Source organism: Kosakonia sp. SMBL-WEM22 (assembly GCF_014490785.1).
Classification (GTDB): Bacteria; Pseudomonadota; Gammaproteobacteria; order Enterobacterales; family Enterobacteriaceae; genus Kosakonia.
In genome coordinates this window covers 4992319-5037617 of record NZ_CP051488.1, presented here as the reverse complement: position 1 = coordinate 5037617, position 45299 = coordinate 4992319, and the positions used below count along the sequence as shown (strand labels likewise).

At 54.7% G+C, this 45299-nt stretch carries 42 protein-coding genes (1 of these 42 running past the window's edge); 17 read left to right on the top strand and 25 right to left on the bottom strand.

Annotation, left to right across the window (positions count from 1 at the left end; genetic code table 11):
- Positions 1-603 precede the first annotated feature (603 nt).
- The 6 genes from rpmH (at position 604) to HF650_RS24255 (ending at position 5497) form a co-directional block, all read left to right on the top strand.
- Entirely contained in the window at positions 604-744 is a 141-nt protein-coding gene (gene rpmH, locus HF650_RS24280; protein ID WP_000831330.1) for a 50S ribosomal protein L34, read from the top strand.
- A 17-nt stretch (positions 745-761) separates the two neighbouring features.
- On the top strand, positions 762-1121 hold the full coding sequence (rnpA, locus tag HF650_RS24275; protein ID WP_076769290.1) for a ribonuclease P protein component: 360 nt from the start codon (positions 762-764) through the stop codon (positions 1119-1121).
- A complete protein-coding gene (gene yidD / locus HF650_RS24270) occupies positions 1085-1342 on the top strand; it encodes a membrane protein insertion efficiency factor YidD (RefSeq protein WP_076769289.1) in 258 nt (85 codons plus the stop codon). The genes rnpA and yidD overlap by 37 nt, the downstream gene beginning before the upstream one ends.
- A gap of 2 nt (positions 1343-1344) precedes the next feature.
- Entirely contained in the window at positions 1345-2991 is a 1647-nt protein-coding gene (gene yidC, locus HF650_RS24265) for a membrane protein insertase YidC (protein WP_187800677.1), read from the top strand.
- A 193-nt stretch (positions 2992-3184) separates the two neighbouring features.
- On the top strand, positions 3185-4549 hold the full coding sequence (gene mnmE / locus HF650_RS24260) for a tRNA uridine-5-carboxymethylaminomethyl(34) synthesis GTPase MnmE (RefSeq protein ID WP_187800676.1): 1365 nt from the start codon (positions 3185-3187) through the stop codon (positions 4547-4549).
- Between the two features lie 210 nt (positions 4550-4759).
- Positions 4760-5497: a hypothetical protein gene (locus tag HF650_RS24255; protein ID WP_187800675.1), complete on the top strand. Its 738-nt coding sequence runs from the start codon at positions 4760-4762 to the stop codon at positions 5495-5497.
- 53 nt (positions 5498-5550) lie between these two features.
- On the opposite strand, the gene HF650_RS24250 is transcribed toward HF650_RS24255, so the two are convergent.
- Complete coding sequence (locus tag HF650_RS24250) at positions 5551-6888, bottom strand: NCS2 family permease (RefSeq protein WP_187800674.1); 1338 nt, start codon at positions 6886-6888, stop codon at positions 5551-5553.
- A gap of 166 nt (positions 6889-7054) precedes the next feature.
- On the opposite strand from HF650_RS24250, the gene yieH reads away from it, so the two are divergent.
- From yieH to HF650_RS24235, 3 genes are read left to right on the top strand one after another with little or no spacing between them, the layout of a single operon-like run.
- Positions 7055-7720 carry a 6-phosphogluconate phosphatase gene (yieH, locus tag HF650_RS24245; RefSeq protein WP_187800673.1) on the top strand — a complete coding sequence of 222 codons (666 nt, stop codon included), beginning with the start codon at positions 7055-7057 and terminating at the stop codon, positions 7718-7720.
- Positions 7721-7745: 25 nt separating this feature from the next.
- Complete coding sequence (cbrC, locus tag HF650_RS24240) at positions 7746-8333, top strand: PF03691 family colicin E2 tolerance protein CbrC (RefSeq protein WP_187800672.1); 588 nt, start codon at positions 7746-7748, stop codon at positions 8331-8333.
- 27 nt (positions 8334-8360) lie between these two features.
- Positions 8361-9263 (top strand): ADP-ribosylglycohydrolase family protein, encoded by a 903-nt coding sequence (locus tag HF650_RS24235; RefSeq protein WP_187800671.1) that lies wholly within the window; start codon positions 8361-8363, stop codon positions 9261-9263.
- Between the two features lie 38 nt (positions 9264-9301).
- On the opposite strand, the gene phoU is transcribed toward HF650_RS24235, so the two are convergent.
- The 5 genes from phoU to pstS all read right to left on the bottom strand — a co-directional run bounded on the left by phoU (position 9302) and on the right by pstS (position 13930).
- Positions 9302-10027 (bottom strand): phosphate signaling complex protein PhoU, encoded by a 726-nt coding sequence (gene phoU, locus HF650_RS24230; protein WP_042714854.1) that lies wholly within the window; start codon positions 10025-10027, stop codon positions 9302-9304.
- Between the two features lie 68 nt (positions 10028-10095).
- Entirely contained in the window at positions 10096-10869 is a 774-nt protein-coding gene (pstB, locus tag HF650_RS24225) for a phosphate ABC transporter ATP-binding protein PstB (protein ID WP_042714852.1), read from the bottom strand.
- Positions 10870-10915: 46 nt separating this feature from the next.
- On the bottom strand, positions 10916-11806 hold the full coding sequence (pstA, locus tag HF650_RS24220) for a phosphate ABC transporter permease PstA (RefSeq protein WP_187800670.1): 891 nt from the start codon (positions 11804-11806) through the stop codon (positions 10916-10918).
- Positions 11806-12765: a phosphate ABC transporter permease PstC gene (pstC, locus tag HF650_RS24215; protein WP_076769285.1), complete on the bottom strand. Its 960-nt coding sequence runs from the start codon at positions 12763-12765 to the stop codon at positions 11806-11808. The genes pstA and pstC overlap by 1 nt, the downstream gene beginning before the upstream one ends.
- A gap of 124 nt (positions 12766-12889) precedes the next feature.
- The gene (gene pstS, locus HF650_RS24210; RefSeq protein ID WP_042714849.1) at positions 12890-13930 is read right to left on the bottom strand and encodes a phosphate ABC transporter substrate-binding protein PstS; all 1041 of its coding nucleotides are present in this window, start codon (positions 13928-13930) and stop codon (positions 12890-12892) included.
- A gap of 423 nt (positions 13931-14353) precedes the next feature.
- On the opposite strand from pstS, the gene HF650_RS24205 reads away from it, so the two are divergent.
- On the top strand, positions 14354-14743 hold the full coding sequence (locus tag HF650_RS24205) for a hypothetical protein (RefSeq protein WP_187800669.1): 390 nt from the start codon (positions 14354-14356) through the stop codon (positions 14741-14743).
- Between the two features lie 44 nt (positions 14744-14787).
- Here HF650_RS24205 and HF650_RS24200 read toward each other — a convergent pair whose 3' ends face one another.
- The 4 genes from HF650_RS24200 to glmU form a co-directional block, all read right to left on the bottom strand.
- A complete protein-coding gene (locus HF650_RS24200; protein WP_187800668.1) occupies positions 14788-15135 on the bottom strand; it encodes a hypothetical protein in 348 nt (115 codons plus the stop codon).
- Between the two features lie 10 nt (positions 15136-15145).
- The gene (gene tssI / locus HF650_RS24195) at positions 15146-17407 is read right to left on the bottom strand and encodes a type VI secretion system tip protein TssI/VgrG (protein ID WP_187800667.1); all 2262 of its coding nucleotides are present in this window, start codon (positions 17405-17407) and stop codon (positions 15146-15148) included.
- Between the two features lie 97 nt (positions 17408-17504).
- Positions 17505-19334, bottom strand: coding sequence for a glutamine--fructose-6-phosphate transaminase (isomerizing) (gene glmS, locus HF650_RS24190; protein ID WP_187800666.1), 1830 nt, complete (start codon positions 19332-19334; stop codon positions 17505-17507).
- Between the two features lie 244 nt (positions 19335-19578).
- Positions 19579-20949 (bottom strand): bifunctional UDP-N-acetylglucosamine diphosphorylase/glucosamine-1-phosphate N-acetyltransferase GlmU, encoded by a 1371-nt coding sequence (gene glmU / locus HF650_RS24185; protein ID WP_187800665.1) that lies wholly within the window; start codon positions 20947-20949, stop codon positions 19579-19581.
- Between the two features lie 343 nt (positions 20950-21292).
- Here glmU and HF650_RS24180 point away from each other — a divergent pair, with 343 nt between their 5' ends.
- Complete coding sequence (locus HF650_RS24180; protein ID WP_187800664.1) at positions 21293-23398, top strand: right-handed parallel beta-helix repeat-containing protein; 2106 nt, start codon at positions 21293-21295, stop codon at positions 23396-23398.
- 334 nt (positions 23399-23732) lie between these two features.
- On the opposite strand, the gene HF650_RS24175 is transcribed toward HF650_RS24180, so the two are convergent.
- From HF650_RS24175 to asnC, 13 genes are all read right to left on the bottom strand, one after another.
- Positions 23733-24152 carry a F0F1 ATP synthase subunit epsilon gene (locus HF650_RS24175; protein ID WP_187800663.1) on the bottom strand — a complete coding sequence of 140 codons (420 nt, stop codon included), beginning with the start codon at positions 24150-24152 and terminating at the stop codon, positions 23733-23735.
- A 20-nt stretch (positions 24153-24172) separates the two neighbouring features.
- The gene (atpD, locus tag HF650_RS24170) at positions 24173-25555 is read right to left on the bottom strand and encodes a F0F1 ATP synthase subunit beta (RefSeq protein ID WP_187802807.1); all 1383 of its coding nucleotides are present in this window, start codon (positions 25553-25555) and stop codon (positions 24173-24175) included.
- A gap of 26 nt (positions 25556-25581) precedes the next feature.
- On the bottom strand, positions 25582-26445 hold the full coding sequence (gene atpG / locus HF650_RS24165; protein ID WP_124971067.1) for a F0F1 ATP synthase subunit gamma: 864 nt from the start codon (positions 26443-26445) through the stop codon (positions 25582-25584).
- 50 nt (positions 26446-26495) lie between these two features.
- Positions 26496-28037: a F0F1 ATP synthase subunit alpha gene (gene atpA / locus HF650_RS24160; RefSeq protein ID WP_042714836.1), complete on the bottom strand. Its 1542-nt coding sequence runs from the start codon at positions 28035-28037 to the stop codon at positions 26496-26498.
- A gap of 12 nt (positions 28038-28049) precedes the next feature.
- Positions 28050-28583, bottom strand: coding sequence for a F0F1 ATP synthase subunit delta (gene atpH, locus HF650_RS24155; protein ID WP_042714834.1), 534 nt, complete (start codon positions 28581-28583; stop codon positions 28050-28052).
- Between the two features lie 13 nt (positions 28584-28596).
- Positions 28597-29067 carry a F0F1 ATP synthase subunit B gene (atpF, locus tag HF650_RS24150; RefSeq protein ID WP_042714832.1) on the bottom strand — a complete coding sequence of 157 codons (471 nt, stop codon included), beginning with the start codon at positions 29065-29067 and terminating at the stop codon, positions 28597-28599.
- 58 nt (positions 29068-29125) lie between these two features.
- A complete protein-coding gene (atpE, locus tag HF650_RS24145) occupies positions 29126-29365 on the bottom strand; it encodes a F0F1 ATP synthase subunit C (RefSeq protein WP_007369368.1) in 240 nt (79 codons plus the stop codon).
- A gap of 48 nt (positions 29366-29413) precedes the next feature.
- Positions 29414-30232 carry a F0F1 ATP synthase subunit A gene (gene atpB / locus HF650_RS24140; RefSeq protein ID WP_187800662.1) on the bottom strand — a complete coding sequence of 273 codons (819 nt, stop codon included), beginning with the start codon at positions 30230-30232 and terminating at the stop codon, positions 29414-29416.
- Positions 30233-30240: 8 nt separating this feature from the next.
- On the bottom strand, positions 30241-30621 hold the full coding sequence (atpI, locus tag HF650_RS24135) for a F0F1 ATP synthase subunit I (protein WP_124971064.1): 381 nt from the start codon (positions 30619-30621) through the stop codon (positions 30241-30243).
- Positions 30622-31239: 618 nt separating this feature from the next.
- A complete protein-coding gene (gene rsmG, locus HF650_RS24130) occupies positions 31240-31863 on the bottom strand; it encodes a 16S rRNA (guanine(527)-N(7))-methyltransferase RsmG (protein ID WP_187800661.1) in 624 nt (207 codons plus the stop codon).
- A gap of 95 nt (positions 31864-31958) precedes the next feature.
- Positions 31959-33848 (bottom strand): tRNA uridine-5-carboxymethylaminomethyl(34) synthesis enzyme MnmG, encoded by a 1890-nt coding sequence (gene mnmG, locus HF650_RS24125; protein ID WP_187800660.1) that lies wholly within the window; start codon positions 33846-33848, stop codon positions 31959-31961.
- A gap of 372 nt (positions 33849-34220) precedes the next feature.
- Positions 34221-34670 carry an FMN-binding protein MioC gene (gene mioC / locus HF650_RS24120; protein WP_187800659.1) on the bottom strand — a complete coding sequence of 150 codons (450 nt, stop codon included), beginning with the start codon at positions 34668-34670 and terminating at the stop codon, positions 34221-34223.
- Positions 34671-34787: 117 nt separating this feature from the next.
- A complete protein-coding gene (gene asnC, locus HF650_RS24115; protein WP_187800658.1) occupies positions 34788-35246 on the bottom strand; it encodes a transcriptional regulator AsnC in 459 nt (152 codons plus the stop codon).
- A gap of 150 nt (positions 35247-35396) precedes the next feature.
- Between asnC and asnA the strand changes: the two genes are divergently transcribed.
- Entirely contained in the window at positions 35397-36389 is a 993-nt protein-coding gene (asnA, locus tag HF650_RS24110; protein WP_187800657.1) for an aspartate--ammonia ligase, read from the top strand.
- On the opposite strand, the gene viaA is transcribed toward asnA, so the two are convergent.
- Positions 36386-37837, bottom strand: coding sequence for an ATPase RavA stimulator ViaA (gene viaA, locus HF650_RS24105; RefSeq protein ID WP_187800656.1), 1452 nt, complete (start codon positions 37835-37837; stop codon positions 36386-36388). The two genes, asnA and viaA, sit on opposite strands and share 4 nt — an antisense overlap.
- Positions 37834-39327 (bottom strand): ATPase RavA, encoded by a 1494-nt coding sequence (gene ravA / locus HF650_RS24100; RefSeq protein ID WP_187800655.1) that lies wholly within the window; start codon positions 39325-39327, stop codon positions 37834-37836. The genes viaA and ravA overlap by 4 nt, the downstream gene beginning before the upstream one ends.
- A 223-nt stretch (positions 39328-39550) precedes the next feature.
- Between ravA and kup the strand changes: the two genes are divergently transcribed.
- From kup to rbsB, 5 genes are all read left to right on the top strand, one after another.
- Positions 39551-41419 (top strand): low affinity potassium transporter Kup, encoded by a 1869-nt coding sequence (kup, locus tag HF650_RS24095; RefSeq protein WP_187800654.1) that lies wholly within the window; start codon positions 39551-39553, stop codon positions 41417-41419.
- 203 nt (positions 41420-41622) lie between these two features.
- Positions 41623-42042 (top strand): D-ribose pyranase, encoded by a 420-nt coding sequence (rbsD, locus tag HF650_RS24090; RefSeq protein WP_187800653.1) that lies wholly within the window; start codon positions 41623-41625, stop codon positions 42040-42042.
- A gap of 7 nt (positions 42043-42049) precedes the next feature.
- On the top strand, positions 42050-43555 hold the full coding sequence (gene rbsA, locus HF650_RS24085; protein ID WP_187800652.1) for a ribose ABC transporter ATP-binding protein RbsA: 1506 nt from the start codon (positions 42050-42052) through the stop codon (positions 43553-43555).
- A gap of 5 nt (positions 43556-43560) precedes the next feature.
- Complete coding sequence (gene rbsC, locus HF650_RS24080) at positions 43561-44526, top strand: ribose ABC transporter permease (protein ID WP_042711909.1); 966 nt, start codon at positions 43561-43563, stop codon at positions 44524-44526.
- A gap of 26 nt (positions 44527-44552) precedes the next feature.
- Positions 44553-45299, top strand: partial view of a ribose ABC transporter substrate-binding protein RbsB gene (gene rbsB, locus HF650_RS24075; protein WP_187800651.1) — the 5' portion only. It continues 144 nt past the right edge of the window; 747 of the gene's 891 nt are visible here — the first part of the coding sequence; it begins with the start codon at positions 44553-44555; its stop codon lies off the right edge, out of view.

Sequence of the window (45299 nt, the reverse complement as noted above, 5' to 3'; positions counted from 1 at the left end):
GGCGGACTCCACTCGAACGTAAATCGATAAATAGTAAAGACAGAGACATTAATCTTTTTTGACACACATCGATAAGACCCAGCGGGGTGATGTGCGAACCGCTGTTTACGGTTTTTGTCCTCGAACGATCCTGGATCGCGATCGGGACCGCGGATCATAGCGTAAACCGCCGAAGAGATCTTCTGTTTCTCACAGATTCTTCACGATTTATCCACAGGCCGATCCGGAACGCGCTAAGTGTAAACGATCCAGGCGCGGGTGCGGGAAGATTTAGCCCGCATATTGGAAAATTAAATGGTTTTCGCCGAATAATCCCATAAACGATCTAAGGAAGATCCTGGTGGATCCTTGCGCTTTGCCATTTGCCCCGTATAATTCTGCCCCCGGCGCGTCTTACTCTTTTCAGGCGCCGGAAGCCGCTTAGTTTTTGCGCAGATCTGTACAAAAATACGTGCGCTATAAGGAAAGAGAATTGACTCCGGAGTGTACAATTATTACAATCCGGCCTCTTTAATTACCCATGGCTTGCGCGCCGGTCGTTCGATATTCGTTCGGGCATACGCAAAAGTCAGTGAATTTATTCAAGTTTAGGTAGAAATCGCCATGAAACGCACTTTTCAACCGTCTGTACTGAAGCGCAACCGTTCTCACGGCTTCCGTGCTCGTATGGCTACTAAAAATGGTCGCCAGGTTCTGGCTCGTCGTCGCGCTAAAGGCCGCGCACGTCTGACCGTTTCCAAGTAATAAAAGCTAACCCCTGAGTGGTTAAGCTCGCTTTTCCCAGGGAGTTACGTTTGTTAACTCCCACTCATTTCACATTCGTCTTCCAGCAGCCACAACGGGCTGGCACGCCGCAAATCACCATCCTCGGCCGCCTGAATTCGCTGGGGCATCCCCGTATCGGTCTTACCGTCGCCAAGAAAAATGTCAAACGCGCACATGAACGCAATCGGATTAAACGTCTGACGCGTGAAAGTTTCCGTTTGCACCAACATGACCTGCCGGCCATGGATTTTGTGGTGGTGGCAAAGAAAGGGGTTGCCGACCTCGATAACCGTGCTCTCACGGAAGCGTTGGAAAAATTATGGCGCCGCCATTGTCGCCAGGCTCAAGGGTCCTGATAGCCCTTATACGGGTCTACCAACGCCTGATTAGTCCGCTACTCGGGCCGCACTGCCGTTTCACCCCTACTTGTTCTCACTATGGAATTGAGGCATTGCGCAGGTTTGGGGTGTTAAAAGGCAGTTGGTTGACAGTGAAACGCGTATTAAAATGCCACCCTTTACATCCGGGTGGCGACGATCCCGTCCCGCCAGGACCTTCTAAAACCAGAGAACACTAACGATGGATTCGCAACGCAATCTTTTTATCATCGCTTTGTTGTTCGTGTCTTTCATGATCTGGCAAACGTGGGAGAAGGAACAAAATCCTCCTCCGGCGCAGCAGCAGACCACGCAGACTACGACCACCGCAGCGGGTAACGCAGCCGACCAGAGCGTTCCGGCCAGTGGCCAGGGGAAACTGATTACGGTTAAAACCGACGTGCTTGAGCTGACCATCAACACCCGCGGTGGTGATGTTGAGCAGGCACTGCTTCCGACGTACCCGAAAGAGCTGGGTGCCACCGAACCGTTCCAGTTGCTGGAAACCACGCCTGAGTTTGTCTACCAGGCGCAAAGCGGTCTGACCGGCCAGAACGGCCCGGACAACCCGGCTAATGGTCCACGCCCGCTGTATAACGTCGATAAAGATGCGTTTGTACTGGCAGAAGGCCAGAACGAGCTGGCGATCCCGCTGACCTATACCGATGCGGCTGGCAACACCTTCACCAAAACCTTCACCCTGAAACGCGGTGAATATGCGGTGAACGTTGGCTATAGCGTTAAAAACGCCGGTACAACACCGCTGCAAGTCGCTACCTTTGGTCAGCTGAAGCAGACCATCAAACTCCCTTCTCACCGCGATACCGGCAGCAGCAACTTTGCGCTGCACACCTTCCGCGGCGCGGCGTACTCCACGCCGGATACCAAGTATGAGAAGTACAAGTTTGATACCATCGCCGATGACGAAAACCTGAATATCAGCTCAAAAGGCGGCTGGGTTGCGATGCTGCAACAATATTTCGCCACAGCGTGGATCCCACGTAATGACGGCGCGAATAACTTCTACACTGCGAATCTGGGCAACGGCGTTGCGGCAATCGGCTATAAATCGCAGCCGATTACCATCGCAGCGGGCCAGACTGGCTTACTGAACAGCACCCTGTGGGTCGGCCCGGAGATTCAGGACAAGATGGCCGCTGCGGCGCCGCACCTGGATCTGACCGTGGATTACGGCTGGTTGTGGTTCATCTCTCAGCCGCTGTTTAAGCTGCTGAAATGGATCCACAGCTTCCTCGGCAACTGGGGCTTCTCCATCATCGCGATCACCTTCATCGTGCGCGGCATCATGTACCCGCTGACCAAAGCGCAGTACACCTCGATGGCGAAAATGCGCATGCTGCAGCCGAAGATTCAGGCTATGCGTGAGCGTCTGGGCGATGATAAGCAGCGTATGAGCCAGGAAATGATGGCGATGTACAAAGCGGAGAAAGTGAACCCGCTGGGCGGCTGCTTCCCGCTGCTGATCCAGATGCCAATCTTCCTTGCGCTCTACTACATGCTGATGGGCTCCGTTGAGCTGCGCCATGCGCCGTTCGCGCTGTGGATCCACGATCTCTCGGCGCAAGACCCGTACTACATCCTGCCGATCCTGATGGGCGTAACGATGTTCTTCATTCAGAAGATGTCGCCGACCACCGTGACCGACCCGATGCAGCAGAAGATCATGACCTTTATGCCGGTCATCTTCACGGTGTTCTTCCTGTGGTTCCCGTCAGGTCTGGTGCTGTACTACATCGTCAGCAACCTGGTAACCATTCTGCAGCAGCAGCTGATTTACCGTGGTCTGGAGAAACGTGGTCTTCATAGCCGCGAGAAGAAAAGCTCTTAATACGCTTCATTCTTTAAGCTGCATGTGCGTTGGCTGCACTTGCTCACCCCAGTCGTTTACTGATGTAAACTTCTGGGGACTCACAAGCTTGCCGCCTTCCTGCAACGTAAATTATTTTGCGTATTACTTGTAAGATTCAGACAAGGCGGTCAACTGACCGCCTTTCTTATTTTGAGATTTCGGAAAATAAACCATGAGCCATAACGACACTATCGTCGCTCAGGCAACCCCACCGGGACGCGGTGGTGTGGGTATCCTGCGTATCTCCGGCATGAAAGCGCGCGACGTCGCGCAGGCGGTGCTGGGCAAGCTGCCGAAACCGCGTTATGCCGATTACCTTGCGTTTCAGGACGCCGACGGCAGCGCCCTCGATCAGGGCATTGCGCTGTGGTTCCCCGGCCCCAACTCCTTTACCGGTGAAGATGTGCTGGAGCTGCAGGGCCACGGCGGCCCGGTGATCCTCGATCTGCTGTTAAAGCGCATTCTGACGCTGCCCGGGCTGCGTATCGCTAAACCGGGCGAATTCTCTGAACGCGCGTTTCTCAATGACAAGCTCGACCTGGCGCAGGCAGAAGCGATTGCCGACCTGATTGATGCCAGCTCCGAGCAGGCCGCGCGTTCGGCGCTCAACTCCCTGCAGGGCGCGTTTTCCGCACGCGTTAATCATCTGGTGGAAGCACTCACTCACCTGCGCATCTACGTTGAAGCGGCAATCGACTTCCCCGACGAAGAGATCGACTTTCTTTCCGACGGCAAAATCGAAGCGCAGCTTAATGATGTGATAAGCGATCTCGATGCGGTACGCGCCGAAGCGCGCCAGGGAAGCCTGCTGCGTGAAGGGATGAAGGTGGTGATTGCCGGGCGTCCGAACGCCGGGAAGTCGAGCCTGCTTAACGCACTGGCCGGGCGCGAAGCGGCGATTGTTACTGATATCGCCGGTACCACGCGCGATGTGCTGCGTGAACATATCCATATCGACGGGATGCCGCTGCACATTATTGATACCGCCGGGCTACGCGAAGCCGGTGACGAAGTGGAGCGAATCGGGATTGAGCGCGCCTGGCAGGAGATTGAACAGGCAGACCGCGTGCTGTTTATGGTAGATGGTACCACCACCGACGCCGTCGATCCGGCGCATATCTGGCCTGACTTTATCGCCCGTTTACCGGCGAAATTGCCGATCACTGTGGTGCGTAATAAATCAGACGTCACCGGAGAACAGCCGGGGATCAGCGAAGTGAATAATCACTCACTTGTTCGCCTCTCTGCGCGAACCAACGAAGGGGTGGACGTGCTGCGTCAGCATCTCAAGCAGAGCATGGGTTTCGACACCAGCATGGAGGGCGGCTTCCTTGCGCGCCGTCGTCACCTGCAGGCGCTGGAAATGGCCGCTGAACATCTGCAACAGGGCAAAGCGCAGCTGCTTGGCGCCTGGGCGGGTGAGCTGCTCGCAGAGGAGTTACGTCTGGCGCAGCAGAACCTGAGCGAGATCACCGGCGAATTTACTTCTGATGACCTTCTGGGCAGGATTTTCTCAAGCTTCTGTATTGGTAAATAATCCCTCATCCCGCGGCTGGCGGGCGTTTTAGCGCTCGTTAGCCGTCATTTCATCACTTTTTCCGAAAGTGTTCCCTATTGACGAAAGAAAGTGTAAATATCACGCCTTAGGACTTTTCAGATGGGACTTTTCGCATTAAAACCTATTCATCACAGGCGATAATGTCGATTATCGATTTGATTCACGCAGCCCATTATCACGGAGCGAAAAATGGCGACACACTTTGCAAGAGGGATCCTTTCAGAAGGCCATCTTGTCTCGACCCGGCTCCCCCAGGCGTGCCTTGATGCCGCCGGTCAACTTCCGGAACATCGCCGCTCCCGGTATATCGCTTCCAGGGCGCTGCTCGCAGAGATGATGTTTATGCTTTATGGCATCAGCGAGCTGCCGGAGATGGTGGTTGAGGAGAGCGGAAGACCGCGCTTTGCCGACAGCAGCCTACCGGGCTTTTCACTGGCCTATGCCGGGAATATGGTTGGTGTTGCCATTACCACCGAAGGCGAGTGCGGCCTTGATATGGAGCTACAGCGCGCGACGCGCAGCTTCCATAGCCCGCACGGGCAGAAACACACCTTCAGTAATAATGAGCAGTTGTGGATAAATAACCAGAACGATGCCAGTGAAGCGCAAACGCAGCTGATAACGCTGCGCCAAAGCGTGATGAAGCTGATCCACCAGATGCAGGATGACCCGATGCAGCTCCAGCTGCTGCCTGGCTCCGGGCGGCTTCGCGTCGCACAACATGCGCAGGTAGAAGTGATGTGCGATGCCGAAGATGTGCTGATCTGGTCTGTTGCGGTCGCGCCAGCGATTGAAAGCCTGCGCATCTGGGAGTTTGATAGCCAGAAAGGGTGGCACTACCTGACGGATGTGCTGACCCGCGCCAACGATCCGGCTTCCCGCCTGATGCGTTTCACCAGCCTGCCCGCCGAAAAAGCGTTGATCTGAATAAGCGTGAGGATAAAGCTTTCCCTCCCCCGAAACGGGAGAGGGAGAGGGAATTAATGCGCGTCGATAAAGACGATTTTCAGCAGGAACAGCAGCGCCACGACAACCACGCACGGGCTAAGCTCGCGCAGACGGCCGGTACCGATTTTCATCACGCAGTAGGAGATAAAGCCGAGCGCGATCCCCTCGGTGATGGAGAAGCTAAACGGCATCATCACGGCGGTAATAAACGCCGGTACCGCTTCGGTGAGATCCTCCCACTTCACGCGCGCCAGGCTTGAGGTCATCAGCACTCCAACGTAAATCAGCGCGCCCGCAGCCGCATAACCCGGCACCATTCCCGCCAGCGGCGAGAGGAAGATCACCAGCAGGAACAGCAAACCCACGACTACCGCCGTCAGGCCGGTACGCCCGCCAACGGAGACGCCCGAAGAGGATTCAATGTAGGCCGTAACCGAGGATGTACCGAAGAAGGAGCCAGTGACAGAGGAGATGCTGTCAACGTAGAGCGCCTGCTTCATGCGCGGGAATTTGCCCTTCTCATCCACCAGCCCAGCTTTGTCGGTTACGCCAATCAGCGTCCCGGAGGAGTCGAACAGGTTCACCAGCATAAACGAGAAGATCACGCCCGCCAGACCCAGGTTGAAGGAGCCGGCGAGATCGACATTGCCTACCACCGACATTACGCTTGGCGGCGTAGAGACAATCCCGTAATACTGCACATCGCCCAGCAGCCAGCCCAGAAGCGTGGTCACGACGATAGAGACCAGCACCGCGGCGTGAATATTACGTGACGCCAGAATAGCGATGATAAAGAAGCCAAGCACGCCCAGCAGCACGCTGTGTGACGTCAGATTACCAATGCTCACTAGCGTCTCTTTGTTGGCGACAATCACGCCCGCATTTTTCAGACCCATCATGCCGATAAACAGGCCGATCCCGCTGGTGATGCCAACACGCAGGCTCATCGGGATATTGGCGATCATCCAGTAGCGTACGCGGAAGATGGTCAGCAACAGCAGACCGACCGCACCCCAGAAGATCGCACCCATACCGACCTGCCAGGAGAGCCCCATCGCGCCCACTACCACGAAGGCGAAGAAGGCGTTCAATCCCATTGCCGGAGCCAACGCGACCGGCAGGTTAGCCACCAGCCCCATCAGGATGCTGCCGAAGGCGGCGATCAGACAGGTAGTGACAAAAACTGCGCTGGTATCCATCCCGGCGACGCCTAAAATTTGCGGGTTAACGAAAACGATGTAGACCATCGTTAAAAACGTCGTGAAGCCGGCGATCACTTCGGTGCGCGCCGTTGTGCCGTGGTCACGCAGTTTGAACACGCGGTCAAGCAACCCCGGGCGAGAGGCCTGGGAGGTCTGTTGTTGGCTCATTATCAATTTCCGGAATAGGAGGGAAAATTCGTCGCTATCCTATACCAAAATGAGGCAGTATTGACGGTTATCACGCACTTTTTTCATTGAATTTGCTTATACGGCAACGATTGCGTCCCGCAATCTGCGTTAAGTAATCGTTAAACTTGTAATCACAGGAAATGGCATGTCCCACATTGAAGCGATCTTTTTCGACTGTGACGGCACCCTGGTCGATAGTGAAGTGATCTGTTCCCGCGCATACGTCCATATGTTTCAAACCGTTGGCATTACGCTGGACCTCGAAGAGGTCTTCAAGCGCTTTAAAGGCATGAAGCTATATGAAATTATTGATGTTATCGGCGAGGAACACGGTAAAGCGCTGGATAAAGCGCTGCTTGAGCCGGTTTATCGCGCCGAAGTGGCGCGGCTGTTCGACAGTGAGCTGGAGGTGATTCCGGGTGCTAATGCACTGCTTGCTGCCGTAAGCGTCCCCATGTGCGTGGTCTCTAACGGGCCGGTGAGCAAAATGCAACACTCATTAGGTAAACTTGGGATGTTGCACCACTTTCCGGAAAAACTGTTTAGTGGCTATGACATACAGCGCTGGAAGCCCGATCCAGCGTTAATGTACCATGCAGCAGAGGTACTTGATGTCTCGCCGGAGAAGTGCATTCTGGTGGATGATTCCGCCGCCGGAGCGCAATCTGGCATTGCGGCAGGGATGGAAGTCTTTTACTTCTGCGCCGACCCGCATAACGTACCTATCGATCACCCAAAAGTGACGACATTTACTGACTTAGCACAGCTGCCAGAATTGTGGCGCGCTCGCGGGTGGTCTGTTACGCGCTAACTTACCTACAAGACAGGATGTTTTTATGGACCAGAATAATCGCCCTCTCCCGGTATTCAAATACCACCCACAGCCCCTGGAAACAGGCGTCTTCTCTGAAGGCAAAACCGTGACCTGCGACTGTTGCTCACAGCCAACAGACGTTTACTACACCAACCCATTCTTTACTGCTGAAGACGTCGACACGCTCTGCCCCTGGTGCATTGCCGATGGCTCAGCAGCAGAGAAATTCAACGGCACATTTCAGGATGATTGCAGCCTGGAGGGTGTCGAAGGGGAGTTTGACGATGAGGGCGAATTTACCGGCTTTAGCAGTTCGTGGCCGGAAGAGACCGTTGCTGAGTTGACGCAACGCACACCCGGCTATTGCGGCTGGCAGCAGGAGCACTGGCTGGCACACTGCAATGATTTCTGCGCCTTTATCGGTTACGTTGGCTGGAAAGAGATAGCCGACAAGCTGGATCAGTTTGCCGATCTGGACGCCGATTGCCGGGCCTTTGGAATGGATATCGACAAACTAAAGGAGTATTTGCGCGACGGCGGCGACTGTCAGGGCTACCTCTTCCGCTGCCTCCACTGCGGGAAGCTGCGTCTGTGGGCAGATTTCTCCTGACGACTTGCCCAAAATAAGGAATAAAAGATGTCGGATTTACTTGCGCGTTATCAGGGGTGCCTTCTCGGCCTGGCGGCCGGCGATGCGGTTGGCACAACGGTAGAGTTCAGTCCCAGAGAGAGCTTTACCCCGGTCACCGACATGGTCGGCGGCGGCCCGTTTCATTTAAAAGCCGGACAGTGGACGGATGACACCTCCATGGCGCTCTGCCTCGCGCATAGCCTGATCGCCTGTAAAGGGTTTGATGCGACCGATCAGATGAACCGCTATCTGAACTGGTGGAAGTGGGGCTATTTAAGCTCTACGGGCAGCTGTTTTGATATCGGGATGACGGTCTCATCTGCGCTGCAGCGCTTTGCGCACGACGGCGAACCCTTTGCCGGCTCCAGCGATCCGCGCACGGCGGGCAACGGCTCATTGATGCGGCTGGCGCCGGTGGTGCTCTGGTACTATCCGGATGTGCCAAAGGCGCTGGAGTATGCCGAAGCATCATCGCGGACGACCCATGCCGCGCCGGAAGCGCTGGCCAGCTGTCGTCTGTTCGCGCAGATGCTCATCAATGCGCTACAGGGCAAAAGTAAATCCGACACGCTGACGGATATTGCGCAGCTGCCGCAACAGGCTAATCTGCGCCAGATCGCCGAAGGGCATTACCGGCAGAAATCGCGTGCGGAGGTGTTTGGCACCGGTTACTGCGTGCAAAGCCTTGAGGCGGCGCTTTGGTGCTTCGCTCACGCAGAGAGTTTCGAAGAGACTGTCCTGCTGGCGACCAACCTTGGCGACGATGCGGATACCACTGCGGCGATTGCCGGGCAGCTGGCTGGTGCCTGGTACGGCGTAGAGGGAATTCCTCAACGCTGGCGGGAGAAGGTGTGGCAAGGCGATGAGATCGCAGCGCTTGCCGGGCAGTTACTCACCAAGTCAGCGTAAAGCAAAACCCCCTTATCATGAGGGGGTTTTTATTGTGCTTACTCTTTCGGATCTTTTCCGGCGAGCAGTTTGTCCAGCTCGTCGCCACCAACGTGGCGGAAATCCTGGCCCTTAACGAAGTAGAAGATGTACTCGCAGATATTCTGGCAGCGGTCGCCGATACGCTCGATAGAGCGGGCGCAGAAGAGGGCGGTCAGAACGCTCGGAATGGTGCGCGAATCTTCCATCATGTAGGTCATCAGCTGACGCACAATGCCTTCATACTCCTGATCCACTTTCTTATCTTCGCGATAGACGCGCACCGCTTCGTCAATATCCATCCGCGCAAAGGCGTCCAATACGTCATGCAGCATCTGCACAGTATGGCGGCCTAACGACTCGAGGCTGACGAGCAGCGGCTGGTGCTGCTGGGAGAACTTCTCCAGCGCCGTACGGCAGATTTTATCCGCCACGTCGCCAATGCGCTCCAGCTCGGCAATGGTTTTGATGATCGCCATCACCAGGCGTAAATCACTCGCCGTCGGCTGACGCTTGGCGATAATGCGCACGCAGGCCTCATCGATGGCGACTTCCATCATATTGACCTGCTTATCCCCTTCAACAACGCGCTTTGCCAGCTCGCTGTCCTGGTTATGCATTGCGGTGATCGCATCCGAGAGCTGCTGCTCCACCATTCCACCCATAGTCATGACCTGAGTGCGAATACTTTCCAGCTCAGCGTTAAACTGCCCGGAAATATGTTTGTTAAGGTTCAGATTGTCCATGGTGCACTCCAAATGCCCGACAAATTTCACGTGGTAACGAGGTGGCAACCACCTCTGTGGTTCGGCAATCAGCCGTAGCGCCCGGTAATGTAATCTTCCGTTTGCTTCTTCGCAGGCTTGGTGAACAGATCGTCTGTATTGCTGAACTCAATCAACTCACCGAGATACATAAACGCAGTGTGATCGGAGCAGCGCGCCGCCTGCTGCATATTGTGCGTCACGATAACCACGGTGTAATCCTGCTTAAGCTCGGTGATCAGCTCTTCGATACGGCCGGTGGAGATTGGGTCCAGGGCCGAGCAAGGCTCATCCAGCAGCAGCACTTCCGGGCGAATAGCAATGCCGCGCGCGATGCAGAGACGCTGCTGCTGGCCGCCGGAGAGAGAGTAGCCGCTCTGGTGCAATTTATCCTTGGTTTCATTCCACAATGCGGCCTTGGTCAAGGCCCACTGCACGCGCTCGTCCATATCGGGGCGCGAAAGCTTCTCAAACAGACGCACGCCAAAGGCGATGTTGTCGTAAATCGACATCGGGAACGGCGTCGGTTTCTGGAACACCATGCCCACTTTCGCGCGCAGCAGAGCGATATCCTGGGTATTGGTGAGAATGTTGTCGCCATCCAGCAGAATTTCGCCTTCCGCGCGCTGCTCAGGATAGAGCTCATACATTTTGTTAAAGGTGCGCAGCAGCGTGGATTTCCCGCAGCCAGACGGCCCGATAAACGCCGTCACCTGATTTTTGGCAATATCCAGGCTGATGTTTTTCAGTGCATGGAATTTGCCGTAATAGAAGTTCAAATCACGAACCTGAATCTTGCCCGGCGTAGTATCAACCATACTCATTTATCTCTTTCCTCAACTCGACGCCGCCTTCGCCGCGTCGCAAAAATTAGCCGTGTCGATTCTTGGCGAAGACAACGCGCGCCAGGATGTTCAACAGCAGTACGCAGAGCGTGATAATCAGCACCCCGGCCCAGGCCAGCTGCTGCCATTCGGCAAACGGGCTCATGGCGAATTTGAAAATCGTCACCGGCAGGTTAGCGATAGGCTGCATCATGTCGGTGCTCCAGAACTGGTTAGAGAGCGCCGTAAAGAGCAGCGGTGCCGTTTCACCGGCGATACGCGCTATCGCCAGCAGTACGCCGGTCATGATGCCGGAGACAGAGGCTTTCAGCGTAATCGCGGAGATCATCTTCCACTTCGGCGTGCCCAGCGCGTAAGCCGCTTCACGCAGGCTATCCGGCACCAGTTTCAGCATGTTTTCCGTGGTACGAATGACAATCGGCACCTGCAGCAGCGCCAGCGCAATCACGCCCGCCCAGCCGGAGAAGTGCTGCATCTGCGCCACCACGATGGTGTAGACGAACAGGCCGACCACGATAGAGGGCGCGGAGAGCAAGATGTCGTTGATAAAACGGATAATCTCGGCGAGCCAGGATTTACGCCCATACTCCGCCAGGTAGATCCCCGCCATAATGCCCAGCGGCGTACCGATTACCGTCGCCCACAGGATCAGCAGGCCACTGCCCGCCAGGGCGTTTGCCAGGCCGCCGCCAGCTGTGTTTGGCGGCGGGGTCGATTCGGTAAACAGCGCCAGCGACATGCCGTCGATACCGCGCGTGACGGTAGAGAAAAGGATCCACACCAGCCAGAAGAGGCCAAACACCATCGTCGCCATCGAGAGCGTCAGAGCGATGCGGTTTTTCAACCGGCGGCGCGCCTGCATTTTGCGACGCGACTCGGCCAGCTGTGTGGTGTGCTGCATTTCAAGCGTAGCCATTAGCGCGCCCCCTCGTTTTTCGCCAGGCGCAGGATCATAAATTTCGAGATCGCCAGCACGATAAAGGTAATGACAAACAGAATCAGCCCCAGCTCCATCAGCGCCGCGACGTGCAGGCCCGATTCCGCTTCGGCAAACTCATTCGCCAGCGCAGAGGTGATGCTGTTGCCCGGCATATAGAGCGAAGCGCTGTCGAGCTGGTAGGTGTTGCCGATGATAAAGGTCACCGCCATCGTTTCACCCAGTGCGCGCCCAAGGCCAAGCATGACGCCGCCTATCACCCCGTTTTTGGTAAACGGCAGCACGATGCGCCAGATCACCTCCCAGGTGGTGCAGCCGATGCCGTAAGCCGACTCTTTCATCATCACCGGGGTCTGTTCGAAGACATCGCGCATGACCGCCGCAATGTAGGGAATGATCATAATCGCGAGGATCACCCCGGCGGCGAGGATACCGATACCAAACGCCGGGCCGGAGAAGAGGGCGCCGACAAACGGAATGTTAGAGAGCACATTGCCGACCGGTTCCTGGAAATAGGTCGCGAACAGCGGAGCGAAGATAAACAGCCCCCACATGCCGTAGACGATACTCGGGATCGCCGCCAGCAGCTCAATGGCGATACCCAGCGGGCGTTTCAGCCAGCCAGGTGAAAGCTCTGTCAGGAACAGCGCGATGCCGAAACTCACCGGTACGGCGATCAGCAGAGCGATAACAGAGGTCACAATGGTGCCGTAGATGGGCACCAGCGCGCCGTAAATCTCATTCGGCGCATCCCACTCTTTGGTCCACAGGAAGGAGAAACCAAATTTCTGGATGCTGGGCCAGGAGGAGAAAATCAGCGAAACGATGATGCCGCTCAGCAGCAATAGCACAATCAGCGCAGCCAGTCTTACCAGTGCGCTGAAGATCATGTCGCCTTTTTTACCCGGGGGGTTAAATGCCGGCTTGGTTGCAGCCATAAATTACTCTTCAGTTTGACGTCTTACGAAGTTGCCCGCAGGCGCTTGCGCTTACCGGGCCTACAGAGGATCTGTAAGGCGGATGGTGTAAGCGCCATCCGCCATGTTCTTCAAAACTCAGCGATTAGTAAACGGCTTTACCGCTGCTATCTTTCACATTGGTCTTCCATGCGGCGCGAACTTGTTCAACAACGCTGCTCGGCAGGGTTGCGTAATCGAGATCGTTAGCCTGTTTGCCGCCGTTTTTGTAAGCCCAGTCAAAGAACTTCAGCACTTCAGCGCCCTGCTCAGGTTTCGCCTGCTCTTTATGTACCAGGATAAAGGTGGTGGAGGTGATTGGCCATACATCCGCACCTTTCTGGTTAGTCAGGTCCTGGGCGAAGGATTTGCTCCAGTCGATATCTTTTGCCGCGTTAGAGAAGCTCTCTTCGGTCGGACTAACGGCTTTGCCATCAGCAGACATCAGTTTGGTGTAGGTCAGGTTGTTCTGCTTGGCGTAAGCGTACTCAACGTAACCGATAGAGCCCGGCAGACGCTGAACAAAGGCGGCGATGCCGTCGTTGCCTTTACCACCCAGACCGGTCGGCCAGTTAACGGTAGAGCCGGAACCAACTTTCGATTTCCACTCTTCGTTCACTTTCGCCAGGTAGCTGGTGAAGACGAACGAAGTACCGGAACCGTCAGCGCGACGAACCACGGCGATGTTCTGCGAAGGCAGTTTCAGGCCCGGGTTGAGTTTGGCGATAGCCGCGTCGTCCCATTTTTTGATTTTGCCGAGGTAGATATCGCCCAGCGTTTTGCCGTCGAGCACCAGCTCGCCAGATTTTACGCCCGGTACGTTGATAGCCAGTACGATACCGCCGATCACCGTCGGGAACTGGAACAGACCTTCCTGGGAGAGTTTTTCGTCAGAGAGCGGTGCATCGGATGCGCCGAAATCAACGGTTTTGGCGGTGATCTGCTTCACGCCACCGGAGGAGCCGATGCCCTGATAGTTGACCTTATTGCCCGTCTCTTTTTGGTAGGTATCAGCCCACTTGGCATACACCGGCGCAGGGAAAGTTGCGCCCGCACCAGTCAGGCTAGCTGCGGCATTGACAGCAAAAGCACTCAGAGAAAAGGTCGCGGCGACAACAGTTGCGACAGTGGTACGCATAACGTTCATAATGTCTCCTGCAGGAATCGTAAATCGTTGTTTGAGTTGCTACTCGGAGCAAAATAGGACACTTTGATGACAGTTATATGCAACGATTGTTACTGTTTAATGACAGCGACAGCTTTTCGCAGCAACAATATTTATTAGATAAAAAAATCAAAGCATTAAGGTTAGATAACACCTTAACAATTCTCTGATGTTTTATTTTTATGACAATCCAAATGTAGCTGAAAAGGCGAGGCTGCTCGCCCTGACCGAATAAAATTTACGCAAAAACGCCGCCTCTGCCACGCGCTTTCCCACGCACTTCACAATCATCCGACGCTGATTTTTTACCCTTCAACGCTACTGAAAAGAGGTAGGAGACAAACTCTGGTTTTCATATATATATAGCGTCGTTAACACCACACAGAGTGGACACTAAGGATGAGTATGAACAGATCGGTTGTTTTCGCGACAGGATTGCTAACGTTGTTACCCGCTACCTTCAGCCAGGCATCAGAATCTCCCGTATATATGATGTCCAGCCAGGTTAGTGGCGATGCAATTATGACCTATGAAAGTGGCTCATCTTCTGGGGGGAAAGCGTATATCTCAACGGCATCTGGCCTTAGCGCAAGAACCCTTTCCGAGATTCAGCGCGATTACCCTAAGCAGCAGGGAAAAATTAAAGATATGGAAAGTGACCTTGAAAAGCTCGGCCGCGAAAGGGATGAGCTGAAAAGAAATAATGACGATCTCAGCCGTAAAGTCGATGATATGCAGCGCAGTATTAGCACCCTTGAGAAGCAGCTTGATGAGCTGAGCCGAAAAGTGAAATAAGATTTACAGAGGTTGCCGCCCGGCAGCCTCTTTTCCATCCCTCATTATCCCGGGTTCGCCGACGATGCCTGCTTATCAAAAATAAACAGAATATGCTGGTCATCCAGGTACTTAATATCGACCTTCTGCCCTTTCTGCATTTTCGGCGCGTTGAACGCAGCAATGGTCTCTTTCCCCTCGACCGAGCGCGTCACGCTCCCATCGTGAATCGCCAGCCGGTAACGAATATTTTGTGTCCCGTTATCATTGGAGCTGATATAGCTCACCTCTTCGATGGTCGCCTGTAGGTCCCGTCCCTGCGTCTGGATGCGGTGATCGCGGTTAAACAGGTAAACGATGTAGGCGATCATCCCTACGATAAAGAGGACAGAAAAAGCGATCGCAATCTTCATATTCAATCCCTTACATAAACATCGTTAAGCCATGAACCGACGCCATGACCTGGCCATACTGCATCATCGCTTTGCCAAATGCGACGCGCCCTTCGTGCGAGGCTAAATCAAATGCGGATTTATCGAACTTCAGGCTCGTTAAGCCCACCTTGCTTATCGCTGATAGGGTAAATGAAGAGCCTTCGGTGACCACTTTGAGGGCGGTGAAATCAAAAGAGAAAAGCGATGCCGTCTCTTTATGATCTTTATATTCAAACGCATGCGGCGTCTTAATATGTACCTTCTCAGCGCTCTCAATGGTGATCGTTTTCGGCGAGTAGATTTTCGCCCCTGCGGCAACGGTCTGATCCCACCTGCCGTTAATAGTGATTGCGCTATTTCCCTGGATAGTCTGCGTCAGGTGTTGAGAAATCTGCTCGTTACGATTGCCGGTAATGGTCGAAGTGACGCCGCTATCAAAGGTATAACTCACTAACGCAGTGACATGTTGTGAAGCTGCCCCTTCAATCTCCTCAACGCATCCCCCTTTAATCGTCACTCTCTCCCCCCCGCTGGTGACGCTCTTCACGCGGCCATTGGTGACCGTTAGCTCTTCGCCATTATTCACCGTGCGCGTGTCCTTCTGCTCCACCAGCGTGGTGCGGGTGGCGTGGTATGTAAAATCCGCCTTTTTCGTCACCTTATCGGCAAGCTCACCCGACACCGTCAGGCTTCTGTTGCCACCAACGGTAATCACCTGGTTATTCTCAACGGAGATATTCATATCCTTTTCGGCATGCATATCGACCCGCTCAACGCCGAGCTTATCCTCAAACAGCAGATAGCTGGCATTGTCACAACTTCCGGTTTTCGAGCGCGTCATAAACCCCATCACCGTGGCGGCGGCGGGTAACGCCCATGGCGGCATATTGGTATCGTTGTAGACGCGCCCGGTGACGATGGGACGGTCGGGATCGCCATTAATAAAATCAATCACCACTTCATCACCAACACGCGGGATCTGCACGCCACCGAATCCCTGCCCCGCCCACGCGCTGGAGACGCGCACCCAGCAGGAGCTGGTTTCATCGCTCTTGCCCAGCCGATCCCAATGGAATTTCACCTTGATACGGCCATATTTATCGGTCCATATCGTCTCGCCAGCGGGGCCGACAACGCGGGCAGTCTGCGGGCCATAGGTGCGAGGCCAGGCCGTTCGCTGCTCCGGGCGATACACCAGGGACGCGGGAATAACGCTGAAGCTGATGAGCCGCGAGCTGGCACCCTCATCACCGCTGGCATAGCGGTTCTCCTCAATGTGCAGCACGGTTTTTGTCACCAGATAACGCCCGTTATCCTGCGCAAACGGCGCATGGGTTAACTGGAAGGTATGCCCGGCGGCAATACCGCTTGCCGTGGCGGTAGCGGAGATCTGTTGATGCTCGACCCGCCAGCGCTCCTGCTTAATACGGGCATAATATTCGCCATCATTTTGCTCGACAAAACGACCGGGCCACTCATAGACATCAATTTGCCCGGGAGAGGGGGAGACGGGATTCTGCCTCGCCTGAAACAGCCAGGCGTTGGGCTTACGAAAATCATAATCTTCGGTGCTAAAAAGCCCCGGCGTGACGCGATCGTGCAGCGACCATTGGCTGATGCCTTCATAATCTGCCACGCCGCCTGCGGCGGTTTGAATATAGGGGATCACCTCATAACCCGGCGCAGAAGGAAAAGCGGTCCCGGCATCTGCCAGCACCAGCGTGTGGCTATCCGACTGGTGGCGGAAATACCAACTGATCCCTTCCAGCTCCATCAGGCGGCAGATGAAATCCAGGCTGCTCTCCTGGTACTGCACGCAATATTCCCATACCCGGTAACTTTGCGTCAGCTGATCGTCTACTTTCACGCCCTGTTCGGACAGCATGGTCTGCACAATCTGCGGGATGGTTTGCGCCTGAAAGATACGCATATCGCGCGCCAGCCGCATTGGCCAGATATCGGACTCAACGCTGAGCTGATAGGCGGCGTACCGCTCGCCGGATAGCGCAACGGAGGAGACGGCCACGCTGGTCACCCTGCCATTGATATAACGCCTTACCGCGCCGCCCTGCGCGGGAATATCCACGGTGATGGGCTGTCCGAGGATCTGGCTTCGGTCGATTCTCGCATCTTCACCCAGCAGCGTAAGCGCATACTCAAAAGGCTCAGAGAGCGATTCACTGCCGGACATTTTCCAGAAAAGCAGGTCAGGCGCGGCAGCCAGGTTAACCGTGATGCGAATTTGAGACATAAAAAAATCCGGTATGCTTTTTTCAGGAGCATATCCGGACTTATTTACACTAAGGTTAACGTCACCCTCCTGATGGGCAGATGACGCTAGTTTAGGATTATTCCACCGTTACTGATTTTGCCAGGTTGCGCGGCTGGTCAACGTCGGTGCCTTTAATCAGCGCGACGTGGTAGGCCAGCAGCTGCAGCGGCACGGTGTAGAAGATCGGTGCAATCGTCTCTTCCACGTGCGGCATATCAATGATGTGCATGTTGTCGCTGCTGGTGAAACCGGCATCCTGATCGGCGAAGACATACAGCACGCCGCCGCGGGCGCGCACTTCTTCGATGTTAGATTTCAGTTTTTCCAGCAGTTCGTTGTTCGGTGCCACCACGATAACCGGCATATCAGCGTCAATCAGCGCCAGCGGGCCATGTTTCAGCTCACCTGCGGCGTAGGCTTCGGCGTGAATATAGGAGATCTCTTTCAGCTTCAGCGCGCCTTCCAGCGCGATCGGGTACTGATCGCCACGACCGAGGAACAGCGCGTGATGCTTGTCAGAGAAGTCCTCTGCCAGCGCTTCAATGCGTTTATCCTGCGACAGCATCTGCTCGATGCGGTTCGGCAGCGCCTGCAAACCGTGCACGATATCGTGCTCAATCGCTGCATCCTGCCCTTTCAGGCGGCTCAGTTTCGCCACCAGCATCAGCAGCACCGTTAACTGCGTGGTGAAGGCTTTGGTTGAGGCAACACCGATTTCGGTACCGGCTTTAGTCATCATCGCCAGATCCGATTCACGCACCAGCGAGGAGCCCGGCACGTTACAGATCGCCAGCGATCCCAGGTAACCCAGCTCTTTCGACAGACGCAGCGCCGCCAGCGTATCGGCCGTCTCACCAGACTGCGAAAGGGTAATCATCAGGCTGTTACGGCGCACGGCAGATTTGCGGTAGCGGAACTCGGAAGCAATCTCGACATCGCACGGCACGCCGGCCAGCGATTCAAACCAGTAGCGTGAAACCATACCGGAGTTATAAGAGGTACCGCAGGCAACAATCTGGATATGTTCGACTTTCGACAGCAGTTCGTTGGCATTCGGCCCCAGCTCGCTGAGATCGACTTCGCCATGGCTGATGCGACCAGTCAGAGTGTTTTTGATGGCGTTTGGCTGTTCGTAGATCTCTTTCTGCATGTAGTGGCGATAGATACCTTTATCGCCCGCATCATACTGCAGATTGGATTCGATATCCGGGCGTTTGGTTTCCACGCCAGATTTATCAAACACCGTCACGCTACGGCGGGTCACTTCTGCAATATCACCCTCTTCGAGGAAGATAAAACGACGGGTAACCGGCAGCAGTGCCAGCTGGTCAGAGGCGATAAAGTTTTCACCCATACCGAGACCAATAACCAGCGGGCTACCAGAGCGCGCGGCCAGCAGGGTCTCGGGATGACGGGTATCTATGATCACCGTACCGTAGGCACCGCGTAACTGCGGGATGGTGCGCAGTACCGCTTCACGCAGCGTACCGCCCTGCTCCAGCTCCCAGTGCACCAGGTGAGCAATCACTTCGGTGTCGGTTTCGGAGACAAACACATACCCGCGCGCTTTCAGCGCTTCGCGCAGCGGTTCATGGTTTTCGATGATGCCGTTATGCACGACAACGATATGTTCAGAAACGTGCGGATGCGCGTTTCCTTCCGACGGTTCGCCATGGGTCGCCCAACGGGTGTGCGCGATACCGGTACCGCCATGCAGCGGATGATCTTCCGCCGCCTGCGAGAGCATCTGCACTTTGCCGAGGCGACGCAGACGGGTCATATGACCTTCATTGTCGACCACTGCCAGACCGGCAGAGTCATAGCCACGGTATTCGAGGCGACGTAAACCTTCGAGAAGAATTTCTGCAACATCACGCTGCGCGACTGCGCCTACAATTCCACACATAGTTTTTGATTCCGATTTTGGCATTATGCCTTTTGTTGTCGGTCAACCTGTTTACACGTCGCTAATCGGGCCGCCGTTGTGCGGTGCCGCGAATCATTCCGTGTACGTGTCCGCTTTGCGGACGCCCCGAGCCTTGTAGAGAGTGGGGTTATTGTTATAAGTACTGCCTGACGGGCGGAGGATTATCTTCCCCTCATCCCTGAATCTATGCCGGACAGCGCTGAGCCTATCCGGTCTTATTGCTTTACTTCTTTTTCACCGGGCGTTGCCAGCCCTGCTTATGCACCTGCGGCACACGGCTTAACACCAGCTCGTTTTCAGCGATATCACGGGTAACGGTGGTGCCTGCGGCGATAGTCGCCCCTTTTGCAACCGTAACCGGTGCCACCAGCTGCGTATCGGAGCCGACAAACACATCATCACCAATGATGGTTTTGAATTTATTGGCACCGTCGTAGTTACAGGTAATCACTCCTGCACCGACGTTAACGTTATCGCCAATCTCCGCGTCGCCCAGATAAGTCAAATGACCCGCTTTCGAGCCTTTGCCGAGACGCGCTTTTTTCATCTCGACAAAGTTGCCGACGTGCGCGCCAGCAAGCAGCTCGGCGCCCGGACGTAAACGGGCGAACGGGCCGATGGTGCATTCCGCTGCCAGACGGGCATCTTCCACCACGCTGTAGGGGCTGATCTCGCAATCATCGCCAATCACGCAGTTCTTCAGGATCACGCCTGCGCCAATTTTCACGCGGTCACCCAACGTAACGTTGCCTTCGATAATCACGTTAGTGTCGATCTCAACATCGCGGCCATGCGAGAGCGTGCCGCGCAGATCGAAACGCGCCGGATCGCGCAGCATCACGCCTGCCAGCAGCAGTTTTTCTGCCTGTTCAGCCTGGTACGCACGCTCCAGACGGGAGAGCTGCAGACGGTTATTTACGCCTTCCACTTCGCTTAAGCGCTGCGGGTGAACGGCGGCAATTTCACGCCCTTCGTGATAAGCCAGGCTGATAATGTCAGTGATGTAGTATTCACCCTGCGCATTATTATTGGTTAACTTCGCGAGCCAGCGCTTCAGATCTGCGCCGTTGGCGATCAGGATGCCGGTATTGATCTCGTTAATCAGCCGCTGGACTTCAGTGGCATCTTTCTGTTCAACGATGCCAGTGACCACGCCGTTTTCACGAGTTATGCGACCGTAGCCGGTCGGATCATCGAGTCTGACAGTAAGCAGACCGATACCGCCTTGCGGTTTAGCTGCACGCAGGCGCTCAAGCGTTTCGACGGAGATGAGCGGCACATCACCGTAGAGCATTAAAATATCTTCATCATCAGCAAAGAAGGGGGCAGCCTGCTGCATGGCGTGACCGGTGCCGAGCTGTTCTGCTTGCAGCACCCAGTTAAGTTTGTCGTCTACGAGGCGCTGTTTAAGCAGTTCGCCACCGTGGCCGTATACGAGATGAACATGATCCGCACCCAATTTCGTAGCAGCATCAATGACATGCTGCACCATCGCTTTACCTGCAAGAGTATGCAGCACTTTGGGAAGATCGGAGTACATGCGTGTGCCTTTGCCAGCCGCAAGGATCACCACGCTCATTTTTGCGTTCAACATATTCGTCCTGACTATTATTTGGGAAAGAAGTTAACCTCTTTCATATTGAAAATACTACATATTTTGTAGCATGAAATGGAGTGCTGATGAAACGCGCAATATTCCATTTAAAGAGCGCTGTAGCGCGCCTTTTGCGGGCAAAGTAAAGCACTTTACCGGCTGAAAGTCGCTCCATTTTTCACTGCTGCTCATTTATACAATGAGTTAGCTGTTATTTTTCATCCTGAATAAAGATCGCACAAAACAAAACGATGTTTTATTAAGCAAAGAGTGTGAGCCATAAAAAAGAAACACCGTTTCATATTGATGATAATAAACGGCAATTATCCATCAGGAGAATAAAATGAATTATAAAATACCTCTGGCTCTCGCGATATGCAGTTCCCTTGTCTGCGCCTCAACCTTTGCTGAATCTACAGTAAAGTGGAAAGCGATTACTTTCGGTCAGTCGACCGACCTCAATTTCTCATCAAACGTGCTTGCCGAAAAGATTGGCGTTAATGATGTAACAATTGCGGGTAAAAAGCTGACTCTCGAGCAGAGCGCCGATCTATCGAAGCCGATTACCCTTGAGAGCCGCGGCGGCAAAATTGGCAACGCCCATGATGGGCTGACCTTCTTCTATACAACGCTGCCGGTCGGCAAAAATTTTGCGCTACAGGCGACCGTGACTGTCGATCAGTTTGGCCCGGAAAATGGCGCGAAACCTGCCGCTCAGGAGGGGGCGGGCTTACTGGTGCGCGATGTGATCGGTCCCGCGCGCCAGCAACCGCTGAAAGAAGGGTATGAAGAGTTTCCTGCCGCCTCCAATATGGTGATGAACGCCATTATGACGCAGGACAAAAAGGATAATTTCCGCGTCAAAATGCAGACCATCAGCCGGGAGGGCATCACCCAGCCGTGGGGCAATGCCGGTGCGGCAATTGTCAAAACCAGCTATCAGGAAGAGGTGGATCTGCGAAAAACCCCGACCTTCCGGCTTAAGCTTGAGCGCACGGACAGTGGCTTTATCAGCAGTTGGGCACCCGCCGGGAGCGATCGCTGGGTGAGTCAGCAGGTTCCACGCGCCGATCTCATTGCGGCACAGGATAAAGCGCACTACTACGTTGGCTTCTTCGCCTCACGTAATGCGAAGATCACCGTTACCGACGCCTCGTTAACCACTTCAGAAGCTCACACGATGGCCTCTACTCCCTGGCAGCCACCCGCGCAGCCGGTGGTCGTACAGGTTGCCTCACCTGCGCAAAGCGGCAGTGAGAAGTATCTGCTCCAGGCACGGGCCAACTACGATGGCAGCTTTAGCGTACGGGAGAATGAAGTGGTGATCGGTAATGAGAAACCGGTAAAAGCTGGTGAGATGTACACCCTACCGACGCGGCTGAAGCAAAGCACCACCTTTGCGCTCACCTTCACGCCGAAAGCGGAAGGTAAACCTGTTGTTCAGCAGATAAAGGTTGAGAAGATCGACCCGGTGGCGCTGACGCTGCATGTAGCGCCGCAGGGTACGGCAGAGGGGTCAGGTACCGCCGCCGCACCGCTGGATATCGCCACGGCCATCCGCTTGTTGCCGCCGGGTGGCAAAATCGTGCTGCAGGCCGGCGATTACCCCTATACCGAAATCCCGCTGACGGCGAGCGGTCTGCTCAAGCAGCGCAAGACGCTGGAAGCGGAAGGTAAAGCGGTGATCCATGGCCTGCTGCTTGATGCCAGCTACTGGCGTATCAAAGGGATTGAGGTGACGGATAAGAGCCTGCGCATCCAGGGCAGCCATAACCTGATTGAAAAGGTGATCGCCTGGCGTAATGACGACACCGGCATTCAGATCTCCTCGCCGGAGAAGATTGGCCGAGCACTGTGGGCCAGCGATAACCGGGTGGTCGATTCTGAGTCATGGGGTAATGAAGATCCGGGCAAGATTAACGCCGACGGCTTCGCGGTGAAAATGCGCGTAGGGGAGGGGAACCGCCTGATCCGCTGCTACGCCCATGACAATATTGATGACGGTTTTGACCTGTTCAACAAGATTGAAGATGGTGCCAATGGGGTAGTGGTGATCGAGAGTTCAATTGCCCGCAACAACACCAGCAACGGCTTTAAGCTCGGCGGGGAAGGGCAGCCGGTAGCGCATCAGATCCGTAACAGCAAAGCGGTGGGTAATCATCTTGATGGATTTACCGATAACTTTAATCCCGGCAAGCTGGTGGTAGAGAACAATATTGCGGCTGATAACCAGCGCTTCAATTTTATCTTCCGGCCCAGCCCGTATGGCGACGCCTCAACGCAGGGTGTGTTTCGCGGCAATAAATCGGTGCGCAGTGCGCCGGGGCGCTATGACGATGCGGTGATCGGCAATATTGATAACACCAACTATTTTATAAAGCAGGGAAAAAGTGTGAACAGCGAAGGGAAGGAGCTGGAAAGCGCGGCGGTGGAGGCGGCGCTGAAGTAAAAGCCCGATGGCGCTCGCGTCTCCAGGCGGAGTCAGCGCAGCGCCACATGGCATCACAGCAATCAGTGATTGAACGTGCCGAAATAGACGTTCATGTTGCTGAACATTGCGATGATTTTGTTGATCAGTTTCATGATGGCTTCCTTTTTTGGATTTGTTTATGTGATGAACATCACAGAAAAGGAGTCTACGCCTCGCTGATAAATCGATCAACATTTTTGTGACATTTATCACAAAATATTAAAACACCTTTTTAGTTTCACTTTTCCTGAAACGCAGCCATAAAAAAAGCCAGCCTGGAGACCAGACTGGCTTTTTAACGTTCAAGCCGGTGTTACATCGCTTTCTTCGTCAACTCGATAACACGCAGTTTCGCGATAGCTTTCGCCAGCTCTGCAGACGCCTGAGCGTAATCCACGTCACCGTGAGAGCCCTTCATGTGCTCTTCTGCTTTACGCTTCGCTTCCAGAGCTCGCGCTTCGTCGAGATCCTGACCACGAATTGCCGTATCAGCCAGAACGGTCACGCTGCCAGGCTGCACTTCGAGAATGCCGCCGGACAGATAGATAAACTCTTCATGACCGAACTGTTTAACGATGCGGATCATACCAGGCTTAATGGCGGTGAGCAGCGGTGCGTGACCCGGGAAAACACCCAGTTCACCTTCACTGCCCGTTACCTGGATTTTCTCGACCAGACCAGAGAACATCTGTTGCTCTGCGCTGACGACATCCAGGTGGTAAGTCATTGCCATATCACCCTCCGATTAAGGCGTTAAAGTTTTTTGGCTTTTTCCACGGCTTCGTCGATGGAACCGACCATGTAGAACGCCTGCTCCGGCAGGTGATCGTATTCGCCTTCCATGATGCCTTTAAAGCCACGGATGGTGTCTTTCAGGGAGACGTATTTACCCGGAGAACCGGTGAATACTTCCGCAACGAAGAACGGCTGGGAGAGGAAGCGCTGGATCTTACGAGCGCGAGCAACCACCAGTTTGTCCTCTTCAGACAACTCATCCATACCGAGGATGGCGATGATGTCTTTCAGTTCCTGATAACGCTGCAGCAGAGACTGTACGCCACGCGCGGTGTCGTAGTGCTCCTGGCCAACAACCAGCGGATCCAGCTGACGGCTGGTGGAATCCAGCGGGTCAACGGCCGGGTAGATACCCAGAGAAGCGATCTGACGGCTCAGTACCACGGTTGCGTCAAGGTGCGCAAAGGTGGTTGCCGGAGACGGGTCAGTCAAGTCATCCGCCGGTACGTATACCGCCTGAACGGAGGTGATAGAACCGGTTTTAGTAGAGGTGATACGTTCCTGCAGAACGCCCATCTCTTCCGCCAGCGTCGGCTGGTAACCTACCGCTGAAGGCATACGGCCCAGCAGTGCGGATACTTCAGTACCGGCGAGGGTATAACGGTAGATGTTGTCAACGAACAGCAGAACGTCACGACCTTCGTCACGGAACTTCTCAGCCATGGTCAGGCCGGTCAGCGCAACGCGCAGACGGTTTCCCGGCGGCTCGTTCATCTGGCCGTACACCAAGGATACTTTATCCAGTACGTTGGAGTCGGTCATTTCGTGGTAGAAGTCGTTACCCTCACGAGTACGCTCACCCACACCCGCAAACACAGAGTAACCGGAGTGCTCGATCGCGATGTTACGGATCAGCTCCATCATGTTTACGGTTTTACCTACACCTGCACCACCGAACAGACCGACTTTACCGCCCTTGGCGAACGGACACATCAGGTCGATTACTTTGATGCCGGTTTCCAGCAGTTCCTGAGAGCTTGAGAGCTCTTCATAGGACGGCGCAGAACGGTGGATAGCCCAACGCTCTTCTTCACCGATGTCGCCTTTCATGTCGATCGGCTGACCGAGCACGTTCATGATACGACCCAGTGTTGCTTTACCTACCGGGACTTCGATCGGGTGCTGGAGGTCTGTTACTGGCAGACCACGACGCAGACCGTCGGAAGAACCCATGGCGATGGTACGTACGATACCGCCGCCGAGCTGCTGCTGAACTTCCAGCACCAGCGTCTCGTTACCATTCTGAACCTCAAGAGCATCGTACACGCGCGGTACGGCATCCTGAGGGAATTCGACGTCAACCACGGCGCCGATTACCTGGACAATTTTTCCAGTAGCCATCATGAATCCTCTACGAATTAACCTGGTTATACCGCGGATGCACCACCGACGATCTCGGTGAGTTCCTGAGTAATGCTGGCCTGACGAGCTTTGTTGTATACCAACTGCAGCTCTTTAATCAGGCTGCCGCCATTGTCGGTCGCGGCTTTCATCGCCACCATACGTGCGGCCTGCTCGCTGGCCAGGTTTTCAACAACACCCTGATAAACCTGAGATTCAACATAACGGCGCAGGAGCGTATCCAGCAGCGCTTTTGGATCGGGTTCATACAGGTAATCCCAGGATTTATGCTTCAACTCTTCATCTTCTGCAGCCGGTAACGGCAGCAGCTGAGTGATGGTCGGAACCTGAGACATGGTGTTGATAAATTTATTGCTAACAATATAAAGCTTATCCAGACGACCTTCGTCGTAGGCCTGCAGCATGACTTTCACCGGGCCGATCAGTTCTGACAGGGACGGGTTATCACCCATACCGGTCACCTGAGCGACCACGTTGCCACCAACGGAATTGAAGAAAGAGACGCCTTTAGAGCCGATCATCGCGAGTTCGCTCTGAACGCCTTTATCGGACCATGCTTTCATATCCGCCAGCAGTTTTTTGAACAGGTTAATGTTCAAGCCACCGCACAGACCACGGTCGGTCGACACTACCAGGTAGCCCACGCGTTTTACATCGCGCTCTTCCAGGTAAGGGTGCTTATATTCCAGATTACCGTTCGCAAGGTGACCAATCACTTTGCGCATGGTATCTGCATAAGGACGGCTGGACGCCATGCGATCCTGCGATTTACGCATTTTGGAAGCGGCGACCATCTCCATCGCTTTAGTGATCTTTTGCGTGTTCTGGACGCTTGCGATCTTACTACGTATCTCTTTTGCGCCGGCCATGAGCTTCTCCTCAATGCCTTACGGCCTGCCCTAAGACAGGCCGCCAGACGTTACCAGGACTGGGTTGCTTTGAAGGAATCGAGGATGCCTTTCAGCTTGCCTTCGATTTCGTCGTTATAGCCACCGGACTGGTTGATCTCTTGCATCAGCGGAGCGTGTTCACGGTCAACGTACGCCAGCAGAGCGGCTTCGAAGCTACCGATTTTCGCCAGTTCCACATCTTCGAGGTAACCGCGTTCAGCCGCGAACAGCACCAGGCCCTGTTGTGCAACAGACATAGGGGCATACTGTTTCTGTTTCAGCAGCTCGGTCACTTTCTGACCGTGGCTCAGCTGTTTACGGGTTGCTTCGTCCAGATCGGATGCGAACTGAGAGAACGCCGCCAGCTCACGATACTGTGCCAGCGCGGTACGGATACCACCGGACAGTTTCTTGATGATCTTGGTCTGCGCTGCACCACCCACACGGGATACGGAGATACCCGGGTTAACCGCCGGACGAATCCCGGAGTTAAACAGGTTGGTTTCCAGGAAGATCTGACCATCGGTAATGGAGATTACGTTGGTCGGAACGAACGCGGAAACGTCACCCGCCTGCGTTTCGATAATCGGCAGGGCAGTCAGGGAGCCGGTTTTACCTTTCACTTCACCTTTGGTGAAGTTCTCTACGTATTCCGCGTTTACGCGGGATGCGCGCTCCAGCAGACGGGAGTGGAGGTAAAATACGTCGCCCGGGAACGCTTCACGTCCTGGCGGACGACGGAGCAGCAGGGAAACCTGACGGTAAGCAACGGCCTGTTTAGACAGGTCATCGTAGACGATCAGCGCATCTTCACCGCGGTCACGGAAGTATTCGCCCATTGCGCAACCGGCATACGGTGCCAGGTATTGCAGTGCAGCGGATTCAGAGGCAGTTGCCACAACAACGATGGTGTTGGACAGTGCGCCGTGCTCTTCCAGTTTACGAACCACGTTAGCAATGGTGGACGCTTTCTGGCCGATGGCCACGTACACACATTTGATGCCGGAGTCGCGCTGGTTGATGATGGCGTCGATAGCCATCGCCGTTTTACCAGTCTGACGGTCGCCGATGATCAGCTCACGCTGACCACGACCGATTGGGATCATGGCGTCGACGGATTTGTAACCGGTCTGAACCGGCTGGTCGACGGACTGACGATCGATAACGCCCGGCGCGATAACTTCGATTGGCGAGAAGCCATCGTTATCAACCGGACCTTTACCGTCGATTGGCGCACCCAGGGTGTTCACCACACGACCCAGCAGGCCACGGCCAACCGGAACTTCAAGAATACGGCCAGTACATTTGACCTTCATGCCTTCGGCGAGGTCAGCGTACGGACCCATCACAACTGCACCTACGGAGTCGCGCTCCAGGTTCAGTGCGATAGCGTAACGGTTACCCGGCAGAGAAATCATCTCGCCCTGCATACAGTCGGCCAGGCCGTGGATGCGGATAACACCGTCGCTTACAGAAACAATAGTACCTTCGTTGTGAGCTTCACTCACAACACTGAACTGAGCAATGCGCTGCTTGATCAGTTCGCTGATTTCGGTGGAATTCAGTTGCATGCTCCAGTCCCCTTAAGACTGCAAGACGTCTGCAAGGCGCTCAAGACGGCCGCGTACGCTGCCATCAATGACCATATCACCCGCACGGATGATTACGCCTGCCATTACAGACTTATCGATATTGCAATTCAGCTTCACTTTACGTGACAGACGTTTTTCCATCGCTGTGCTGATTTTCGCAAGCTGTTCTTCACTCAGTGCGGAGGCGGAAGTCACTTCGACTTCGGCGATAGCCTCGCTGGCCGCGCGCAATTGAATGAACTGCTCAAGAACATCAGGGAGCACTTTCAGACGACCGTTTTCGGCCATCACACGAATCAGGTTTTGGCCTTTTTCGTCCAGTTGCTCACCACATACGGCGATAAACGAGTCGGCGAGCGTTTCCGGTGCAATCGCACCGGAGAGCAGCTCGGCCATTTGTTCGTTTTTCGTCACCTCGGCGGCGAACGCCAGCATATCCTGCCAGCGGTCAACGCTTTGGGTTTCGACGGCAAAGTCAAAAGCTGCTTTGGCGTAGGGGCGAGCTACCGTTACAAATTCAGACATCAGCCCCTCCTCCTTACAGTTCAGCGACCAGTTTATTCACGATGTCGCTGTTAGCAGCTTCATCCACGGAACGCTCGATGATCTTCTCGGCGCCGGCAACAGCCAGCAGAGCCACTTGTTTACGCAGCTCTTCGCGAGCGCGTTTACGTTCGGCGTCAATTTCCGCCTGCGCCTGCGCCACGATTTTGTTACGTTCCTGCTCGGCTTCAGCTTTCGCTTCGTCCAGGATCTGAGCACGGCGTTTGTTCGCCTGTTCAATGATAACCTGAGCTTCAGCTTTCGCTTTTTTCAGCTGGTCGGTCGCATTGGCCTGTGCAAGATCCAGGTCCTTTTTGGCCCGTTCTGCGGAAGCGAGACCGTCAGCAATCTCTTTCTGACGTTTTTCGATGGCAGCAATCAACGGCGGCCATACATACTTCATGCAGAACAGAACGAACAGGACAAACGCGATGGCCTGGCCGAGGATTGTTGCGTTTAGATTCACAGCACAATGCCTCTTATCTGGTTAACGTTCTAAACAATTGCTTGAAAAGCAACCCTTACTACGCGACAGCAAACATCACGTACAGACCCAGACCCACAGCGATCATCGGGATTGCATCCACCAGACCCATAACGATAAAGAACTGAGTACGCAGCAGAGGAATCAGATCCGGCTGACGCGCAGCGCCTTCCAGGAATTTACCCCCGAGGATGCCGATACCGATCGCAGCACCGATCGCCGCCAGACCCATCATCACAGCGGCAGCCAAGTACAGCAGATCCATATTCAGGTTTTCCATGACAGTCTCCAGTTTGTTTCAGTTAAAACGTAGTAGTGTTGTTAAAAATCAGTGCTCTTCAGACGCCATCGACAGATAGACGATCGTCAGAACCATGAAGATAAAGGCTTGCAGCGTAATGATCAGGATGTGGAAAATGGCCCATGGCACATTCAGAATCCACTGTGACCACCACGGCAGAAGACCCGCGATCAGAATGAAAATCAACTCACCCGCGTACATGTTACCGAACAGTCGCAGACCGAGAGAAACCGGTTTGGACAGCAGGCTCACGCCCTCAAGGATAAGGTTAATCGGTATAAATACCGGATGGTTGAACGGCTGGAGAGTCAGCTCTTTAGCGAAACCGCCAATACCCTTCATTTTGATGCTGTAGAACAGAATCAGGATAAACACGCCCAGTGCCATAGAGAGCGTAATGTTAACGTCAGCAGACGGCACCACACGCAGCGCAGGCAGACCGAACACATGCTCACCGATATACGGCAGCAGGTCGATAGGCAGCAAATCCATCAGGTTCATCAGGAATACCCAGACGAAAATCGTCAGGGCCAGTGGCGCGATAAGCTTGCTTTTGCCGTGGTACATGTCTTTGACGCTACCATGAACAAAACCAATCACCAGCTCGATCGCCGTCTGGAATTTCCCCGGTACGCCGCTGGTCGCTTTCTTCGCTACACTACGGAACATTACCAGGAACAACAGACCCAGGACCACCGAGAAAAACATGGAGTCGATATTCAGCGTCCAGAACGTGGCCGGGGGGTTATGCGGATCCACCAGCGAGAAGGTACGCAAGTCAATCTGAAGGTTATTCAGATGGTGACCGATGTACTCCTGCGGTGTTGAATTTTCTCCTGCAGACATGATGCCTCTTACCCTTTGTTGTTAATTACAGCAGGTGCCAGTATCTGAACCACTAGCACCGAAACCCACGTGACTATCAGCGGCAAAAAAACCGCCTTTAAAACTGCCAGCGCCACCACCAGTAACACGAATGTCAGTAACACCTTGAGCGCCTCACCGAAGGCGAAGGTCCAGGCCACACGGCCTTTAGAAGGTGTATTCGCCTGATGACGCCAGGCAAAAATCATAAACAACATATTCGGCAATAAGACTGCCATACCTCCGCTCACGGCGGAAATGCCCCAGAAGGGGTCTTTGAGGCTAAACAGCAATCCACTTGCCATTACTGCCAGGAACTGAATAAGCAGAAGCCTGCGAGCAACGTTTCGGCTAAAGAGCGACACAGACATAATCTTTCTTAACTCCTGCTCCCTTTGAGGTATGTCGCGTGTCGTATAAAACGTTCTTTACGGCCTGGAGTCAAGCATCAAAAAGCGGTCAAATTATACGGTGCGGCCTCGTGATTTCAAACAATAAGTAGCGAAAAGGTGAATAAATGTTTAAATATTTTTCCCGAGGTCTATTTTTAAACTTTTGTACAAACGATGAACCTTCGAGCAAAAGTGCAAATAACGCGAAAAACCCGGCGATAAAGCGTGCACCAGGTCACAAATTAAACATATATGCAGTCATCGTTTCAAATGCCCGCAGATTTTAAAGCTTTTCATCTTTATGAAAATAAAGCCGATTTATCACAACTCTTTTTAAAACACTCGCCTCTACAACAAAAACCTTTGTTTGACATTTTTAATAATTATTTTACAAGTCGCCGTAGTTTTACTGGCCGATTTTTAGCGGGCTGATATTTTCGATGTTGATTATTCTGATACTGAATAAAAAAAAGCGACGTTAAATGTCAGATAAATCCTGGTTAAATTTAAGTTAAATGTAACCGGAAGTATCACTCTTTTTCGTCGCCTTTTTTAACATTCACGCAACAGCACGAACGCAACATTTTTTGATAAAAATTAAACTTTGTTTGCTTTAACGATAACCAGATGGCGCTCGCCTTCCAGGTGTGGAACCTTTAATTCAACAATCGACTCCACGGCTAAGCCCGCAGGCAAGAGCGCAATCTCATCTTCCGGCAACTGACCTTTCAGGGCATAAAAGCGGCCCGTTTCGCCCGGAAGGTGGTGGCACCAGCTCACCATATCGTTCAGCGAGGCAAAAGCGCGGCTAATCACACCATCAAAAGGCGGCTCCGCAGGGAAGTCTTCAACCCGGCTCTGTACCGGCTCGATATTGGTCAGCTTCAGCTCATGCTGCACCTGGCGCAGGAAGCGAACGCGCTTGCCGAGGCTGTCGAGCAGCGTGAAGTGGGATTCCGGACGCACGATGGAGAGTGGGATACCCGGCAGGCCGGGGCCGGTGCCAACATCGATAAAACGCGTTCCCTGCAGATGCGGTGCCACGACAATGCTGTCGAGGATATGGCGTACCAGCATCTCATTCGGGTCGCGAACCGAGGTGAGGTTGTAGGCTTTGTTCCACTTGTGCAGCATTTCAACATACGCCACCAGCTGCTGCTGTTGCTGATCGGACAGCGAAATGCCGGCTTCGGCCAGCAGACGAGAGAGTTTATTGAGCACAACGAATACCTGTTGAGAGACGACATGGCGAATAGCGCGATGCTTATCTGCCTTTTAGCGTTATCAGGCCCGGCGTGCGGGCCTGAGTGATAGGGTTATGCGCTGCGGCGCAGCATCCCTTGCTTCTTCAGCCACACCAGCAGAATCGAGATTGCCGCTGGCGTAATGCCCGAGATCCGCGAGGCCTGGCCGATGGAAGAGGGTTTATGATCGTTAAGCTTCGCGATCACCTCATTCGACAGGCCGTTTACCTGACGGTAATCGAGAGTCGCTGGCAGAATAGTGTTCTCATTGCGCTGCTGCTTCTCGATCTCATCCTGCTGACGGGCGATGTAGCCTTCATACTTCACCTGGATTTCAACCTGTTCCGCCGCCTGCTTATCTTCTAAGCCCGGCGCGAACGGCGTCAATTGCACCAGCTGCTCGTAGGTCATCTCCGGGCGACGCAGCAGATCTTCACCGCTGGCTTCGCGGGACAACGGCGCGGTCAGCTGTGCGTTGACGATCGGCGCATGTTCAGAAGCCGGTGACACCCACTGGGATTTCAGGCGCTGACGCTCACGCTCAATGGTTTCCAGCTTCTGGTTGAAGCGCGCCCAGCGTTCATCATCCACCAGACCCAACTCGCGACCCGCTTCGGTCAGACGCAGATCGGCGTTATCTTCGCGCAGCATCAGACGATACTCCGCGCGGGAGGTAAACATGCGGTAGGGCTCTTTAGTGCCCAGCGTGCAGAGATCGTCCACCAGTACGCCCAGGTAAGCCTGATCGCGACGCGGTGCCCAGCCCTCTTTATCTGCCGAGTAGCGCCCGGCGTTCAGACCGGCCAGCAGACCCTGCGCGGCAGCTTCTTCGTAACCGGTGGTGCCGTTGATCTGGCCGGCGAAGAAGAGGCCGTTGATATATTTGCTCTCAAGCGTCGGTTTCAGATCGCGCGGGTCGAAGAAGTCATACTCAATGGCGTAGCCAGGACGAACAATCTTCGCGTTCTCCATCCCCTGCATTGAGCGGACGATCTGCATCTGTACATCGAACGGCAGGCTGGTAGAGATGCCGTTCGGGTAAATTTCGTTGGAGGTAAGCCCTTCCGGTTCAAGGAAGATCTGATGCTGGTTGCGATCGGCAAAGCGCATCACTTTATCTTCGATCGACGGGCAGTAACGCGGTCCGATCCCTTCGATCACGCCGGCATACATCGGGCTGCGATCGAGGTTATTGCGGATCACCTCATGGGTCTTTTCGTTGGTGTGCGTGATATAGCACGGCACCTGGCGCGGATGTTGCGCGGCACTGCCCATAAACGAGAAGACCGGCATCGGATCGTCGCCGTGCTGCTGTGCCAGCACGCTGAAATCGATGGTGCGCGCGTCAATACGCGGCGGCGTACCGGTTTTCAGACGGCTGACGCGCAGCGGCAGTTCACGCAGACGGCGGGAGAGGGGGATCGACGGCGGATCGCCTGCACGGCCACCGCTGTAGTTATCCAGCCCGATATGGATCTTGCCGTCGAGGAAGGTGCCGACGGTCAGTACCACCGCTTTCGCGCGGAACTTCAGCCCCATCTGGGTAACGGCACCCACAACGTGATCGTTTTCGACGATCAGATCCTCAACCGCCTGCTGGAAGATCATCAGGTTTGGCTGGTTCTCCAGCGCAGTGCGTACCGCCTGGCGATAGAGCACGCGATCCGCCTGTGCACGCGTCGCCCGAACGGCAGGGCCTTTGCTAGCGTTTAGTATCCTAAACTGAATACCCGCCTGATCGATCGCTTTCGCCATCAGCCCGCCCAGTGCATCCACTTCTTTAACCAGGTGTCCTTTCCCAATACCGCCGATCGCCGGGTTGCAGCTCATCTGCCCCAGGGTGTCGATATTGTGTGTCAAAAGCAGAGTCTGCTGACCCATACGCGCTGCGGCCATTGCGGCCTCAGTGCCTGCATGACCCCCGCCAATGATGATGACGTCAAAAGGATCCGGATAAAACATGGTGGTATGCCTCGCCTGAGCGGTTAGAAAATGAATGTGTGGCCGGGTCGTGGATTCTACTCAACTTTAGTCCAGTGAGAAAGACTCCGGATCCCGGCTATTAAAAAGAAGATCTTTATATAGAGAGATCTGTTCTATTGTGATCTCTTATTAGGATCGCGATGTCTTGTGGATAAGCCGGATCATCGCTTTAAGATCAGTTTATTAGGAAGGATCATTAACTGTGAATGATCGGTGATCCAGCACCGTATAAGCTGGGATCAAAAGGGCTAGTTATACACAGGGCTGATCGGTGAGCAGAGTTATTCATTGGATAACTACCGGTTAATAAGCGCTTTTAAGCCTAGTTATTCACTGCTGATCGCACGATCTTTACACAATATCGAGTAATTTTATCCAGGATCCCAGCCACTCTTCGGCCGGATCCTCCGGAATATCGTGATCGAGGACGTTGATCTTCAGCGTTTCACCGATCTGTTTGGCACCCTTTTTCTTCAGCCCGGCTTCCATTTTGTCGATCGCCTGACAGAAGGTGTCATATTCACGGCTGCCGATACCGATCGCGCCAAAGCGAATCTGCGACAGATCCGGGTTCAGTTCATCAAGCTCTTCATACATTGGCAGCAGGTTGTCGGGGATATCACCCGCACCGTGGGTGGAAGTGACCACCAGCCAGAGCCCCTGCTGCGGCAAATCCTCTAATAACGGACCATGGAACGTAAAGGTATTGAACCCTGCTTCCTCCAGCTTTTCAGCCAGATGTTCTGCCACGTATTCCGCACCGCCAAGGGTGCTGCCGCTAATAAGAGTAATGTCTGCCATGAACCCGCTCCGTTTTAGTCGCCCTGCGACGACAAAGTGGGGCGTATTGTACGCTGTGAATGAGCTGGGATCTACCTGTGGACAATACGGGTATTGATCGTGGATGAAAATGCCCGGTTACGGGCGGATCGTGCGCATGATGGGGTTTTGCAACGAGATCAATGTCTCGGTGGACTGGATTTCATCAATGGTCTGGATCTTGTTGATAAGTACCTGTTGTAGCGCGTCGATCGAGCGGCACATCACTTTAATAAAGATGCTGTAGTGTCCGGTGGTGTAGTAGGCTTCGGTCACCTCTTCCAGACTCTCCAGTCTGGCCAACGCTGAGGGGTAATCTTTGGCGCTCTTCAAAATGATGCCGATAAAGCAGCAGACATCGTACCCGAGTTGCTTTGGGCTGACGTCGATACGCGCGCCGGTAATAATGCCCGCCTGCTTCATCTTCTCGACCCGCACATGAATGGTGCCCGGGCTGACGCCGAACTGTTTCGCCAGCTCGGCATACGCCGTACGGGCATTGGTCATTAAGGCTTCAAGGATGCCGCGATCCAGATTGTCGATCTGATAATTTTCCATACGTTTTTCTTATGTAGATTAATGATTCATTCTATTTTAGCCGTCTATTTTAGCGATTCAAAAGCCTGTTGGCCTTTTTAATTGTGGATTATTGAACTGACGCCTGTTTCTGTTGCTTAATTGCAAGTCTACGCAGACAGGAGTTAAAAAATGAAAACCGCCTACATCGCAAAACAACGCCAGATCGCCTTTGTGAAATCCTTCTTCTCTCGCCAGCTGGAAGAGAAATTGGGCCTGATTGAAGTGCAGGCACCGATCCTCAGCCGCGTAGGGGATGGCACACAGGATAACCTGTCGGGTTGCGAGAAAGCGGTACAGGTCAATGTGAAGACGCTGCCAGATGCTCGCTTTGAAGTGGTGCACTCACTGGCAAAGTGGAAACGTCAGACGCTGGGGCAACATGATTTCAGCGCCGGTGAAGGGCTTTACACCCATATGAAAGCCCTGCGCCCCGATGAAGATCGTCTCTCGCCCATTCACTCCGTGTATGTGGATCAGTGGGACTGGGAGCGCGTATTAGGAGACGGTCAGCGCCAGCTGGCGACGCTGAAATCGACGGTTGAGGCGATCTGGTCCGGGATCAAAGCGACTGAAGCCGCGGTAAGCGCAGAGTTTGGTCTGGCACCGTTCCTGCCAGAGCAGATCCACTTCGTACACAGCGAAACACTGCTCAGCCGCTTCCCGCACTTAGATGCGAAAGGGCGCGAAAAAGCGATCGCCAAAGAGCTGGGCGCTGTCTTTCTGATGGGGATTGGCGGCAAGCTTAGTGACGGCAAGCGTCACGATGTTCGCGCGCCGGATTATGATGACTGGAGCACGCCAGCCGAAGCCGGTTTCAGCGGCCTCAACGGCGATATCCTGGTGTGGAACCCGGTGCTGGAGGATGCGCTGGAGCTCTCATCAATGGGGATCCGCGTTGACGCTGAAGCCCTGAAGCGCCAGCTGAAACTGACTGATGATGAAGAGAGGCTGCAGCTTGACTGGCACCAGGCGCTGCTGCGTGGCGAGATGCCGCAAACCATCGGTGGCGGCATTGGTCAATCGCGCCTCACCATGCTGCTGTTACAACTCTCGCATATCGGTCAGGTGCAGTGCGGCGTATGGCCAGCCGCCGTGCGCGACGAGGTTGCCGATCTGCTTTAACGCCGCCAGCGGCGCAGTAAGCGGCTGCGCATCCCGGTATCAAAGCGCCAGATATGGTCAAAGATGCGCATGATGCCGGGTTTTCCGTGGGCTGACATCGCCACCGCGTGAAAGCGGTGTTGATGCACCTGTTGCAGCTCCTTTACCTTACCGATCACCTCCTCCGGCAGCCGCTGGGCGATAAAATCGGAGATCACCACCGCATCGGCGTCATACCATTCGCCGCCCTGCATCCGCTCAATCACCGCACGAAAGCAGCTCGCCAGATCGGTGCCACCGCGAAAGCGCTGGCTCAGAAAGCGGATCGCCTGCTCCAGCCCGCTATCGCAGGTCAGCTCATAGCGCACCACTTCCGTGGAGAAGAGCATAATGAAGCAGCGCCGTTTGTCCGCCAGCGCCACGCGCATCATCGCCAGGCAGAAAGCCTTCGCGCACTGTTCGTTGAAGCCGCCCATGGAACCGGAGGTGTCGACGCAGACAATAAATGGCCCGCGCGGCTGCTCATCAAAATCCTGATGAATAACCGGGCGTTCGGTCACCTTTTCGTGCCAGGCATCGCCGTGAAGCCGGTAGGTCAGCAGCTGTTTCTCCACCAGCCGCCGGTAAAACTCATACTCCAGCTCGGTGATGCCGAGGGTCGCCAGTTCCGGCGGCAGCAGGCGCAGAATATCGTCGCTTTGATGCAAGCCATCGACCTGCTCCGGCACCGTTGACGGCTCGCGCACCAGGCTGCGGAAGGTCTCCATCGGCGCATCTTTGCGCGGCACTGAACGCGCTTCCCGTGAGCGGCCTAGCTGCTCTGCCAGTTGCTGCAGTTCGGGCTGCTCTTTGAGGAAATCACCATATTTGACGATCAACTGGTAATCGCCGCGTTTAAGCTGCCCGGCGCTCATATCCCATAATCTGCCGGCCGCGTTCTCATTCTCAATTAATACCGGTTCAAGCTGGCCGCTGAGAGTCATGCGTGCCTGCACTTCACTCAGCAACTGTTCGCGCTCCTCCTCCAGCAGTTGCTGGTTGAAGGCAGTGGTTTGCACCACCAGGCTCAGACGCCAGCGCTGAAGAAAGAGCGTGTGCAGGGCAGGGGTAAAGGCCGGGTTATCGGTCACCATCTGGCGAGCCTGCGCCGCGAAAGGGGATTGCACCCTATCGAGCAGGGCCAGCGTTTGCGGTAGCTGAACGGTAAACTGCGAGGTGGAGAGCAGCTGGCTCTGCTGAAAGGCGAGCACCTCTTCCGCCAGCGTTTTTGGTACTTCCGCCTCTTTAAGGTGCTTTTTTAGCGCTTCGCGCCAGCGCGGCAGATCTTCCGTAATGGCATGCTTGAGCTTGGGAAACTTTTCAAAAAAGATCGCCAGCTGCGGCGAGGCCAGTAAGAGGATAATAAGATCCTCTATCAACGCCTCTTCGCTGATGGTCAGCATTACATTAAGCGTATCGAGAGGGATCATTGACGCGCCTGTTGGATCTGCGCTCTGACATCCTGCAGGCTGGCTTCAATGCGACCCAACCAGTCGCTGGAGATAAACAGACACTTCTGCTGTTCGCTAAAACGGGTGTGCTGCTGGTGCCAGGTGGTGTCCAGCGCCTCCAGCTGCTGCCTGATCTCATCCGGCACGTTCTCTGACGCCGTGCCCGGCAACGCCAGGCGCGAGCTCTGTAAACTGACATCGCGCACCAGCAGGTGCTGGCTGGCATCCACTTCCATATTGAGCGGCTGGGCAAAACCTATCCCGTTAAGCTTGCCGCGGATCTCGCCCCCTTTCGTCAGCCACTGCTCCAGTGCGCTGCGCTCAAGGGTGAGGTGAATAACGTTAAGATCGTGCAGTTTCAGCGGCTGCTGTAGCAGAAGCGTCAGCACCGGCTCGGTCAAATCCGCAGGAAGTTCATAATGGGGGCGACGGCTGAACATGCCGCCCTGGCGCTCCACTCTGAGCGCGGTTTTATCACTTTGCTGCTGCTGAAGTTGCAGGTGTCGCTGGGCTATCGCACTCAGTTGCGTCACCATCGCCTGCTGCTGCCAGGCGTGCCCGGTCATCAAAACATCGAGCTGCTGTTGCAGCAGGCGCAGGCTTTCCGCGTCATGCCACAGGCAATCTTTCAGCAGGATCAGGTCGATAGGCGCCACCGCGTCGCGGCCACTAAAGAGGGCGCTGGCCTGCAACAGGCGAATCGCTTTTTTCCAGCGCCGGTCGGAAACATATGGCGCGTTCGGCAGCGTATCCAGCTGCTGGCGCAGAGTGTAAATCAGCTCAAAAACCGGTTCCGGCAGCGCCACCTGGGAAATGTCATGCTGCCAGCGGATGTACTCTTCATCGGTGATTTGCAACTCCGCCGGCACCGGGTTTTCACTTTCACTCTGCTGGCTAATCAGCATTGAGCGGAAGTTGCTCTTCTCCTGCACTTTGTCGAGCCAGAGACGAATCAGCATGCGGTCGTAGAGCGCTTCGAGGCTGCTGTCCGCTTCCGGTAGTTCGTTAGAGGCCGCCACCAGCAAGCGCATCGGAATATGATCTTCGCTGGCGCCGTTACGAAAACGGCGTTCGTTAATGGCGGTCAGCAGGGTGTTAAGGATCGCCGGGCCTGCTTTCCAGATCTCATCCAGAAAGACGATTTCCGCTTCCGGTAAATAGCCGCTTGTGAGACGCTCATAGCGCCCTTCATCTTTCAGCGCCTGAATGGAAAGGGGGCCAAAGACCTCTTCCGGCGTGGAGAAACGGGTCATTAAATATTCAAAGGCGCGGGCATTTTTGAAGGCGAATTTCAGGCGGCGGGCGATCAGGCTTTTGGCGATGCCCGGCGGACCCAGCAGGAATACGCTTTCGCCGCTCAGGGCGGCCAGCAAACAGAGCCGGATCGCATGGCTGCGCTCAAAGAGGCCTTTCTCCAGCGCGCTGCTGAGGCGGGAAATTCTTTCTGCTAATAGATGTAAGTGAGCCATAATGAATCTGCGTCCTTTCGCCGTGGTTTCCGGCTTGTCAGAGCGATTATAAACGTTCCTGAAAGTGCCTGTAATAGACTGAAGAACGGCTTTGTTTTCATTGAGCCAGATTAATGTGGTTGCATTTAGGGGTACGATTCCGTCGATAATCGTGCATACTGTGCGCTTTTTGTGGGCCAAGGGACTAAGCACACATAATTGCATTCAATCAAAAGATTAGTCTATGAGCACTGATAAGAAACAATCGTTACCCGCGGTCACACTCGCGGCAATTGGGGTTGTCTACGGTGATATTGGTACCAGCCCACTCTATACACTGCGTGAATGTTTGTCTGGCCAGTTCGGCTTCGGCGTTGAGCGCGATGCTGTCTTTGGCTTCCTGTCGCTGATTTTCTGGCTACTGGTTTTTGTCGTCTCGATTAAGTACCTCACCTTTGTGATGCGGGCGGATAACGCCGGTGAAGGTGGGATCCTGACGCTGATGTCGCTGGCCGGGCGTAATACCTCCGCCAGGATGACCTCGGTGCTGGTGATTATGGGCCTGATCGGCGGCAGCTTCTTCTATGGCGAAGTGGTCATTACGCCCGCCATCTCGGTGATGTCGGCCATCGAAGGCCTTGAGATTGTCGCCCCCTCCCTCGATACGTGGATTGTGCCGCTCTCCATCGTGGTGCTGACACTGCTGTTTGCCATTCAAAAACATGGCACCGGGCTAGTGGGCAAACTCTTTGCGCCAATTATGCTGGCGTGGTTTTTGATTCTGGCGGTGCTCGGCGTACGCAGCATTATTGCCAACCCGGAAGTGCTGCAGGCGCTTAACCCGATGTGGGCGGTTAACTTCTTCTTGCAGTACAAAGCCATTTCGTTTGTCGCCCTCGGAGCCGTCGTGCTCTCTATTACCGGCGTGGAAGCGCTCTACGCGGATATGGGCCACTTCGGTAAACTGCCGATCCGCTTGGCGTGGTTTAGCGTGGTGCTGCCCTCGCTGGTGCTGAACTACTTTGGCCAGGGCGCGCTGCTGCTGAAAACCCCCGAAGCGATTAAAAACCCCTTCTTCCTGTTAGCGCCTGAGTGGGCGCTGATCCCGATGCTGATTATCGCCACGCTGGCGACGGTGATTGCCTCGCAGGCGGTCATTTCCGGTGTCTTCTCCCTGACTCGCCAGGCGGTACGCCTTGGTTATCTGGCGCCGATGCGGATTATTCACACCTCGGAGATGGAGTCCGGGCAGATCTATATTCCCTTTATCAACTGGCTGCTCTACTTCGCGGTAGTGCTGGTGATTGTCAGCTTCGAGCACTCCAGCAACCTGGCGGCGGCATACGGTATTGCGGTGACCGGCACCATGGTGCTGACCACCCTGCTCTTTACCACCGTGGCGCGCAAAAACTGGCACTGGAATAAGATTCTGGTTGGCATGCTGCTGCTCTTCTTCCTCTGCATCGATGTGCCGCTCTTCTCGGCGAACCTCGATAAGATTGTCTCCGGCGGCTGGCTGCCATTGAGCCTCGGTCTGGTAATGTTTCTGGTGATGACCACCTGGAAGAGCGAGCGTTTCCGCCTGCTGCGCCGCATGCATGAGCACGGTAACTCACTGGAAGCGATGATCGCTTCGCTGGAGAAGTCGCCGCCGGTACGCGTACCGGGTACAGCGGTTTATATGTCCCGCGCGCTGAACGTTATTCCTTTTGCCATGATGCATAACCTGAAGCACAACAAGGTGCTGCATGAGCGGGTGATCCTGCTGACATTACGCACGGAGGACGCGCCCTATGTGCATAATGTTCGTCGCGTGCAGATTGAGCAGCTGTCGCCCACTTTCTGGCGCGTGGTGGCAAGCTATGGTTGGCGCGAAACGCCGAACGTGGAAGAGGTGTTCCACCGCTGCGGGCTGGAAGGGTTAAGTTGCCGAATGATGGAGACCTCCTTCTTTATGTCCCACGAGTCGCTGATCCTCGGCAAACGCCCGTGGTATCTGCGCCTGCGCGGCAAGCTCTACCTGGTATTGCAGCGCAACGCCCTGCGCGCGCCGGACCAGTTTGAGATCCCACCTAACCGGGTTATCGAACTCGGAACGCAGGTCGAAATCTGACACCTTTCAAACCCCTCCCTAAGAGGGGTTTTTACTATCAATTGCCATCAATTTACCTTAAGAAAGTCGCGCCGTTTTTTTCGTTATCCCGATGAGCGAAACGTTTCGATTTCGATCACACTTCTTCAATCAGGCGATAGTTTTTAGAACAATCTTCGTACTACACTGCCGTCAGCGAAACGTTTCGCTCATGGAGCAAGAATATGAAAAAAGGTTGTGTTCTGAACGCTGATATTTCGTCTGTCATCTCTCGTCTTGGTCATACCGATACGCTGGTGGTATGTGATGCCGGGTTGCCGGTACCGCGCACTACGCAACGCATTGATATGGCGTTAACTCAGGGCGTGCCTTCCTTTATGCAGGTGCTGGAAGTGGTGACCGCAGAAATGCAGGTTGAGGCCGCAATCATCGCGTCGGAGATCAAGCAGTTGAATCCGCAGCTCCACGAAACGTTGCTCACTCACCTTGAGCAGCTGCAGCAACACCAGGGGAATACCATCGAAGTGCGGTACGTTACGCACGAACAATTTAAAAAAGAGACCGCAGGTAGTCAGGCGGTTATTCGCAGCGGGGAGTGCTCCCCGTTTGCGAATATCATTCTCTGTGCCGGCGTCACCTTCTGAGGCGATCATGGACGCATTACTGCAACTTAAAGGCATTGATAAATCCTTTCCCGGCGTCAAAGCCCTCTCCGGCGCGGCGCTAAACGTCTATTCCGGCCGCGTGATGGCGCTGGTCGGTGAAAATGGCGCCGGAAAGTCGACAATGATGAAAGTGCTGACCGGCATCTACAGCCGCGACGCCGGTTCGCTGCTCTGGTTGGGCAAAGAGACCACCTTCAGCGGGCCAAAATCCTCTCAGGAAGCGGGCATCGGCATTATTCACCAGGAGCTGAACCTGATTCCGCAGCTCACCATTGCCGAGAACATCTTTCTTGGCCGCGAGTTTGTTAACCGCTTCGGCAAAATCGACTGGAAAAAGATGTTCGCCGAAGCCAACACGCTGCTGGCCAAACTCAATCTGCGCTTTAAAAGCGATCGCACGGTAGGTGAGCTCTCCATCGGCGATCAGCAGATGGTCGAAATCGCCAAAGTGATGAGCTATGAGTCGCAGGTCATCATTATGGATGAGCCGACCGATGCGCTGACCGATACTGAAACCGAGTCACTGTTTCGCGTGATCCGCGAACTGAAAGCGCAGGGGCGCGGCATCGTCTATATCTCCCACCGCATGAAGGAGATCTTCGAGATTTGCGATGACGTTACCGTGTTTCGCGACGGGCAGTTTATTGCCGAGCGCGAGGTCGCGACGCTGACGGAAGATACGCTGATTGAGATGATGGTCGGCCGCAAACTGGAAGATCAATATCCGCGTCTGGACAAAGCGCCGGGCGAAGTTCGTTTGAAGGTCGATAATCTCTGCGGGCCGGGGGTTGATAACGTCAGCTTTACGCTGCGCAAAGGCGAGATCCTCGGCGTTGCCGGGCTGATGGGGGCCGGGCGTACCGAGCTGATGAAAGTGCTATATGGCGCACTGCCGCGCACCAGCGGCTATGTCACCCTCGACGGTCATGAAGTGATCACCAAAACGCCGCAGGATGGGCTGGCGAACGGCATTGTCTACATCTCCGAAGACCGCAAACGCGACGGGCTGGTGCTCGGCATGTCGGTAAAAGAGAACATGTCTTTGACTGCGCTGCGCTACTTCAGCCGCACGGGCGGCAACCTGAAGCATAAAGAAGAGCAGCAGGCGGTAAGTGATTTTATTCGTCTGTTCAATGTTAAAACGCCATCAATGGAGCAGCAGATTGGTCTGCTCTCCGGCGGTAATCAACAAAAAGTGGCGATTGCGCGCGGTCTGATGACTCGCCCGAAAGTGCTAATCCTCGATGAGCCGACGCGCGGCGTGGATGTCGGAGCGAAGAAAGAGATTTATCAACTTATTAACCAGTTCAAGGCCGATGGCCTGAGCATCATTCTTGTTTCGTCGGAAATGCCGGAAGTGTTAGGTATGAGCGATCGGATCATGGTGATGCATGAAGGGCATCTCGGCGGGGAATTCACGCGCGAGCAGGCCACTCAGGAAGTGTTGATGGCTGCCGCTGTGGGCAAGCTTAATCGTGTGAATCAGGAGTAAGAGAGATGACTACCCAGGCCGTTTCTGGTCGCCGCTATTTCAGCAAAGCGTGGCTGATGGAACAAAAATCGCTGATTGCCCTGCTGGTGCTGATCGCCATCGTTTCGACCATGAGTCCCAACTTTTTTACCGTCAATAACCTGTTGAATATTCTCCAGCAGACCTCCGTGAACGCCATTATGGCGGTGGGCATGACGCTGGTGATCCTGACCTCGGGAATCGATCTGTCCGTCGGTTCTCTGCTGGCGCTCACCGGCGCGGTTGCCGCCTCGCTGGTGGGTATGGAGGTGAATGCGCTGGTGGCGGTGGCGGGTGCGCTGGCGCTGGGCGCGGCGGTCGGTGCTGTGACCGGCACCATCGTCGCTAAAGGCCGCGTTCAGGCGTTTATTGCCACGCTGGTGATGATGCTGCTGCTGCGCGGCGTGACGCTGGTTTACACCAACGGCAGCCCCGCGAATACCGGCTTCACCGCTAACGCCGATATTTTTGGCTGGTTCGGTATCGGTCGCCCGCTCGGTGTGCCAACGCCGGTATGGATCATGGCCGTGGTCTTTATTGCCGCCTGGTATCTGTTACATCATACCCGTCTGGGGCGCTACATCTATGCGCTGGGCGGTAACGAAGCGGCGACGCGCCTCTCCGGTATTAGCGTCGATAAAGTCAAAATTATCGTCTACTCCCTGAGCGGCCTGCTGGCCTCGCTGGCGGGCATTATTGAAGTTGCGCGTCTCTCCTCAGCGCAGCCAACCGCGGGCGCGGGTTATGAGCTGGATGCGATTGCCGCAGTAGTACTGGGCGGTACCAGCCTTGCCGGCGGGAAAGGTCGGATTGTTGGGACATTGATCGGCGCATTGATTCTTGGCTTCCTTAATAATGGCCTGAATTTGTTGAGCGTTTCTTCCTATTACCAGATGATCGTTAAAGCAGTAGTGATTCTGCTGGCGGTGCTGGTAGACAACAAAAAGCAGTAATTCCCTACACAACAGGACTCATGAACATGAACATGAAAAAACTGGCCACTCTGGTTTCTGCTGTTGCCCTGAGCGCCACGGTAAGTGCGAACGCGATGGCGAAAGACTCTATTGCTCTGGTGATCTCCACCCTGAATAACCCCTTCTTCGTCTCGCTGAAGGATGGCGCGCAGAAAGAGGCCGACAAGCTGGGTTATGACCTGGTCGTGCTGGACTCGCAGAACAACCCGGCAAAAGAGCTGGCCAACGTCCAGGATTTAACCGTTCGCGGCACCAAGCTTCTGCTGATCAACCCGACCGATTCCGATGCGGTGGGTAACGCCATTAAGATGGCTAACCAGGCCAAAATCCCGGTGATCACGCTCGACCGCGTTGCCAGCAGCGGTGAAGTGGTAAGCCATATCGCTTCTGATAACGTGCTCGGCGGTAAAATCGCCGGTGACTACATCGCCAAGAAAGCGGGCGAAGGCGCGAAAGTGATCGAACTGCAGGGCATTGCCGGGACGTCTGCCGCGCGTGAGCGTGGTGAAGGTTTCCAGCAGGCAGTCGCAGCGCACAAATTCAACGTCCTCGCCAGCCAGCCGGCTGACTTCGACCGCACCAAAGGTCTGAACGTGATGCAGAACCTGCTGACCGCCCATCCGGACGTGCAGGCAGTCTTCGCCCAGAACGATGAGATGGCACTCGGCGCGTTGCGCGCGCTGCAGACTGCGGGCAAAAGCGACGTGATAGTGGTCGGTTTTGACGGTACGCCGGACGGCGAAAAAGCGGTT

Excerpts from the sequence above, each read along its gene's own strand:
- asnA (WP_187800657.1), top strand. The coding sequence starts at position 35,397 with ATGAAAACCGCCTACATCGCAAAACAACGCCAGATCGCCTTTGTGAAA.
- HF650_RS24175 (WP_187800663.1), bottom strand. The coding sequence starts at position 24,152 with ATGGCAATGACTTACCACCTGGATGTCGTCAGCGCAGAGCAACAGATG.
- mnmE (WP_187800676.1), top strand. The coding sequence starts at position 3,185 with ATGAGCCATAACGACACTATCGTCGCTCAGGCAACCCCACCGGGACGC.
- atpH (WP_042714834.1), bottom strand. The coding sequence starts at position 28,583 with ATGTCTGAATTTGTAACGGTAGCTCGCCCCTACGCCAAAGCAGCTTTT.
- HF650_RS24250 (WP_187800674.1), bottom strand. The coding sequence starts at position 6,888 with ATGAGCCAACAACAGACCTCCCAGGCCTCTCGCCCGGGGTTGCTTGAC.
- pstB (WP_042714852.1), bottom strand. The coding sequence starts at position 10,869 with ATGAGTATGGTTGATACTACGCCGGGCAAGATTCAGGTTCGTGATTTG.
- atpD (WP_187802807.1), bottom strand. The coding sequence starts at position 25,555 with ATGGCTACTGGAAAAATTGTCCAGGTAATCGGCGCCGTGGTTGACGTC.
- glmS (WP_187800666.1), bottom strand. The coding sequence starts at position 19,334 with ATGTGTGGAATTGTAGGCGCAGTCGCGCAGCGTGATGTTGCAGAAATT.
- rbsC (WP_042711909.1), top strand. The coding sequence starts at position 43,561 with ATGACTACCCAGGCCGTTTCTGGTCGCCGCTATTTCAGCAAAGCGTGG.
- rbsD (WP_187800653.1), top strand. The coding sequence starts at position 41,623 with ATGAAAAAAGGTTGTGTTCTGAACGCTGATATTTCGTCTGTCATCTCT.
- kup (WP_187800654.1), top strand. The coding sequence starts at position 39,551 with ATGAGCACTGATAAGAAACAATCGTTACCCGCGGTCACACTCGCGGCA.
- mnmG (WP_187800660.1), bottom strand. The coding sequence starts at position 33,848 with ATGTTTTATCCGGATCCTTTTGACGTCATCATCATTGGCGGGGGTCAT.
- rbsA (WP_187800652.1), top strand. The coding sequence starts at position 42,050 with ATGGACGCATTACTGCAACTTAAAGGCATTGATAAATCCTTTCCCGGC.
- atpB (WP_187800662.1), bottom strand. The coding sequence starts at position 30,232 with ATGTCTGCAGGAGAAAATTCAACACCGCAGGAGTACATCGGTCACCAT.
- yidC (WP_187800677.1), top strand. The coding sequence starts at position 1,345 with ATGGATTCGCAACGCAATCTTTTTATCATCGCTTTGTTGTTCGTGTCT.
- HF650_RS24200 (WP_187800668.1), bottom strand. The coding sequence starts at position 15,135 with ATGAAGATTGCGATCGCTTTTTCTGTCCTCTTTATCGTAGGGATGATC.
- asnC (WP_187800658.1), bottom strand. The coding sequence starts at position 35,246 with ATGGAAAATTATCAGATCGACAATCTGGATCGCGGCATCCTTGAAGCC.
- HF650_RS24180 (WP_187800664.1), top strand. The coding sequence starts at position 21,293 with ATGAATTATAAAATACCTCTGGCTCTCGCGATATGCAGTTCCCTTGTC.
- atpG (WP_124971067.1), bottom strand. The coding sequence starts at position 26,445 with ATGGCCGGCGCAAAAGAGATACGTAGTAAGATCGCAAGCGTCCAGAAC.
- HF650_RS24255 (WP_187800675.1), top strand. The coding sequence starts at position 4,760 with ATGGCGACACACTTTGCAAGAGGGATCCTTTCAGAAGGCCATCTTGTC.
- phoU (WP_042714854.1), bottom strand. The coding sequence starts at position 10,027 with ATGGACAATCTGAACCTTAACAAACATATTTCCGGGCAGTTTAACGCT.
- pstC (WP_076769285.1), bottom strand. The coding sequence starts at position 12,765 with ATGGCTGCAACCAAGCCGGCATTTAACCCCCCGGGTAAAAAAGGCGAC.
- atpE (WP_007369368.1), bottom strand. The coding sequence starts at position 29,365 with ATGGAAAACCTGAATATGGATCTGCTGTACTTGGCTGCCGCTGTGATG.
- mioC (WP_187800659.1), bottom strand. The coding sequence starts at position 34,670 with ATGGCAGACATTACTCTTATTAGCGGCAGCACCCTTGGCGGTGCGGAA.
- cbrC (WP_187800672.1), top strand. The coding sequence starts at position 7,746 with ATGGACCAGAATAATCGCCCTCTCCCGGTATTCAAATACCACCCACAG.
- atpI (WP_124971064.1), bottom strand. The coding sequence starts at position 30,621 with ATGTCTGTGTCGCTCTTTAGCCGAAACGTTGCTCGCAGGCTTCTGCTT.
- yieH (WP_187800673.1), top strand. The coding sequence starts at position 7,055 with ATGTCCCACATTGAAGCGATCTTTTTCGACTGTGACGGCACCCTGGTC.
- HF650_RS24205 (WP_187800669.1), top strand. The coding sequence starts at position 14,354 with ATGAACAGATCGGTTGTTTTCGCGACAGGATTGCTAACGTTGTTACCC.
- viaA (WP_187800656.1), bottom strand. The coding sequence starts at position 37,837 with ATGATCCCTCTCGATACGCTTAATGTAATGCTGACCATCAGCGAAGAG.
- atpA (WP_042714836.1), bottom strand. The coding sequence starts at position 28,037 with ATGCAACTGAATTCCACCGAAATCAGCGAACTGATCAAGCAGCGCATT.
- pstA (WP_187800670.1), bottom strand. The coding sequence starts at position 11,806 with ATGGCTACGCTTGAAATGCAGCACACCACACAGCTGGCCGAGTCGCGT.
- tssI (WP_187800667.1), bottom strand. The coding sequence starts at position 17,407 with ATGTCTCAAATTCGCATCACGGTTAACCTGGCTGCCGCGCCTGACCTG.
- glmU (WP_187800665.1), bottom strand. The coding sequence starts at position 20,949 with ATGTTGAACGCAAAAATGAGCGTGGTGATCCTTGCGGCTGGCAAAGGC.
- pstS (WP_042714849.1), bottom strand. The coding sequence starts at position 13,930 with ATGAACGTTATGCGTACCACTGTCGCAACTGTTGTCGCCGCGACCTTT.
- ravA (WP_187800655.1), bottom strand. The coding sequence starts at position 39,327 with ATGGCTCACTTACATCTATTAGCAGAAAGAATTTCCCGCCTCAGCAGC.
- yidD (WP_076769289.1), top strand. The coding sequence starts at position 1,085 with ATGGCGCCGCCATTGTCGCCAGGCTCAAGGGTCCTGATAGCCCTTATA.
- rpmH (WP_000831330.1), top strand. The coding sequence starts at position 604 with ATGAAACGCACTTTTCAACCGTCTGTACTGAAGCGCAACCGTTCTCAC.
- HF650_RS24235 (WP_187800671.1), top strand. The coding sequence starts at position 8,361 with ATGTCGGATTTACTTGCGCGTTATCAGGGGTGCCTTCTCGGCCTGGCG.